This window comes from Sulfitobacter sp. IGS-18, assembly GCF_059628195.1.
On sequence record NZ_CM184556.1, the window covers coordinates 1,796,377 to 1,850,006 of the forward strand.

Consider the following 53,630-nt stretch of genomic DNA (forward strand, 5'->3'; position numbering starts at 1 on the left):
TTTGGCCGGGCGTGGATCACCGGCAGTTCCGCCATCAGCGCCTCGTATTTGGGCACCGGATAGAAGGTTTCGGTGATGTCCCGGTCTTTCGGCGAATTGGCGACCAGGGTGGCGCGGTAATCCCAGCACAGGGCGACCACCGCCGCGAGGTCAGCGGGGGTGGTCGCCTGAACAATGCTGTAACTCTCAGCCACGCAGGATCGAGCGGCCTGCGTATTCGGCCGTTTCACCCAGCGATTCCTCGATCCGGATCAACTGGTTGTACTTTGCCAGCCGGTCGGAGCGCGCGAGGCTGCCGGTCTTGATCTGGCCGCAGTTGGTGGCAACCGCAAGATCGGCGATGGTGGCATCCTCGGTCTCGCCCGAGCGGTGCGACATCACATTTGTGAACCCCGCGCGATGCGCCATCTCGACGGCTTTCAGCGTTTCGGTCAGCGTGCCGATCTGGTTGACCTTGACCAGCATGGAATTGGCCGAGCCGCGCTTGATCCCTTCGGCAAGACGGGCAGGGTTGGTCACAAAAAGATCGTCGCCCACCAGCTGCACCTTGTCGCCCAGACGCGCGGTCAGCGCCGCCCAGCCGTCCCAGTCATCCTCCGACATGCCATCCTCGATCGAGATGATCGGATAGTCGGCCACCAGGGCGGCGAGGTAATCGACGTTTTCCGCCGAGCTCAGCTTCTTGCCTTCGCCCGCCAGGGTATAGACGCCGGACTGGTAATATTCGGTGGCGGCACAATCGAGCGCGAGATACATGTCCTCGCCCGGTCTGTAGCCAGCTTTTTCGATGGATTTCAGAATGAAATCAAGCGCGTCGCGCGTGGAGCTGATGTTGGGGGCAAAGCCGCCCTCATCGCCCACACCGGTGGCCAGACCCGCCGCCGAGAGTTCCTTTTTCAGGGTGTGAAAGACTTCGGCCCCCATGCGCACGGCGTCGCGGATGTTTTCCGCAGCAACCGGCATGATCATGAATTCCTGGATGTCGATGGGGTTGTCGGCATGTTCGCCGCCGTTGATGATGTTCATCATCGGCACCGGCAGAACCCGGGCCGAGGTGCCACCGACATAGCGGTAAAGCGGTTGCGTGCAGAAATCCGCCGCCGCCTTGGCCGCGGCCAGGGACACGCCCAGGATCGCATTGGCGCCCAGGCGGCTCTTGTTCTCGGTGCCGTCCAACTCGATCATCATCGAGTCGATTTCGACCTGTTCGGTGGCGTCGATGCCCACCAGCGCCTCGGCGATTTCGCCGTTCACGGCGGCGCAGGCCTCCAGCACGCCCTTGCCCATGTAGCGGGCCTTGTCGCCGTCGCGGCGTTCGACCGCCTCATAGGCCCCGGTGGAGGCGCCCGAGGGCACGGCGGCCCGGCCCATGGTGCCATCTTCGAGGATCACGTCGACCTCGACCGTGGGGTTGCCCCGGCTGTCCAGGATTTCGCGGGCATGGATGTCGATGATGGTGCTCATGAGATGTCCTAAGGTAAATGGCTTTGAGCGGGTTTTAGCGGCATGGGGCCGGGATGAAAAGAAGGCTTTGCGGGGGAGCGTCAGCGGGCTGCCCCGGGCCGGCGGACAGGGGGGCGGGATGAGGCAACGGCTTGCCGGGGATTCGCGGTGCCTGCGGTGCCGTCAAAGGCATGCAAAAAGCCAGCAAGTGCCTGCAATGTTTGCCATCCCGAAATGATGACATGTCATTTTTGACATGTCTTCGGTGACATGTCTTGCATGACATGTCGTCCTTTATATCGGCTCTTGCGGGCATCTCGTTCGTTGCAGCTCAGGCCGCGGCATCGTCGCGCGCTCAGGGCAGCACGCCGATCCTGCGTTCGCGCCAGACCGTGTAGATGCCCGACAGCACGATCACTGCCGCACCGATCAATGTCAGCGCATCGGGGCTTTCGCCAAAGACCGTCACGCCGATGACCAGCGCGAACAGCAGCCGCGCATAGCGGAACGGGGTCACGAAACTGACCTGCCCCACGCGCATCGCCGCCACGATAGCATAATAGGCCAGGATGCCGACGCTCATGCCGCTCAGGAAATAGACCCATTCGATCCCGCGTGGCAGCACAAATGCATCACCCTGCGCCGCCATCAGGATCAGCCCCGCCGGGACCACCACGGCGAATCCCAGAAAGCTGAGCTGCATGGTGGAAAAGACCGCCGGGGTGCGCCGGGTCGCCAGATCGCGCATTGCCAGGGCAAAGACCGCACCCACCGCCAGCAGCGACAGCATCTGGAAACTCTCCATGCCGGGCCGGATGATCAGCAGCACGCCCAGCAGCCCCGCGATGATCGCGCTCCAGCGCCGCCAGCCGACCGCTTCGCCCAGAAACAGCGCCGCCCCCAGGGTGACCACCAGCGGCGTGGCCTGAAGGATCGCCGAGGCGCTGGAGATCGGCGTCAGCACGATGGCAGAGACAAAGCACATCGTGCCGATGATTTCCCCCAGCGCGCGCAGGGCGATGGGCAGGTTCAGCATGTCGCGGCTCAGCGGTTTGCGCCCCTGTGCCACGACAACACCGCCAAAGACCAGCGCGCCGCCAAGGCCCAGCATGACCAGAATCTGCCCGACGCTCAGCGCATCGGCCAGCAGCTTGATGAACATGTCCTCAAAGGCAAAGCCCAGCATCGACAGCACCATCAGTGCCGCGCCGCGAAAATTGTCCATGATGCCCGTCCTTTGCCAGTTGTCGCACCGTTGCCCGGTTTTTGTGCAAAGGACAAGGGACGGCTGGCAGGTGCGCATCTGCGATGATAGCTGTCGGCCATGCGCTGGCCAAACATGACCCTCCCGCCACTGGTAACCTTGCTGACCCTTGCTGTCGGCGCCTTTGGCGCCGCTGTGGCCTGGGCAATGTCCGCGCCGATCTTCATCCTGCTGGGGCCTGCGGTGGCGGTCTCGCTGGCCGGGCTGGCGGGGCTGCGCACCGGGGTCGACCTGCGGCTGCGCGATGCCTGTTTTGTGGTGCTGGGCATTGCCGTGGGCGCGGGCTTTGACAGCGACGCATTGGGCGCGATGCTGCGCTGGCCGCTGGCTTTCGTGCTGATGGCGCTGGTGCTCTGGCTGATCCTCGTGGCCAGCCGCGCGGTGCTGACCCGGCACTTCGGTTTCGACGGACGCTCGGCGCTGCTGGCCGCTGCTCCGGGGCATCTCAGCTTTGTCATCGCCATCGCGGCGGACAGCGGGCTGGATGTGCCGCGCGTCTCCATCGTCCAGTCGGTGCGCCTGCTGGCGCTGACGCTGGTGGTGCCCTTTGTCGCCATCGCCCTGGGGGTCGAGGTTTCGGGCAATATCGCGCCGCAGGGGCAGGCGATGGGCCTTGGCACCCTGGCCGTGCTCGCGCTGGTCTCGCTCGGTCTGGGGCAGGTCTTTGCCCGGCTGTCGGTGCCCGCGCCGCTGCTGCTGGGGGCGATGGTCGCCTCTGCCCTGGGGCATTTGACGGGGTTTGCCACGGGGGTGCTGCCGGGCTGGCTGATCCAGCCTGCCTATCTGGTGCTTGGCGCGCTGATCGGCACCCGGTTCTCCGGCGTGACACCCGCCCTGCTGATGCAGGGGCTGGGCGCGGGGCTGATGGTGACGGCGGTTGCTGTCGGGGTTGCGGGGCTGGGCGCGCTGCCGGTGGCGCTGGCACTGGGCATGCCGCTGGCCCATGTGCTGGTGGCCTTTGCCCCCGGCGGGCTTGAGACGATGATCGCTCTCGGCGTGGTGCTGGGGGTGGTCCCCGGCTTTGTCGCGGCCTGCCATATCGCGCGGCTGCTGGTGCTGACCGTGTTGCTGCCCCTGATGCTGGGCCGCCGGACCCCGGCGACAGAGGGTTGCCCGTAGCGCCAGTCACCCGAAGCTGAAATGCGCCTCATTGATCCGAAGCGCGGTGCGAAGTTCGGGTCCACCATACCAGGGCGGCAGCGCCAAGGAGGTCCGGCAGAACCGCGCACGACGCGCGGTCAAATGATCAAATTCAAGTGAATCAAGAGGGTCCCCGCAGAGAACCCAGCAACGCAGGCTCTGCTTGCGCGGTCCTGTCAGTTTTCCATCCATCCGGCCCAGGGCGCCCCCGGTGGCGTGGTGAGCTAATTCTTCGGCCGGATCACCAGCCGGTTGCCGTTCTTCTCGGTCTCCAGCGCGGTGAGCGCCGCGACCAGCGCGCTCAGCTTGCTATGGCCATAGGTCCGCGTGTCAAAGTCCGGGTGGCTGGCCTGGATGGCCTGTCCGACCTGGCCAAGGTTGTACCAGCCGTCCTCGGCATCGATCTTGTCCATCGCCTCTTCGAACAGTGGCAGGGCCTTGTCGGCCTTGGCATTGCTCTCCCTGACGGTCTTGGGCGCATCCGGGTCGGGGATGTTCTCAATCAGGATGAAGCGGTTGTAGACATTGCGCAGCGCCGGGTTGGTCTTGGCCTCGCCGATGCCGATCACCGTCAGACCGTCCTCGCGCAGGCGGTTCACCAATGCGGTGAAATCGCTGTCCGAGGAGACAATGACAAAGGCGTCGAACTTGCCGCCATGCAGGATGTCCATGGCATGGATCACCAGACCGATGTCGGTGGCGTTCTTGCCGGTGGAATTCGAGGTTTCCTGGTGCGCCACCAGTCCCAGCTCGTGAATCGGCTGTTTCCAGCCCTTCAGATGCGGGTTCGACCAATCTCCATAGACCCGCCGCAATGCAGGCTCCCCGATGGAGGCAACCTCGCGCATGATCTTGGTGGCATGTTTGGCGGGCACATTGTCCGCGTCGATCAGCACCGCCAGCAAGGGGCGGTCGCGTGGCGCGGTATTGCGGATTTGATCTGTCATGCAAGCGGTGTGGCAGAGCACCGGGGTGAAGTCTAGCAACTTGAGTCATCTGCAGCGGATCAGGCAGGCGGCGGCACCGGAGCGCGGTTATTTCGGGGCAGGGGAACGGGCAGTGGGTTGGGCCAGATCGTCCAGCCCCTGCCGCAGCGCTTCGGCCATGCCGGTTGCCTCCATATGCTGGCGCAGGCGCTGGTTGTAGCCGCCCTGCGTGTTCAGGGCCTCCAGCAGGGCTGCGCTTGTCAGACCCGACAGGTTCGAGGTCACCAGCGCCCGCAGAAAGGCCTCCCCCTGCGTCTTGTCCGATACATGATCGCCCAGCCAGTCTGCCGCGTCCTGAACCATCCGGGTGACGGGCGAAAGCACGGCCTGGGCGCAAAGATATGCCGACAGCTCATCCGCGGTCCGCAGCGGGAAAATGCTGTTCCGGGCACCGAACAATTCGCCGACAAGGGCCTCGTCACCCTGCATCATGACGGGTGTTCCGCCCTCGGCTATGCCGGGAAAGGGCATCATGATCGCCACCGCCCGCGCGGGACGCACCATGGCATCGGCCTCCGTCAGGCTCGCCCCGGCCATGAAGGTGATGATCCGCTGGTCTTCGCGAAAGGTGAGCGCGCCCAGAATCTCAGGCGCGCTTTCCGCCATCAGTCCCAGAAAGATGACATCGCTTGCGTCCACGACGCCCTGATTGCCCGCGATGCTGACATTGGCAAGGCTTTCAGCCAGGGCATTTGCATGGGCCGCACTGCGTTCTGACACGGTGATCTGATGACCATCCGCGGCAATGCCCCGGACCGCTGCGCTGGCAATCTTGCCGCATCCTATGACGCCAATTCTCATGGTGTCGGAGGCTAGATGAATTTGTCCTCGGCGTCATCAAGTGATCCCAGGCATCGCCTTGGTGGAGTCGGCGCGATCTGTTTGCGATGTTGGACATGGCAGCAAAACCCGCCCATCAGACCTCCCGGCGGAAGCCTTCAGGACTTCTTGATCGGCACGCCATAAAGCTCAAGCCGGTGGCCGCGCAGTTCATAGCCCAGTTTCTCGGCGATCTTTTCCTGCAGTGCCTCGATCTCGGCGTCGACAAATTCGATCACCTCGCCCGAATGCATGTCGATCAGGTGATCGTGGTGGTCGCGTTCCGCATCTTCATAACGCGCGCGGCCGTCGCCGAATTCCAGCTTGTCGAGAATCCCCGCCTCTTCAAACAGTTTCACGGTCCGGTAAACGGTCGCGATGGAGATGCCGGCATCCAGCGCCACGGCGCGGCTGAACAGCGCTTCCACATCGGGGTGGTCCTCGCTCTCTTCGATCACGGTGGCGATGGTGCGGCGCTGGCCGGTCATGCGCAGGCCCATGGCCTCGCAGCGTTTGATGATGGGTTTGCTCATGACGCATCTTTCCGCTTCGTTCGGACCCCTGCTTTAGCGGGAAACGTGAACCGGTGCCACCGGGTTTCGCACCCCGAAGCAGACCGAGTGGCGGTCAAAGGTTGACTTCTGCACTGCAGCACGCCATCTGGGGGGCAAGCGATGCCTTCTGCCGCGTGAGCAGTGCCGGTGCCAGCCCCCTTTGACAGATGTCGGGGCGTAAATGCACTCCGGTTCACAAGGTCCGCCGATGTTCCCAAAATCACGCGTGGGGCCAAACGCCGATGGACAGGTGTTGTGGCAGTCAGCCCGATACCTGCGATTCCCTTGGCGTGACCCTGCGGGCGCGTGATGCGCCCCGACGATAGGGCGTGGGCCTTGCCCGTGCCGGAAAGAATGAAGATGAGCGATTTCGACATGATGGAGCTGCCGCCGAAACTGGTGGCGCGGCTCAAGGAAATGGGGATCACCGACCCGACCCCGATCCAGAAACAGGCGATCCCCCATGCGCTGAACGGGCGCGACGTGATGGGCCTGGCGCAGACCGGCACCGGCAAGACGGCGGCCTTTGGCGTGCCGCTGGTTGCGCAGATGCTGGAAAACCCCCGCCGCCCCGGACCGCGCTGCGTGCGCGCCCTGGTGCTGGCACCGACCCGTGAACTGGCCCAGCAGATCATGGTCAACCTCAAGGGTTATTGCGAGAATACGCCGCTCAAGGCGCAGATGGTGGTTGGCGGCGTTTCGATCAATCCGCAGATCAAGCGGCTGGAGCGGGGCGTGGACATGCTGGTGGCGACACCGGGCCGTCTGCTGGACCTGATGGACCGCCGCGCGGTGGACCTGAGCGAGACAACCTTCCTGGTGCTGGACGAAGCGGACCAGATGCTGGACATGGGGTTCATCCATGACCTGCGCAAGATTTCCGCCGTGATCCCGAAAGAGCGTCAGACGATGCTGTTTTCGGCCACCATGCCCAAGCTGATGAATGAGATCGCCAATTCCTACCTGGTCCGGCCGATCCGCATCGAGGTCACCCCGCCGGGCAAGGCTGCCGACAAGGTCACCCAGGAGGTCCATTTCATCGCCAAGGCGGAAAAGACCGCGCTGCTGACCGAGCTGCTGGCCAAGCACAGGGGTGAACGGGCGCTGGTCTTTGGACGCACCAAACACGGGTCCGAAAAGCTGATGAAGACGCTGGTCAAGGCCGGTTTCGATGCGGCCTCCATCCATGGCAACAAGAGCCAGGGGCAGCGTGACCGCGCCATCGAAGGGTTCAAGGAGGGCAAGATCACCGTGCTGGTGGCCACCGATGTGGCCGCGCGCGGGCTGGATATTCCCGATGTGAAACACGTCTACAATTATGAGCTGCCCAATGTGCCCGACAATTACGTGCACAGGATCGGCCGGACCGCGCGGGCGGGCAAGGATGGCGCCGCCATCGCCTTTTGCGCGCCGGACGAGATGGGCGAACTGAAGGCGATCCAGAAGACCATGGGCATTTCGATTCCCGTGGCTTCGGGCCGGATCTGGGAAGCCTCCGAAATTCCCGACAAGCCCAAGCAGGCTGGCGGACGTCGCCGCGGCGGTGGCGGCGGCCGCCCCGGTGGCGGTGGCCCGCGTGGCGGCGGTGGTGGCGGCGGTGCTGCCAAACCCGGCGGCGCAGGCCGCAACCGGCGCCGTGGTGGCGGCGGTGGCAAACCCAGGGGCCAGCACGCGGCCTGAGAAGGCCGGTGACCCCGGGGACTGGATGCGTGGCATCTCGCAGCTGGTAAGAACAGGGCAGTGGAGGGGTGAACCTTCCGCCGCCTTTTGTTGTGGCGGGGGCTGTCGGAATTGGCTGTTCCGAACGAAAGGCCTGCGCAATCCTGCGCGCCGTCCTGATTTGTAAAAGGACCGGGTGGCCTTGTCGAATGCCACGCAAAAGCGAGGCGAAACAACGGCATTTCTGAACTTTGTCGGTTGGCCATGCCAAGCAATCGCGCCTCAAATGTCCAGCATTTCCGACCCGGACCGGATTTTCGGCACGGAGTGGGTGAAGTTCCGCAAAGCGGACTTTGCTGCTATGTCCGACATTCGAAACAGGTCGCGCCCGAACCGAGGGGTGGGCGAGTAGCGCCCGCCCCGTGGGGGCGGTTCGGGCGCTGCCAAAGCTTTGCTTTGGCAATAGGTCTTCACTTAGAGAGCACAGAAAGGGCTCACCCCCGACCTCCGCTGCGCCAGCCGCGGACATCCGCTTTGCGCGCCGCTCCTGTGAGCCAGCGCATTTCCGGTTTTCGTTGAGACGAAGCATCGCCAATGTCCAGAGAACGCCGGAGGCGTGGCGGGTGTTGGCGATACAACAGCAGCTGTTTGATCACGCATTGACTTCCCGGTTCCGTTGACCGTTGTTGTGGCCATGGAACGCAAGGATCATATGGACCTCTTCGGGGCGGTGGCGCTGATCGTCTTTGCCCTTCACCTGGGGTTCAACCAGGTGGTGGTCAAGGTCACCGCAGGCGGGTTCAACCCGGTGTTTTCGGCCGGTCTGCGCTCGGCGGGTGCGGTCGTGGTGCTGCTGATCTGGATGAAACTGCGCGGCGTGTCGCTGCATGTCCCGCGCCGGGCGTGGTTTGGCGGTATCCTGTCGGGCCTGTTCTTTGCCTTTGAATTCATGTGCCTTTTCATCGCGCTGGACATGTCCACCGTCAGCCGCGTGTCGGTGATCCTCTATACGATGCCGGTCTGGCTGGCGATCCTGGCGCATTTCCTGTTTCCGGGCGAGGGGCTGACCCGGTTCAAGGTGCTGGGCCTGATCATGGCCGTGGCGGGCGTGGCGATTGCGCTGCTGGACAGGGATGCGGCCGGGGCCAGCTGGACCAGCGATCTGCTGGCACTGGCGGCAGCGCTCTGCTGGGCGGGGATCGTGCTCTGCGTACGGATCACGCCGCTGTCAGAGGTGCCGCCCGCGCAGCAGCTCATGTTCCAGGTGGCGATATCCGGCCCGATCCTGCTGCTGATCGCGCCGCTGTTCGGTCCGCTGATCCGCCAGATCGAGCCGGTCCATATTGCCGGTATCCTGTTCCAGATCATCGCCGTGGCCAGCTTCGGTTTCCTCGCGTGGTTCTGGCTGATGTCGATCTACCCGGCATCCTCGGTGGCCTCCTTCAGCTTTCTGTCGCCGGTGTTTTCGGTGATCCTGGGCTGGCTGCTGCTGTCGGAAGAGGTGACCGCATCGGTCTGGGGGGCGCTGGCGCTGGTCGCCGCGGGCATCTATCTGATCAACCGCAGGCCGCGGGTGAAAAGGGCCGTCCCGCCCGCCGTGTAACCGGGCGGCTCAGGTCCCGCAGAAGGTCGCTGGCACGATTTCGTCCTGCGAGGGGGGGCGGGCAAGTTCGGGGTCGGTTTCCTCGAACGGCGTGCAGAGCGCCTTCATCAACCGCTCAAAGGGGGCCATGTCGCCCGCAACGGCAGCTTCGATCATCTGCTCGATCCGGTGATTGCGCGGGATCACCGCCGGATTTGTGGCCTGCATCAACGCAAGAGGTGCCGGCTCCGATGCGATGCGGTCGCGCCAGCGGGTTGCCCAGGCGTCAAAGGCCGCGCGGTCGGTGAACTGATCGCGGGCGGTCTCCTTGCCAAGGGCGCGGAAGCTGTTGGTGAAATCCGCGCCGTCCTTCTGCATCAGCGCCAGCAGATCCTCGATCAATGCCGTGTCATCCGCCACCGGGGTGGCAATGCCCAGCTTGGCGGCGAAACGGCTGCGCCAGGCCTCTTCGATCTGCCCGGGCATCGCGTGGATCACTTCGGTGGCTTCCTCGACAGCGGCATCCTTGTCGTCCATCTGCTGGATCAGGGCCGTCGCCAGCTGCGCCATGTTCCAGACTGCGATATTGGGCTGATTGCCATAGGCATAGCGGCCCTGCTGGTCGATGGAGCTGAACACCCGGCCCGCGTGAAAGGCATCCATGAAGGCGCAGGGGCCATAATCAATGGTTTCGCCGGAAATCGCCGCATTGTCGGTGTTCATCACCCCGTGGATGAAACCCATGGACATCCATTGTGCAATCAGACTGGCCTGGGCGGCGCAGACCCCGCGCAGCAGGTCCATCGGGCCCTTGGCATCCGGGTAATGGCGCCGGATCGCATAGTCGGTCAGGGTCCTGAGATTCTCGACCTCGCCCCGGTGGGCAAAGACCTGAAAGGTGCCGACCCGCAGGTGGCTGCGGGCCACGCGGGTCAGCACGGCACCGGGCAGGGCGCCCTGTTCGCGCCAGATGTCCTCGCCCGTGGCGACAGCGGCCAGCGCGCGGGTGGTGGGGATGCCAAGCGCATGCATCGCCTCGCTGACCAGATATTCCCGCAGCACCGGACCGAGCCAGGCACGGCCATCGCCCATGCGCGAATAGGGGGTGGGGCCGGAGCCCTTGAGCTGGATATCGCGGCGGATGCCGTCACGGCCCAGCACCTCGCCCAGCAGGATCGCGCGGCCATCGCCCAGCTGCGGGTTGTAGGTGCCGAACTGGTGCCCGGCATAAAGCTGTGCAAGCGGTGCGGCGCCTTCCGGCAGCTGATTGCCGCTGAACACCGCCGCGCGGTCCTCGGGCGGCACGACATCAAGACCTGTCAAATATGACATGTCATCATTGAAGGCGAGCAGCCGGGGGGCCTTGACCGGTGTCGGGTTCAACCGGCTGTAAAAGGCCTGCGGCAGGGCGGCATAGCTGTTGTCAAAGGTCAGCGGTTTCATAGCTTTCTCGACATGAACACATAATTGTCACGCGGGGCGAATCCAGCGCGGCGATAGAGTTTCTTGGCGGCCTCGTTGGTCTGGTCCACCTCAAGGTGGATGGCGCGCAGCCCGCCGCCCGCCAGCGCCCGGGGCAGGGCGATCAGCGCTTCGGAGGCGATGCCGCGGCCGCGCACGCCGGGGCGGATGTAAAGCTCGTCTATGATCGCATCCAGCCCGCCGAATTCCACCGACCAGCCAAAGGTGATCACGATATAGCCGATTGGCGCACGCGGCGGGCCGATCAGATAGGCCGCACCATAGGGGATACCCTCCAGCAGCGGGGCCACACCGGCGCGGCGCGCCTCCTCCGTCAGTTCGATGCCTTCCTCGGCGTGAAAGGCCGCGACCAGCGCCAGCAGCTTGTCCAGATGCTCCGGCTTGCCGAGGGTGAGCGAGGCGCTCATAGCCGTGCCAGACGCTCTGTCAGCAGGGCAAAGAAGCCGTCGGCGTCGATCCCGCCCATGAACATCGCATTGGGCGCGCGGTCGGTGACGCGCCACCAGTCGGCCACGGTCATGCCCATGGTCAGTTCCGATGTCACCTCGATCTCCACGTTGATGTGGCGGCCGGTGAAAAGCTCCGGTCTGATCAGATAGGCGGTGACGCAAGGATCATGCAGCGGCGCACCTTCGGAGCCGTATTTCTCCTTGTCGAAACGCTCGAAGAAATCGGTCATCTGCGCCACCGCAATGCCTGCGGGGGTGTTCAGCGCGCGAAAGGCATCATTGCGCGGTTTGGTCACCAGCGCCTTATGGGTCACATCCAGCGGCATGACCACCAGCGGCACCCCTGATCTGAAAACAATATCAGCGGCTTGCGGGTCGACATAGATGTTGAATTCCGCCGTGGGCGTGATGTTGCCCCCCTCGAAACAGCCGCCGCCCATCAGAACGATCTCCTGCACCTTTGCCACGATGTCCGGGGCTTTCTCGAAGGCCGTGGCGATATTGGTCAGCGGCCCGAGCGGGCACAGGGTGACGCTGCCGGCAGGCTCGGCGCGCAGGGTGTCGATGATGAAATCCACCGCATGGCCGTCCTGCAGCGGCATTTTTGGATCGGGCAGGTCGGGACCGTCGAGGCCGGTCTTGCCATGCACATGTTCTGCGGTGACCAGATCGCGGCCCAGTGGGCGGTCGCAGCCCGCAAAGACCCGGACCTGCGGCTTGCCCGCCAGTTCGCAGACGATGCGCGCGTTTTTCGATGTCAGGTCCAGCGGCACATTGCCCGCGACGCAGGTGATGCCCAGCACCTCGATATCCTCCGGGCTGGCCAGCGCCAGCAGGATGGCGACGGCATCGTCCTGGCCGGGGTCCGTGTCGATGATGATCTTGCGAGGGGGCATGGGAAAATCCTTTTGGCTGAAATAGGGCGTTTGGTGGCGGAACGAAAGGGGGCGGGGTCAGGTTGCGGTTTCGCGCTCGCGGGCCTTCACCGCATCCCAGAGCGCATCCATCTCCTCCAGCGTGCTGTCTTCGGGCCGCTTGCCCCGTGCGGCAAGCTGCGCCTCGACGCCGGCGAAACGGCGGGTGAACTTGGCATTGGCGGCGCGCAATGCCGCCTCGGGGTCCAGCCCCAGATGGCGGCCCAGGTTGGCCATCACAAACATCAGGTCGCCGAATTCCTCTTCGGTTTCCGCCTGGCTCAGCGTGTCGCGGGCTTCGACCAGTTCGGCGGCTTCTTCAGCGATCTTGGCAATCACCTCGGCAGTGTCGGGCCAGTCGAATCCCACCCGCGCGGCGCGTTTCTGCAGCTTGTAGGCGCGCAGCAGGGCGGGCAGGCCGACCGCCACACCGTCAAGCGCGCCCTTCTGCGCCTTTCCGGCACGTTCCCGCGCCTTGATCGCCTCCCAATCGGCGGTTTGCTGCTCGGCCGATTTGTCGCGGGATTCATCGCCAAAGACATGCGGATGCCGGGCCACCATCTTGTCTGAGATGTTGCGCACCACGGATTGAAAGGTGAAATGCCCCGCCTCGCTGCCCATCTCGGTGTGATAGACGGTCTGCAGCAGCAGATCGCCCAATTCGCCTTCCAGTTCGGCCCAGTCGCTGCGCGCGATGGCATCTGCAACCTCATAGGCTTCCTCGATCGTATAGGGGGCGATGCTGGCAAAATCCTGTTCGATGTCCCAGGGGCAACCGGTTTGCGGGTCGCGCAGGCGACGCATGATTTCGAGCAGCCGTTCGATGCCTGCCTCTGGGTCGTGGATAAGATCTTGTGCCATTGCAGCCGGGTCCTGTCTGGTGTCAGATGCGAAGGTGAGTTTTTACGTACGAGGAGTCCAGCCCATGGTTGTTGTCAACCGCATCGCCGATTTCAGCGAGGATATGACCGCCTGGCGGCGGCATCTGCACACCATCCCGGAACTGGGGCTGGAGTGCCATGAGACGGCGGCCTTTGTCGCGGCGCGGCTGCGCGAATTCGGCGTGGACGAATTGCACGAAGGGGTGGCAAAGACCGGGATCGTGGCCATCATCAACGGGCAGGGCGATGGCCCCACCATCGGGTTGCGCGCCGATATGGATGCGCTGCCGATTCTCGAAGAAACCGGGCTGGACTATGCCAGCACCCATGCGGGCAGGATGCATGCCTGCGGCCATGACGGCCATACCGCGATGCTGCTGGGGGCCGCGAAATACCTGGCCGAGACGCGCAATTTCGCGGGCCGTGTGGCGCTGCTGTTCCAGCCCGCGGAAGAGGCCGGCGGCGGCGGCGAGGTCATGGTGAACGAAGGTGTCATGGACCGGTTCGACATCGCCCAGGTCTATGCGCTGCACAATGCGCCAGGGCTGGATTTCGGGCGATTCCACACAACCGCCGGGCCGATCATGGCGGCGGCGGATACCTTCACCATCCGGCTGACCGGGCAGGGCGGCCATGGCGCGCGGCCCCATGAATGCATCGACCCGGTGGTGGCCGCCTGTGCGCTGGTGCAATCGCTGCAGACCATCGTCAGCCGCAACACCAACCCGCAGTCGCAACTGGTGATCTCCACCACCCAGATCCACACCGGCACCACCGACAATGTGATCCCCGAAGAGGTCTATATCAACGGCACCGTGCGCACCTTTGACAAGGAGGTGCAGGCCATGGTCATACGCCGGATGCAGGCCATCGTGGACGGCCATGCCGCCAGCTTTGACCTGCGGGCGGAGCTGGATTTTGAATTCGGCTATCCGCCCACGGTCAATGACCCCGCAAGCACCGGTTTCGCCGCCGCGGTCGCGGAAGAAGTGGCAGGCAATGCCGGGGTGGAAACCCATTTCGCGCCCGTGATGGGGGCAGAGGATTTCTCCTATATGCTGGAGGCGCGGCCGGGGGCCTATCTGCTGCTGGGCCAGGGTGAGGGCGCTGGCGTGCATCACCCGAAATACAATTTCAACGATGAGATCGCGCCCATCGGCGCATCCTTCTTTGCCCGGCTGGTCGAGCGGGCGCAACCCATGGCAGGGAGCTGACAAATGGCGCTGGAAGACGCGAAAACCCAGGTCGATCAGGCCTTTACCCGCGACGATCTGAAGGGGCCGAGTTTCGAGAACGCCTTTGGCGGGGCCACGTCCTTTCTGCGGCGGCGCTATACCAAGGATCTCAGCGGCGTGGACATCGCCGTGACCGGCGTGCCCTTTGATCAAGCAGTGACCAACCGTACCGGCACCCGCCTTGGCCCCCGCGCCATCCGCGAGGCCAGCGCGCTGCAACCCTATGATCCGCCCTATGGCTGGGATTTCGACGTGCTGAGCGAATTTGCCATCGCGGATTATGGCGATCTGGCCTTTGATTATGGCCATGTCTCGCAGTTTCCCGCCGCCCTCACGGCGCATATCAAGGGGATTCTGGATGCCGGTGCCGCAACTGTGGTGCTGGGCGGCGATCACTACATCAGCTTTCCGATTCTCAAGGCCTATGCAGAGAAATACGGCCCGATCAGCCTGTTGCAGTTCGATGCCCATTCCGACACCTGGCCGGATGACGACATGGAGCGGATCGACCATGGCACGATGTTCTACAAGGCGGTGAAATCGGGGATCGTGGACCCGGCGACAAGCGTTCAGGTGGGCATCCGCACCACCAACCCCGATACATTGGGGGTGACCACCATCGACGCCCGCGAGGTCCATGAAAACGGGCCTGCCGCCGCCGTGGCGAAGATCAAGGAAGTGCTGGGAGACCGGCCCTGTTACCTGACCTTCGACATCGACGCGCTGGACCCTGCCTTTGCCCCCGGCACCGGCACGCCGGTCTGGGGCGGGCTGACATCGGCGCAATGCGCGATCATGCTGCGCGATCTGGCGGGGATCAACATCATGGGCGGCGACATCGTCGAGGTCTCTCCGCCCTTTGACACCACCGGGGCCACGGCGATTGCCGGGGCGCATGTGGCGACGGAGATCCTTTGTCTGCTGGGGCACCGGATGCGGACGGCATGAGCGGCAAGAACCAACCCATCAGCGGCAACGACCTGGCGCGGTTTTCGGGGCCGAATACCTTCATGCGGCTGCCATCGGTGAACGATCTGGCCGGGCTGGATGTGGCGGTGCTGGGCGTGCCGATGGATATCGGCACCTCCTGGCGCTCCGGCACGCGCTTTGGCCCCAAGCAGGTCCGCAGCGAAAGCGCGATGCTGCGGCCCTATAACCTGGCCACCGGGGCGGCCCCCTTTGACAGTTTGCAGGTGGCCGACATAGGCGATCTGGCGATCAACACCTTTTCGCTGAGCGACAGTTTGCGCATTATTGCAGAGAGTTACGACGCGATCCTCAACTACGATGCCATTCCGCTGGCGATCGGCGGCGATCATTCCATCACCCTGCCGATCCTGCGGGCCATGGCGCGGCGCCACGGGCCGGTGGCGCTGATCCATGTGGATGCCCATGCGGATGTGAACGACGAAATGTTCGGCGAGCGGGAGACCCATGGCACCGTGTTCCGTCGGGCACATGAAGAAGGGCTGATAAACCCTTCGAAAGTCTATCAGATCGGTTTGCGCGGGACGGGGTACGGGGCGGATGATTTTACCGAGGCGGCGGGCTGGGGCTTTCAGCAGTTCCCGGCGCATGAGCTCTGGGGGCGCAGCCTGTCGGCGCTGAGCGGCGAGATCCGCCGCGACATCGGCGAACTGCCGACCTATGTGACCTATGACATCGACAGTCTTGATCCGGCCTTTGCCCCCGGCACCGGCACGCCGGAGATCGGCGGGCTGACCACCATGCAGGCGCTGGAGCTGATCCGGGGGCTGCGCGGGCTGAACATTGTCGGGGCCGACCTGGTTGAAGTGTCGCCGCCCTACGATACATCGGGCAATACGGCGCTGACCGGGGCGAACCTGCTTTTCGAGATGTTGTGCGTCCTGCCGGGGGTGGCCTACCGCTGAGAGGGCGGAAGAGTGTATTTTTGGAACAATGAGAGAGCGGGGTGCGCATGTATTTCATCTTGATTTTGATCATCCTGCTCGGCGGGCTTCTGGGCTATGTCCGGCTGGCGCCGCATAACGTGATGCGCTGGCATCATGCGGCGGCCGGCGCGCCGCTGGGCGAGACGCAACTGGAGGGCGGCTTTATCTGGCGCGAGGATGTGGGGGCGGCGGGGCCTGCCAGGCTGGCGCAGCTGGACCGGATCATCCGCGACACCCAGGGGACGCAGGTTCTGGCCGGGTCTGTTGCGGACGGGCAGGTCACCTATGTCAGCCGCACCCGCTGGATCGGCTTTCCCGATTACACCACGGTGACCCTGGATGACGGGATTCTCGAAGTCTTTGGCAGGCTGCGCTTCGGCCGCTCAGATTTCGGGGTAAACGCCAAGCGGATTAAAGGCTGGCTGGCCCAGCTCTGAGGACAGGCAGCCCTTTTGCACCTCGCGCCACATCGGCACGTTCAGTGACATCTGGCATTGTGCCATGAACATGCGCCCATCCACCTGCAGGCAGATGGTTTCGCCCAGTTCGACGCGGTTGTGGTTGCGGTCGGTGCAATAGCAATCAACCGTCTTGCCGCTGGGCGAGGTGACATCACCCCAGGTGACGGCAGGCAGGGCGATGAGCCCGAGGAGAAGCGTGGCGCGAAACATGGGGCCATTATAGCACGCGGCGGCCCTTGACCAAAGCCTTTCCATCGGCGACATCCCTGACGATGATACCCATGGACCGTCTTTTGCAGATCACCCAGCGCTTCCAGTACCTGGAAGCCGCCATGTCTGCCGGGTCCGACGGGGCCGATTTTGCCGCATTGGCCAAGGAATATGCCGATTTGAAGCCGGTGGTGGAACAGATCGACCATTACCGCCAGTTGCTCAAGGACATGGAGGAGGCCAGGGCGATGCTGGCCGATCCGGAGATGGCCGAGCTTGCCCGCGAGGAACTGCCGACGCTGAAGGAGGCGCTGCCGAAGGCGGAGGCGGCGCTGCAACTGGCGCTTTTGCCCCGCGATGCGGCGGATGCCAAGCCCGCGATGCTGGAAATCCGGCCCGGCACCGGGGGCGATGAGGCGGCCCTGTTCGCGGCGGATCTGCTGCGGATGTACCAGCGCTATGCCGAGGCGCGCGGCTGGGGATTCGACCTGATCGAAAGTCAGATGACGGAGCTGGGCGGGGTCAAGGAAGTGGTGGCCCATGTCACCGGCCAGAATGTCTTTGCCCGGCTGAAGTTCGAAAGCGGCGTGCACCGGGTGCAGCGGGTGCCCAGCACCGAGAGCGGCGGGCGCATCCACACCTCTGCCGCCACTGTCGCGGTGCTGCCGGAGGCCGAGGACGTGGATATCGAGATCAATGCCAATGACCTGCGCATCGACACGATGCGGTCCTCGGGTGCCGGGGGGCAGCACGTCAATACAACCGATTCCGCCGTGCGGATCACCCATATCCCGACGGGCATCGTGGTGACCTCTTCCGAGAAATCGCAGCACCGCAACCGGGACAAGGCGATGCAGGTGCTCAAGGCGCGGCTTTACGACATGGAACGCTCGCGGGTGGACAGTGAACGTTCAGCCGACCGGGCGGCACAGGTCGGCTCCGGCGACCGGTCGGAGCGGATCAGGACCTATAATTTTCCGCAAGGGCGGATGACCGACCACCGGATCAACCTGACGCTCTACCGGCTGGATGCGGTGATGCAGGGCGATCTGGACGAGATCGTGGATGCGCTGACGGCGGATGCCCAGGCGCAGCAGCTTGCGGCGATGAACGCATGACCACCGCAGGCGCTCTGATGGCGGCGGCTGCGGCGCGGCTGAGGGCGGCGGGGGTGCCGGACCCGGCCCGCGATGCGCGGCTGTTGCTGGCCCATGCCGCATCGGTGGATGCCGGGCGGGTGACGCTGATTGCCCCGGAAGAGGTGGCGCCCGAAATCGCGGAGCGGTTCGAGCGGCTGGTGTCGCTCAGGGCGGTGCGGGTGCCGGTCAGCCAGCTGGTGGGCGCAAGGGCCTTTTATGGCCGCGATTTCAAGGTCAGCCGCGATGTGCTGGACCCGCGGCCGGAAACCGAGACGCTGATCGAACTGGCGCTTGGTGCGCCATTCGCGCGGGTGCTGGACCTTGGCATCGGGTCGGGCTGTATCCTCGTGACCCTGCTGGCGGAGCGGAAAGAGGCGACGGGGCTGGGGATCGACCTGTCGGAGGGGGCCTGCCTGCAGGCCAGCGCCAATGCCATGGTGCATGGGGTGGCGGCGCGGGCGGATATCCGACAATCGGACTGGTTCGATGCGGTTGAGGGGCGCTTTGATCTGATCGTGTCCAATCCTCCTTACCTTGCTGCCGATGAAATGGCCGACGTGGCGCCTGAGCTGCGCGATCACGAGCCGCGCATCGCGCTGACCGACGGGGCGGACGGGCTGTCGGCCTATCGGACCATTGCGGCGGAGGCGCAGGGCTATCTGACCGCGACCGGCCGGGTGCTGGTGGAAATCGGCTGGCAGCAGGGCGATGCGGTGCAGGAGATTTTCCGGCGCGCCGGCTGGGGTGACGTGCATCTGGCCCATGATCTGGGCGGGCGCGCACGGGTGGTAAGGGCCGCAAACCCGGCCTGAGTGGCGGAAACGGGCCACTTTATTTAATTTTCGCCACTTTGCCCTTGCCCTGTCGCCCCTCCCATGTTTTATCGAAGGTGTTGCAGCGGTGGATGCCTTTGGCGGTCCCGCGCGGCGGTAAGCCCAACAATCTTTCGCAATCGGGTGCAATTTGGCGATGATCGCTGCACCGGTTCTTTCGACAACTCACCAAAGACTGACATCATTTCATGAAATCCAGCAGATCACGGTCCCGGTCCAAGAATAACCGCAACCGGCAGCCGCAAAGCGGCGGTAATGTCGTCAACCGCGTCTTTGACAGCAGCGGTCCCGAAGGCAAGGTGCGCGGCACGCCCCAGCAGGTGATTGAGAAATACAATCAGCTTGCCCGCGACGCGCAGCTGAGCAATGACCGCGTTGCGGCAGAAAACTTTCAGCAGCATGCGGAGCATTACCTGCGCCTGCTGTCCGAAGCGCAGCGCGAGATTGACCAGCGCCGCGAGGAGCAGGAACGCCAGAACCGCGAGCGCCAGGCCGAACGCGACCGCGAGCGGTCGGAGCGTCAAGAACGCGACGGCAACCAGAATCAGCAGAACAACAATCAGAACAACAGCCATCCGGGCGATCAGCCCCAGCCGGGTGGTGATCAGCAGCCGGTGGTCGAAGAGGCCAAGCAGCCTGCGCCTGAAAAGCCCAAGCGCAGCAGGAAGCCGGCGGCACAGAGCGATCCTGCGTCACTGCCCGATTTCGTGACCGGTGGCAGCGATGACGATGATCAGGACAGCAGCGGTCTGGTGGAAACGCCGGAAAGCAAGCCCAAGCCCAAGCGCACCTATCGTCGCAAGCCCAAGGCGGAGAGCGACAGCAGCGATCCGAGCCAGGCTGCGGAATAAAGCGTCTGACGAAAGTCCTGACGTATCAGGCATGACGTGACGCGTTGAAATCTCTGATTTCAGGCAGCGTTACGTGAGTCTGGTTCTTCGCATGACGCTTTACAGCGTTTCGGGATTAGCTTGAAACATCCAACATCACTTTTCGCGTTCGACCGCAGGGAGAGGCAGCGAACAAGTAATTCAGGTATATCCCGAAGCGCTATAGGCGCTTTGCCGGGTCGGTCCTCTGGCCCGATCTCGGCAATGCATGTTCAGGAAATCAGGGTTGCAGGCTCCGGGCCAGTTCCGGCCATTTCCTGATAAAGGCGTCGCGGGCGCGGATGCCCGGTGACAGCTTCTGACGCCGGTCGTCCTGTGTCAGCCTGACAAAGATCAGCCTGCGTTTGCCCATCTCTGCCCAGCCGACATACCATCCCCAGCCGCGCGCATAGTCGAAACTGCGATCTGCCCGGCGCGGGTAGGCGCCGCCGGTCTTGCCGTGCAGGGTCCAGCCTTCGACGGTGCGTTGTTCGACAATGGCGCGGGTCTGTGCCATGGCCCGGGGGGTGACGGGCAGGGTATCGCGCAACAGGGCGCGCAGGAAGCCCGCCTGCTCAAGCGGTGACACTTTCAGCGAGGATGCGATCCAGGCGCGTTCCAGGCCGTTGTCAAAGCCTGCATCGCCGGAAAAATCGGCATTGCCGTAATCGAATGCCACCGCATAACCGGTCAGCCGGTGCTGGCCCAGGGCGGCGGTGATCCGTTGCGAGTACCAGACCACCGAATAGGTCAGCCAATCGGTCGGATCGGTGTCGCGGGTCCAGTTGGCGCCACCCCAGTCCGGTTCGCCGGGGCGGTAGGACAGAAGGGGCGCATGGGCATCTTCCAGGATGCCTGCATCATACCCCATCACCGCCAGTGGGATCTTGAAGGTCGAGGCCGGGGTGACCCGCGTGTCGCAGTCGCCCTGCTCAATAAGGATCGCGGCACTTTGTGCATCCATCACCAGGGTGCAGAGGGTTTCCGCCCCGGTGGCGGAGGCCATGCCGATGCCGGCGGCGAGCGCCAGTGCTGCGGGCAGGAGGGGGCGGGGGATGCGGGGCATGATTACTCCGGTTGCAGGGAGGCGGTGCCGTCAGCGTTAATATAGGTGACCCGCCCGAGGCGGTGCAGTTCCGCGCTGCGTTCCTTCCAGTCATAGCGGCGGTCCTGCAGCACCGGCGACCAGAACAATGTGCCGCCCTGACGCCAGGGGTCGATGATGACGCCCGCCTGCATCGGGGCACCTTTGGCGGTGATCACGGCGCTGGAATGTTCGATCAGGATCGGGTTTCCGGCATTGGCGATGGCGCGCTGGATCTCAAGCGTTTCGAAGCCGGCCTGGTTGAGCAGATGCTCCATGTCCGTGGCCCAGTGATAGCAAAGCCCGCGCGGCTTTTTCCCGGCATTGACCTTGGCGTTATGCACGAGCGGCGCATCGGTGATCTGGTACTGCTGCGCCAGTTGAAAGGTATAGCGGTAGCTCAGATCGGCGGCCCGTGCGGCCTCTGCCGGGTCGACGCCGGGGGACATCGCCTGCAAGGCCCGGGTCAGCGCCGCCACATCCGCCCGCGACCCCTGTGAGGGGCCGGTGGGGGCGCAGGCGACAAGCGCGCAGAGCAGCGCCAGCGCGGCAAGCCAGCGGATCATCGTTTTGCCACTTCGCGGGCGAGGGCGCAGAAGCCTTCAAGCGGGACCTGTTCGGCGCGTTCGGTCGGGGCGATGCCTGCGGCCTTCAGCAGATCCTCGATATCGGGGGCGATGCACTTGAGCGCCGAGCGCAGCATCTTGCGGCGCTGGTTGAAGGCCATGGCGACCACGCGGTTCAGCACTGCCGCATCAGCCGGAAAACGCGGTTCCGGCAGGGCGGTCAGATGGACCACGGCAGAGGAGACCTTGGGCGGCGGGGTAAAGGCGCCGGGCGGAAGATGCATGACGATCCGCGCCTCTGCCCGCCATTGCGCCAGCAGGGCGAGGCGGCCATAGGCCTTGCTGCCCGGCAGCGCCACGATGCGTTCGGCCACTTCGCGCTGGAACATCAGGGTCAGGCTTTCCCAGAAAGGCGGCCAGTCGCGCGGGGTCAGCCAGCGTATCAGCAGCTCGGTGCCGACATTATAGGGCAGGTTGGCCGCCACCCGGATCGGCGGCGTCAGATGGGCCAGCGGGTCGATGTCCAGCGCGTCGCCTTCGAGCACCGTCAGCCTGCCGGGATAGGCGGCGGCGATCTCGTCCAATGCGGGGCGGCAGCGGCTGTCCTTTTCGATGGCCAGCACATGGCGCGCGCCTTCCGACAGCAGACCCCGGGTCAGCCCGCCGGGGCCGGGCCCGATTTCGAGCACGTCGCATGCCGCGACATTGCCCGCCTGTCGGGCGATCTTGGCGGTCAGGTTCAGATCCAGCAGGAAGTTCTGCCCCAGCGACTTGCGCGCCGAGAGACCATGGGTCTGGATCACCTCGCGCAGGGGCGGCAGGGAATCGATGGCGCTCATGCGGGGAGACCTGCGCCCGGACGCGGCGCCGGGATAGGTGTATTTCGGGAACAATGAAGCATCATGTGGTGCCCCTGGCCATGCGGTGGGCGAGCCGGATCGCCTCGATCATGCTGGTGGGGTTGGCCAGCCCCTTGCCCGCGATGTCGAAGGCGGTGCCGTGATCGGGCGAGGTGCGCACGAAGGGCAGGCCCAGGGTCACGTTCACGCCCCTGTCGAAATCCAGCGTCTTGATCGGGATCAGCGCCTGATCGTGGTACATCGCCACCGCCGCGTCATAACGCGCGCGGGCGGCGGCGTGGAACATGGTGTCGGCGGGCAGGGGGCCGGTGAGGTCAAACCCGGCGCCGCGCATCCCGGCGATCAGCGGTGCGATCCAGTCCAGCTCCTCGCGGCCCATGGCGCCGCCTTCGCCCGCATGGGGGTTCAGCCCGGCGATGGCAAGGCGGGGAGCGGCGATGCCGAAGAGGTCGCGCAGGCCCGCATGGGTGATCTCGATGGTGCGGCGCAGGCTGTCGGGGGTCAGGGCCAGCGGCACCTCGGACAGTGCGATGTGGATCGTTGCCGGGACCACGCGCAGCTGATCCGAGGCCAGCATCATCACCACCTGAGAGGCACCGGCAAGGGCGGCCAGGTATTCGGTATGGCCGGGATAGGCAAAACCGGCCCCGTCCTTCAGCGCCTTCTTGTGGATCGGGGCGGTACACAGGGCGCAGGCCCTGCCATCGCGCACCATCCCGACCCCGAGCGCAATCATGTCGATCACGCCCTGCGCATGTTCGGGGCGCGCGGCGCCGGGTGTCATGGCGGGGCCAAAGTCATGCGCCAGCACCGGCAACGCATCTGAAGAGATCCCGGCCGCCTCTGCCGCATCGGTGACGACGCGATGCGGGACATCGGCGGGCAGGTGGCGCGGATCGCCGAGCCAGAGCATCGAGATTTCACCGGCCAGGGCCATCCATGCGCGGGCGGCCACTTCGGGTCCGATGCCTGCGGGTTCACCGCAGGAGATCACCACAGGCCTGTCCTGCAGCGCGCCGTCCCGGGGGGCTTCGGTCATTTCATGATGATGCGGGCATCGGCGCGCAATTGTTCCGTCAGCTGGTCCGCATAGCCTTGCAGTTTGCGCTGGCGCAGGCTCGACACCACGGCCTCGCGGCTGACCTCGGCATTGGCCTCGGCGGTGCGTTTGCACAGCATCAGGAACACCAGCGTCTGCCCGCTCGCCCGCGTCAGCGCGGTCGAGCTTTCACCCGGATCGAGCTTGGCCAGTTCGATCGCGATGTCCTGCGGGATTTCCGCCGGTTTCTTGGCGCCACGGTCCAGCACGCTTTCGGGCTGGCCCTGGGCCACGGCATAGAGATCGTTGCAGGTGTCGACCTCGCTGCGCACGCGGGCCGCCTCGTTCAGGGCCGCTTCGCTGCGACCGCCGGGGATGTAATAGGCGGCATATTCGATTTCGGAATAGGATTTGGCGGGCGCGCCGGTTTCCTCGATCCCGCGCAGCTGGAACAGCGCCACGGCATTGGGAATAGGCAGCGGCGATGTCACCTCACCGGGGGCGAGCGCCAGCAGGATGGGGGCCAGCGAGGGCGGGAGTTTCTCCAGCGGGGTCCAGGGCATCCGGCCACCCCGGCCACGGGAGGCGGTTGCGGAATACTGCTGGGCATAGCGGGAGAATTCGGCCTCCGACTTGCTTTGGGCAATCCGGTCGGCCAGCGCGTTGACACGTGCGGCCTGCTGCGGCGGGGCGGGGATGATGATTTCCGACAGGAGCACGCGGATGCCGCTGCCCGCGCCGCTGCGGCCAAGTTCGCGGTCGATCTCGGCGTCGGAGATGTTCACCTGTGCGCCATAGCGGGCGCGGATCAGGTCGCGCCAGGTGAGTTGGGTGACGACGAAATCGCGGAAAGTCTGCTGCGACACGCCGGATTGTTCCAGCGCGGTGGTGAATTCTTCCACGCTGAGATTGGCGCGGGCGGCGAAATCGGACAGTCCGGACTGGACCGCCTCGTCGGACAGTTTCAGATCGAACCGGGCGGCGAATTCGTCGTGCAGACGGTCATTTATCAGCTCGTCGATGACATTCTCGCGGTCCGCGCCGGGGGCGTTCAGCAATTGCATGAAGCGCTGCCGTTGCTGGACCTCGAATTCGGTGACGATCCTGTCATTCACGCGCGCCACGGGGGCATAGAGGTTCTGCGCCATGACGGCGGGCGGCACCAGCAGGCACAGCGCCAGTCCAAGGGCCACGGCCCACCTTGAGATGGACGCCCACCTTGAGATGAACGCCCATCTTGAGATGAACGAAGGTGTCGGTCTGATCAGTTCCGGCATGAGCGCACGTATCTTTCTGTTCCGTTGGAGGCGGCAAAGCCCCTGAGCCCGATGTTAAAACCGATATTGGTTGAGGGCTCAACACTTGTTGAAGTGGAATAGCGCCGATTGACCGAAAGGTCGACCGATACGCATTCATTGTTGTAGGTCAGGCCGAGCCCCGCCGAGGCGGCGCGGTCGTCGGCCACGTCGAATCGCCAGTCGGCCGAGGCGGTCCATTGCCGGTTGATCCGGTAATCGCCATCAAGCGCGATCTCGGAGACTGCCTGGGTGCGGTCCTCGGCCGGATCGGCATCGAGCCAGACATAGCTGCCGCCCAGGCGTCCGCGGGTAAAGTCCCAGTCGCCGCGCAGCTCGGCCTTGGCAAACTGGAAATTGTCGTCGAACAAGCCGCGCCCGGTGAGGGACAGGCCCTGCGCGGTCTTGATCTGGCCCGCCAGCAGGAAATCCGAAGAGGTGCCTGCCAGGCCGGATGTCGTGGTGAATTCAAGGTCGGATTTCTCGCGCAGGACCTGACCGATGGTCAGATGCGCGTCCCATCCGGTGGGGTCAAAGCGCGACCAGTTGACGCCGATGGCCGCCACCGCATGTCTTTCGCGCCGGTCGGGCCGTGGAAACCGCGACAGCGACAGCAGGTTGCCTTCGTCGAATTCGACCCGGGTGCTTTCATCATTGGGGATGGGCAGACGGTTGCCGCCGGACCAGCCGATCTGAGCGATCGGTTCCAGCAGCTGGGAGACGCCGCCCCTGCCGCGCCGGATCATCGGATAGCGCAGGGCAATGGCCGCCGCCGGCACGATGTCGGAGTGGTTCTGGGCAAAGCTGCTGTCCTGCACGATATCGAAGGCATTGAAGCTGGCGCCGATCTGCCCGTCCGCAACCAGCCCGTTGCCAAAGGTCATGCGCCGCAGCCATTTGACTTCGCCGTGCAGGCGGGCCACGTCGCGCCCGATGATATCGGCATCCGAGGTGCGCCGGTGGCTGTGTGCCTGAATGCGCATCCGCAACTCGCCGCCGATGCCCGAGGGGAACAGCCGCCGCTCGTAGTCGCCGTCCAGCACGATGGTGGGCAGTTCGTCGTTCACCTCCGTATCGCGGAGGGATTCGAAATTGTAGATGCTGGCGCGCACATAGGCGTCGCGCCGCGCGCGGCTCACGGTAATCTGGCTGGAGAGGCGGTCCTTGGCGGAATAGCCGTAGTCTTTCAGATAGGCGGGGTCGCTGGTGGTTTCGATCCCGAATTCCAGCACATAGTCGCGCGCCAGGTCGAACCGGCCCACGCCAAAGAGATATCCCCGGGTTTCGCCGGGGCGCTGGTCGTCGCGGGTATAGGCGCCGTCGAACTGGATACGTCCGGACCGGAAGGCCTGGCGGTAGCGGAATTCGAGGGTCCGGGTGGCGCTGGACAGATAGGGGCTCAGGGTCAGGTCGCGGTGTTCCCCGAGCTTGATGAAATAGGGAAGCTTGAAACCGGTGCCCAGTTGCGAGGTGGTCCGGATCGAGGGCTGCAGGAATCCGGTGGCCCGTGCCAGCGTCGGGTCGGGCAGGCGCAGGCGCGGCAGGTAGAAGATCGGGACGTTGCGGATGTGGAAGGATGCTTCGTCGAAATAGAGCTGCTGTTCGAGCTTGTCGTGGATCACCCGCTTTGCCCTGATCTGCCAAAGCGGTGCGCGCCCGTCCTCGCAGACTTTGCAGGAGGTCACGGCGGTCTTGTAAAGCTGGCTGTAGCGCCCGTCGACGCGGTTGATCTGGTTGGCGGCCAGTTGCAACTGCTGGTTCAGGATCAGCCGGGCACCCCGCAACAGGCCGTTCTGCAGATCCGGGTCCAGTTCCGCCGCATCCGCCAGGATCAGCGTGTCCTCGCCCTCGGAGATGACGATGGGCCCCTCGATGGTGAGCGCGCCGGTGGTCTGGTTGTAGCTGATCGTGCGGGCGCGCAGGCGGGTTTCGCCCTGAAAGGCCTCCACGTTGCCCTGGGCCACCAGCGTCCGGTCACGGGTCAGGAAGACCTGGTCGGCCACCAGCACCGCCGCGGGTGGCGTGCCCTGCTGTGCCCCGGCGATCAGCGGCATCACGGTGAGGGCCAGTATGAGCAGCCAGCGGCACACGCGTTTATCCATCCTCTGCATGCAGGAGCAGGCCAAGTGCCAGCAGGATCGCAACCGCAGGCGGCGCCCAGGCGGCGAGCAGAACGGGAATCTGCCCGTTCTCGCCAAGGATTTGTGCGAAGCTGCGAATGAAATACAAGGTGAACCCCAATAGCACAGATGCCAGTACAGCGACCCCTGTACCACCAAATCTGGTATGCCGCATGGTGAAGGCGCTCGCAACAAGAACCATCGCCATCAGGAAAAACGGCCGCGCGAACTCGGCCTGAAGCCAGACCCGGTGCTTGCGGGGGCTGAAGCCTGCCTGCTCCAGCTGGCGGATGAAGGCGGGCAGCTCATAGATCGAGACCGCGCCGGGCGCGCCGATGCTTTCGCGGATCCGCTCCACCGTCAGGGAGGAGGGAATGGTCAGCAACGCGTGGGTGGTGGCATTGCCTTCGGCATTGACCCCGGCCTCCAGCGGCCATGACTTGGCGTCGCGCAAGCGCCATTCGCGGTCGACCAATGCGGCCGATCCGGCCTCGATCCGGCGCACCGGCCCGCGGTCATGCTCATAGGTGATGAAGGTCACGTCATAGAGCACCGAGGCATCCGCATTCGAGCGCCAGGCGCGGATCACGGTCTGCCCATCGACATTGCCCTGGCGCAGCCACAGCCCTTCGTCGCTGATCGACAGGGCAGAGGCCCCGTCGGCGCGGTAGCTTTCGGAGAGCTGCAGATAGCGGTTGTTGGTGGCCGCCACGATGGGGTTCAGCATGCCCACGGCCATCACACCGATGATCAGCGCAACCACCACCGGTGCAATCAGGGCGCGCAGGGCGGAGCGGCCCGCGGCCCGCGTCACCACCATCTCGGAGGAGCGGGCCAGCGAGATGAACAATGCCACGGTGGCAAGGATCATGATCAGCGGCAGGATCAGGTTGATGGTCTGCGGCGCGTTCAGCAGGGTCAGCCCCAGGATGCGCTGCCAACCCAGGTCATAGCTGCCGAACCGGCGCGCCTGTTCGACCGCATCGACCAGCATCACCAGCGCGAACAGAATCGCGGTGATGGTGACAAAGGTCACGGCAAAGCGCCGTGCGAAATAGAGATGCAGGATCATGCGGCGGCCCCCGGTCTGCGGCGCCGCAACAGGCCGGGCCGAGATGCCACCGAAAGCATCGCCACCACCAGGATCGCCCCGACAAGCACCGGCATGTACATCAGCGGCCAGTTGGCGGGATCGGTCAGCACCTCGTCCACCAGCGCGCCGCGAAACCCGTCGATTGCGATCAGCAGGCCAAAGGCGATGACGACCTCGCGCCAGACCCCGAAGCGCGAGAAGCCGCCCAGCAACAGGGTGGAAAAGCCGACCATCGCCGCCACCACGCAGAACAGCGGCTGGGCAAAGCGGGAATGGAACTCTTCCGCGATGGTGCCCAGGCTGTCGCCCGACTCCCTCGACAGTTGATCCCAGGAGGTCAGGAAAGCCGGTGTCGTCAGATTTGGCGTCGAGATCTGCCGCCCGGCAGACTTGCTGACAAGTGCCGAGATATCAAAGGAAAAGTCCCGGAACTTTGCCGTGGCCAGCCGTTTGGTTTCCTGGTTCAGGCGCTGTGCCAGCCCGTCCACCATGATCAGCGTCGTGCCCTCGCCATTGCGCACCAGATAGGCTTCGGCGGCGGTATAGATCACCCCTTCGAGCGCATTGCGCCGGTCGGACAGGAAAACATCGCGCAGCACGCCGTCGGTGTCGATCAGCCGGGTGTAGAAGGTGACGTTTTCGCCCGGATGCAGGAAGGTGCCTTCGGTCAGCAGCCGTGCGGTGACGTTCTGGGAAATCTCGTTTTCGCGCTGGCTGAGCTGGCCCTGCGCCATGGGCACCAGAAAATGGCTGAGCACGGACATCATGCCCGCCACGCAGAGGCCGTAGATAAACACCGGCCGCGCCAGCCGCCAGGGGCCGGAGCCGGTCGATTGCAGCACGGTCAGCTCGCTTTCGCTGCTCATCCGGTTGGTGACATAGGCCGCACCGGCAAAGGCGGCGATGGGCAGCACGGTCAGGATCAGCTTGGGCAGGCCAAGGGCGGTGAACTCCAGGAACACCAGCGCCGACTGACCGTCCCCGATCAGCCGGTCGAACAGCAATACCGCCCGGTTGATCCAGAACAGCGCCACCAATACAAGCGCGAAAAAGCCGAACAGCAGCAGAAACTGCGACAGCATGTAGCGGTCAACTCTGGCCACTGCGATCCCCCCAAGGTGTCATCCGGCGCTCTGACGGCGATGTTGAATGCGACAATAATGTAAAAGAAGCGGGGGGAAAACTGGTATCTGGTCATGGGCGGGCAGGCGCGTTAGGTCTTTGTGGGAAACCAGAACAAGGGCTCTTTCATGACCGACCTCACCCCGATCCGCTTTTCCCCGACCGACATCGACAAAATCGCGGCCCATGAGGGCCGGATCGCCGTTTTCGTCAATCCGGAGGGGCGGCTGGACGCAGGCGCGCGCCGGGTCAACAAACTGATGCGCGGGGCGCTGGCGCGGCTGGTCGAGGGCGAGGCCTTTGCAAAGATGAAGCCTGGGCAGTCTGTTGCGATGGCCTATCCCGCCGGTCTGGCGGCGGAAGCGGTGGATGTTGTTCACCTGCCGCGCCGGATCAGCGTGAAGGAGGCACGCCGCGCAGGCGCAAGCCTGGCCAAGGCGCGCGGCACCGCAGATCTGCTGGTGCTGGCGGCGGGCATGCGCCGGGTGGCCGAGATGGGTTTTGGCCTTGCGATGCGCGACTACGGTTTTGAAGACCACAAGAGCGCGCCGAAAGAGCGCGAGGGCAGCGTGACCATCATGTGCAGCAAGCCCGACGCGGCGCAGGCACAGGCAGAGCCGCTGATGGCGGTGGCCGAAGGCGCCTTCATGACCCGCGATCTGACCAATGCGCCCGCCAATGTGCTGACGACGACCGAATTCGCCGACCGTCTGGCGGCGATGGAGAAACTCGGCCTCAAGGTCGAGGTGCTGGAAGAGGTCGAACTTGAAAAACTGGGCATGCGTACCCTGCTCTGTGTGGGGCAGGGTTCCGACAGCCCCTCCAAGGTGGTGGTGATGCGCTGGGAAGGCGGGGCCGGGGATGCGGCACCGCTGGCGCTGGTCGGCAAGGGCGTGGTGTTTGACACCGGCGGGATCAGCCTGAAACCCGGTGCGGGCATGGAGGACATGACCATGGACATGGGCGGCGCGGCCGTTGTGGCCGGGGTGATGCGCAGCCTTGCGCTGCGCAAGGCCCGGGCCAATGTCGTGGGCCTGGTGGGGCTGGTGGAGAACATGCCGTCGGGCAATGCGACCCGCCCGGGCGATGTGATCACCTCGATGAAGGGGGATACGGTCGAGGTCATCAATACGGATGCCGAGGGGCGCTTGGTGCTTTGCGATGTGATGTGGTACGCACAGGACCGGTTCAAACCCGCCGCGATGATCGACCTGGCCACGCTGACCGGGGCCATCATCATCGGGCTGGGCCACGAGAACGCGGGCGTCTTTTCCAACAATGACGGATTCTGCGCCGAGTTCCTCAAGGCGGCAGAGGCCGAGGGCGAAGGTGCCTGGCGGTTGCCGCTGGGCCAGGCCTATGACGACATGCTGAAAAGCCGGATTGCCGATATGAAGAACATCGGCGGACGGGCAGGCGGGTCGATCACCGCGGCCCAGTTCCTGCAGCGCTTTGTGAAGGAAGAGACACCCTGGATCCACCTCGATATTGCCGGGGTCGCTTCGGTCAAGTCGGAGACGGCGCTGGCCCCCACGGGGGCGACAGGCTGGGGTGTGGCGGCACTGAACCGGCTGGTGGCCGACCGTTTCGAGACCGAGTGATCCGGCGATGGGCGCGGCCTATTTCTATCACCTGACGCGGCGGCCCCTGGTCGACACCCTGCGGATGCTGCTGGACCGGTCGCTGGCCCAAGGCTGGCGCGTGGCGGTGCGCGGCACCGATGCGGCGGGGCTGGAGGCATTGGACCGCGCCCTGTGGCTGGGCCCCGACGAGGGGTTCCTGCCGCATGGCATGGCAGGCGGGCCGCATGATGCGGCGCAGCCGGTGCTGCTGACCACGGCCGCCGCTGCCGCGAATGCCCCCGCCTGCGTCATCTCTGTGCAGGGGGCCGAGGTGACAGCGCAGGAGGTCGCGGCGCTGGAACGGGTCTGCGTGCTTTTCGACGGCGATGATGACCTGGCGCTGAACCGCGCCCGCGACCAGTGGAAGCTGCTGAAGGAGGCTGGCGCCGCTGCGCAATACTGGTCGGAGGAATCGGGCCGCTGGGAGAAAAAGGCGGAAACCTGAGCCGCAGACGACACCGGCACGGCAACAGCCAGGGCCGCCCGCGCAGCCCCCGCGCAACATTTGACTGCGCTTACCGGGTGAGGATCAACTCTCCGCCGGTGATTTCGATACGGCCCCAGCGCTGCAGATAGCCCATGCCCAGCAGGGATTGCCGCATCTCGCCCGCGTTCACCACGGCGGCGACATCGGTATCCGTGACCGCACCCAGGGTGACGGTATCCAGCGTGACAAAGGCGGTGCGTACCTCGCCGTTGGCGGTATTGGCGGTGCCGTGGAACTTCAGGCTGTCCGGGTCGACCCCGGCGCGGCGCGCATCGGCCTGGGTCAGCACCAGATCGGTGGCACCGGTGTCCACCACGAAACGGATCGGGGTGTCGTTGATGTCGAGCGTCAGGTAGTAATGGCTGTCGCGCGATTTGGGCACGATGATCCGGTCACCGCCCGTCAGCACCATCTGCGGATGCCGCGCATCGCGGCTGATGTCCTGCCAGAGCCCCACGGCGGCGGCGCCGCCGACAAAGATCATGCCCCAGACAGCGGCATGTTGCAGGCTGCGGTTCAGGCTTTCGCGCGATTGCAGGATGAACCAGCCGATCACCATGGTGCCGAGCACCACCAGGTAGATCAATTGCATTGTGTCGATACCGCCCATCTATCGCCTCTCCTCCGGCTGGCTACCGATATAGATAGGCGCGGCGGGCGATGATGTCAGCCCGCGCCGGGGCCGAAACCGAAGGCGCTGAGCCCGTCGAGCACGAATTGCACCGACAGGGCGGCCAGCAGCATGCCCAGCAACCGGGTGATCACGTCGATCCCGGTCTTGCCGATCACATGTTCCAGATAGCTGGAGGCCTGCAGCAGCAGGGCCATCACCACAAGCGTGAGCGCGGTGATCCCCAGCACCGTCACCAGCCCCTCGGCCCCCGGGCGTTCGCCGGTCAGCAGGATCACCGAGGCGATGGAGCCGGGACCGGCCATCAGCGGGATCGCCAGCGGAAACACCGAAGGATCATCGACGGAGGTCTCGTCGGTGCGGTCCTCGCGCCGTTTCGTGCGCCGCTCGAACAGCATGTCGAGGGCGGTCAGGAACAACAGGATGCCCCCCGCGACCCGGAAGGCGGGCATGGAGATGCCGATGAAGCCCAGAACGGCCTCGCCCAGAAAGGCAAAGAGGGTCAGCACCAGGCCCGCGACCAGCACCGCCCGCCAGGCCACGCGCCGCCGCTGGGCGCGGGACATGCCGGGCGTCAGGGCGATGAAAAGCGGGGCAATGCCGATCGGGTCGATCACCACGAACATGGTGACCAGTGCCGTGATCATATAGGCGGTGTCGAGCGTCATGATGCCGTGATCCGATTGCGGGCTGCGCCCACTCCATTGTTTTGCGGGGGCGCTGCCCCCATCGGCCAGAGGCCGATTCCCCCGGGAATATTTTTCGCCAAAAAGAAAGTCAGGCGGTGGCTTTCTCCAGCTTTTCCTGTGCCGACAACCAGAGTGTTTCCGCGCGTTCGAGCGCCTGCATCACTTCGGCGTATTTCTTGTTCCAGACTTCCAACTCGCCCAGCTTGGTATCTTCGTAGAGGGCGGGATCGGCCAGCTTCTTGGCCAGTTTATCGCGCATTTCGTTGATTTTCTCAACGCGGGCTTCGGATTTGCGGACTTCCGAGCGCAAGACAAGGATATCTTCGCGGCTGGCGCGCTTTACCTTGGGCGTCTCCCTGGGCTTGCTGTTCTTGCTGACCGGACGGGTCGGCTGCAGCAGCATCTTGCGGTAACTTTCCAGATCGTCCTCGTAAGGGGTGACGGTGCCGTTCGACACCAGCCAGAGCCGGTCCGCCACCATGGAGAGCAGGTGCATGTCGTGGCTGACCAGGATCACCGCGCCGGAATATTGCGTCAGCGCCTCCACCAGCGCCTCGCGGCTTTCGATGTCGAGGTGGTTGGTCGGCTCGTCGAGGATCAGCAGATGCGGCGCGTCCAGCGTCGCCAGCAGCAGCGACAGCCGCGCCTTCTGACCACCCGACAGGCGGCCGACCTCGGTTTCGGCCTGATCGGCGCCAAGACCGAATCCCGCCAGCTGCGCGCGCAGTTTGGAATGCAGCACGCCGGGGCGTGCGCTGATCATGTGCTGCAGCGGGGTTTCGTTGATGTGCAGCTCGTCCACCTGGTGCTGGGCAAAGAATCCGATGCGCAGCTTGTTGGCCTTGACCGCCTTGCCGTCCATCAGCACCAGCCGGTCCGACAGCAGCTTTGACAGGGTCGATTTGCCCTGACCGTTCTTGCCCAGCAGCGCGATGCGGTCGTCCTGGTCGATGCGCAGGTTCAGCCGGGACAGCACCGGCTGGCCCGGGGTATAGCCTGTGGAACCGCCCTCGATGGAGATGATGGGGGGCGAAAGCTCTTCCGGTTCGGGGAAGGTGAAGACCCGTTTCGCCGCCTGTTCGGGGGTCGAGATCATGTCCATCTTCTCGATCATCTTGAGGCGCGACTGGGCCTGTTTGGCCTTGGAGGCCTTGGCCTTGAACCGGTCCACGAAGGCCTGCATGTGGTCGCGGCGGGCCTGTTGTTTCTTGGCCATGGCGGCCTGCACCGCGCGCTGTTCGGCGCGCTGGCGGGCGAATTGGTCATAGGGGCCCTGATATAAGGTCAGCTTGCGGTCTTCCAGATGCAGGATACCGTTCACGGCCCGGTTCAGCAAACCGCGGTCGTGGCTGATGATGATGACCGTATGGGGATACCTGGCCAGGTAGCTTTCCAGCCAGAGCGCGCCTTCGAGGTCGAGATAGTTGGTCGGTTCGTCGAGCAGCAGCAGGTCGGGCTGGGCAAAGAGCACGCCCGCCAGCGCCACGCGCATCCGCCAGCCGCCCGAGAAGTCGGAGCAGGGCATCTGCTGTTCGGCGTCGTCAAAGCCCAGCCCCTTGAGGATCGAGGCCGCGCGCCCTTCGGCGGACCAGGCGTCGATATCGGCCAGCCGCGCCTGGATGTCGGCGATGCGGCCGGGATCCTTTGCCGTCTCCGATTCCGCCATCAGTGCCGCGCGTTCGGTATCGGCGGCCAGCACGGTGTCGATCAGCGAGACGTCGGAGGAGGGGACCTCCTGCGCCACGCCGCCGATCCTGGCCCGGCTGGGCAGGCTGATGTCGCCGCCGTCCAGCGCCAGTTCACCGCGGATGATGCGGAACAGGGTGGTTTTGCCCGCGCCATTGCGCCCGACAAGGCCAACCTTGTGACCTTCGGGGATGACGGCGCTTGCCTCTTCAAAGAGCGGACGGCCCTCGACGGAGTAGTTGATTTCGGAAATGCGTAACATGGACGCGGTGTGGACCAAGTTGCAGGCCCCGTCAATCGCGGCTTTTCAAGCCCCGGACCCCATGGTAGGGAGCGCCAAATTCAACACCCCGAAGGAGCAAGCCACATGGCCCTTGAGCGTACATTTTCGATCATCAAGCCCGACGCCACCCGCCGCAACCTGACCGGCGCCATCAACAAGAAGTTCGAGGATGCCGGTCTGCGCATCGTGGCGCAGAAGCGGATTCACCTGACCAAGGCGCAGGCGGGCGAGTTCTACAAGGTGCATGCCGAGCGCCCCTTCTATGACGAGCTGTGCGAATTCATGGCCTCCGCGCCGATCGTGGCTCAGGTTCTGGAAGGCGAAGGCGCCATTGCCAAGAACCGTGAAGTGATGGGGGCCACCAACCCCGCCGATGCCGAAGCCGGCACCATCCGCGCCGAATTCGCCGAAAGCGTTGGCGAAAACTCCGTGCACGGGTCGGACGCGCCCGAGACGGCAGCGGTCGAGATCGCCTATTTCTTCTCTGGCCTCGAACTGGTCGGCTGAGGCGGGCCTGACCGGAAGAGGGCGCGCCTGCGTCTTCGCTTAAGGTCTCCGATTTCTGACGCCCTCGCGGGAAACCGCGGGGGCGTTGGCGTTTTTACGCGTAACTTTCGAACAATGCGGGCCCGGGCCGTCTGCCTGTGGTATGGGTTCCTGATTGGAACACCTTGGAACTCTCGGGAACATATGGGGGAAGGCGCCATGACACCCGCGCTTGGCCGGATCGTTATCTATACCGGGAAGATCGACCAGATGGCCGATTTCTATGCGCGTCACTTCGGCTTTACGGTGAAGCGCGCTGAGGGGGATCGCATTGTGGAACTGGTGCCGCAAAATGCCGGTCTCAGCCTTCTTTTGCATCCCCTGGCGGCGAAACAGAAGGAAGGTCAGGTTCTGATGAAGCTGGTGTTTGACGTCGAAGATGTCGCGGCGTTCTGCGCGGCAGCCAGCGCCAATGGGCTGGTGTTCGGAAAGGTCCATCAGGCGGATGGATACAGCTTTGCCAATGCCAAGGACCCGTCGAAAAATTCCATTCAGGTATCGAGCCGGGCTTTCGCCGGGTCATGATCGGGGTCTGAGCCCGGTGGTGCTGCTCAGATGCTGGCGTAATCGGTGATCTGCGGCGGTTTGGGTTTGGGCTTTTGCGCCAGGCTCTGGTCCGGCGCGGGGGCCGGTTTGGGCGGTTCAGGGCGCGGATCGGGGTCATGGCGGGCCATATGACTGCTCCTCAATACAGGCGCGGGTTTGGCGCCCGGCTCAAAGGCTTGCGCAAGACTGTGCCGACAGCGGGGCTGAATTAAGGTGATAATAGGGCGTTATTGCGTTATTGCGTTATGGCGTCTGGGTGATCCGGTATTCGGTGCTCTGTTGCCAGATGCGGCCCGGTTCCAGCGTGATCTGCGGAAAATGCCCATGATGCGGGGCGTCCGGCCAATACTGCGGTTCCAGCGCCATGGCGTGAAAGGGGCGCAGGCTTTGGCCGCCGGGCAGGGCGCCGGGCGTGTCGGGCAGGAAGGCCCCGTTATAGACCTGAAGTCCGGGCGCATCCGTGGCGATGCGCAACTGCGTGCCGGTGCTGCCGGTCAACCAGGCCACCGGGCGGATCTGCGCAGCGGGTGCATCGGAAAGGCAGTAGTTCAGGTCCAGCGCGCTGTCGCGCGGCACCGGCCGGGGGCTGCGAAAGTCGAAACGGGTCTCTGCAAGCGGGGCCACAGCACCCCGGGGCAGCCGCTGTGCATCTGTCGGCAGGTAGTGCGCGGCGTCGATCCGCAGATTGTGGCTGGTGATATCGCCAAGCCCGTCAAGGTTCCAATAGGGGTGATGGGCCAGGTTCATCGCGGTTGCGCGGTCGGTTTCGGCACGCAGCGTCAGGCTCAGCAGCGCGCCGGTCAGCCGGTAGTCCGCGCGGATCACGCGGTTGCCGGGCAGGCCACCTTCGCCATCTTTCAGTTCGATCCCCAGAGTCAGATGGTCGGCACTATGCGTCAGGACGTTCCATGCATGGCTGTGCAGGCCGTCGGGGCCGGAATGCAGGGTGTTTTCCCCTTCGTTCCGGGGCATCTGCCGGGGCTGGCCGGACAGGGAAATCCTGCCGCCCGTGATTCTGTTGGCCACCGGGCCCACGATGGCACCGGCATAGATCGGCAGCCGCGCATGATCTTGCGGGTCGGCAAATCCCAGCACGAGGTTCTGTGTGCCGCCCTGCAAATGCAGCCCGACCAGTGACGCGCCTTGGGGCAGGATCTGCGCCGTCAGCGCGCCGGAGCGGATGGTGAGGGGGGCAAAGGGCGACATGGCCCCTTGATGCGGTCTGCATGCGGCGCAGGCAAGAGGCGGCAGGGGGTTTGCACAAAAATTGATCACTGTGATCTGAAAACGGGCGAAATGCCCCGCTGGCCCCGCGCAAAGAATTGCGATGGCGGTGCGGGGAGGTAGGTTGATCGGTGACCATTCGGGAAAGGACAGCCGATCACTTCTTTTGCGCCGCAGGACTGGCTTGATGCCGTGCCGCTGCAGCCCCGCACCCGTGGGGCTGGCAGCATCGCCGTGCGCGCCGCTGCGCAGGGGGAGACGCGGCTGGCCAACCTGCGCCAATCCGGGGCGATGAAGCTGGTGCTGCCGCGGGTTTTCCGCCCCGACATCGAGGCGGTGATCGTGAACACGGCGGGGGGCGTGACCGGCGGTGACCGGTTGCAGCTGGAGGCGGTGGCGGGTGCCGGGGCCTGCCTGACGCTGAGCACGCAGGCGGCGGAACGGATCTACCGCGCGCAGCCGGGCGAAGTGGGGTGCGTGGACACCCGGCTTGAGGTGGCGGCGGGGGCGCGGATCAACTGGTTGCCGCAGGAAACGATCCTGTTTGACCACGCCGCCCTGAACCGCCGCCTGACCGTTGATCTGGCCGCCGATGCGGGGTTCCTGATGGTGGAAACGCTGGTCTTTGGCCGCGCCGCCATGGGCGAGGTCCTGCACGAAGTGCATCTGCGCGACCGCATCCGGATCAACCGGGAGGGCGCGCCGCTCTATCTGGACGGGATTGCGCTGGAGGGCGATGTGCAGCGCCATCTGGCGCGGCCTGCCATCGCGGGCGGCGCCGGGGCGGTGGCGACGCTGGTTTTTGTGGCCGTTGAGGCCGAGGCGCAGTTGCGGCCCCTGCGCGCCTTGCTCCCTGAGACGGCGGCGGCCAGCCTGCTGCCGGGCGGGGTGCTGGTGGCCCGTCTGCTGGCATCGGACAGTTTCGAGCTGCGCCGCGCCGTGATCCCCGCCCTGATGCTGTTGAACGATGGGCAAATGCCGCTGAACTGGAGACTATGAGATGCAATTGACCCCAAGGGAAAAGGACAAACTGCTGGTGGCCATGGCCGCCGAAGTGGCGCGCAAGAGGCTGGCACGCGGTGTGAAGCTGAACCATCCGGAGGCGATTGCCCTGATCACCGACACGGTGGTGGAGGGCGCGCGCGACGGCCGTTCCGTGGCCGACATGATGGAGGCGGGGGGCCATGTGCTGACCCGTGACCAATGCATGGAAGGCATCGCCGAGATGATCCACGACGTACAGGTCGAGGCGACCTTTCCCGATGGCACCAAGCTGGTGACCGTTCACAACCCGATCCGCTGAAAAGGAAAATCCATGAAGATCATATCGACCCTTGGCCTTGTCGTTCTGGCTGCACCGGTGGCCGCCCATACCGATGCGGGGCTGCACCTGCATCCGCATGTCTCGGACGGTGCGGCGGCCTGGCTGCCGCTGGTGCTGGGCATGGTCACCATCGTCACTGCCGTCGCGGTGACGGCGGGACGTGCGGCCATCCGGGCACGCAACACACGGGACCGCCGCAAATGATCCCCGGCGAAGTGATCCCTGCCGCAGGCGACATCACCCTGAACGCGGGGGCGGATGCGGTGGTGCTGATGGTGGCCAATACCGGCGACCGTCCGGTGCAGGTGGGCAGCCACTATCATTTCGCCGAAACCAACCCGGCGCTGGAATTCGACCGCGCCGCCGCCCATGGGCGTCGTCTGGACATCGCCGCAGGCACTGCCGTGCGCTTCGAGCCCGGCCAGCGCCGCGAGGTGGCGCTGGTGCCTTATGGCGGCAAGCGGGTGGTGTTCGGGTTCAATGGCAAGGTGATGGGGGCTTTGGATCAATGACCCTTGCACGCGAGAACAATGCGCAAAAGTTGCGCTACAAGAACCCAGTCTTCGTTGATGCCGAAATATTGGAATACCACGATTGCGATGTGAAGGCAGACGCTCGGTTTCATTTGACAGCTCCTATAAAGAGCAGCGGTTTGCCGCTCTGGAGCCTCCCAATCTTCACACATCCGATTGGCTGTGCGGCAAAAGTCGTGCTGCCTCTTCTTGCCGCCGTGAAACCCAATAGAGAAAGCGCTTAGCCATGCCTGCCACCATCCCCCGCGCGCAATATGCCGCCATGTATGGCCCCACCACGGGCGACCGTCTGCGTCTGGCCGATACCGACCTGATCATCGAGGTGGAGCGCGACCTGACCACCTATGGCGAAGAGGTGAAATTCGGCGGCGGCAAGGTGATCCGCGACGGCATGGGGCAAAGCCAGGTGACCCGCGCGGGCGGGGCGGTCGATACCGTCATCACCAATGCGCTGATCGTCGACCATGCGGGCATCTACAAGGCCGATGTGGCGCTGAAGGACGGGCTGATCCATGCCATCGGCAAGGCGGGCAACCCCGACACGCAACCGGGCGTGGACATCATCATCGGGCCGGGAACCGAGATCATCGCGGGTGACGGGCGCATCCTGACAGCAGGCGGTGTCGACAGTCACATCCACTTCATCTGCCCGCAGCAGATGGAGGATTCGCTGCATTCCGGCGTCACCACCTGTTTCGGCGGCGGCACCGGGCCTGCCCATGGCACGCTGGCCACCACCTGCACGCCGGGGCCCTGGCACATCGGGCGGATGTTGCAGGCCTTCGACGGCATCGCGATGAACGTCGGCCTGTCGGGCAAGGGCAATGCCAGCCAGCCGGAGGCGCTGGTGGAGATGGTCCGGGGCGGGGCATCGGCGCTGAAACTGCATGAAGACTGGGGCACCACCCCCGCCGCCATCGACTGCTGCCTGAGCGTGGCCGACGACATGGACGTGCAGGTGATGATCCACACCGACACGCTGAACGAATCCGGCTTTGTCGAACATACCGTGGGCGCGATGAAGGGCCGGACCATCCATGCCTTCCACACCGAGGGCGCGGGCGGCGGCCATGCGCCGGATATCATCAAGATCTGCGGCGAAAGCTTCGTGCTGCCGTCCTCCACCAACCCGACGCGGCCTTTCACCGTGAACACGCTGGAAGAGCATCTGGACATGCTCATGGTCTGTCACCACCTGGACAAGTCGATCCCGGAGGACATCGCATTCGCCGAAAGCCGCATCCGGCGCGAGACGATTGCGGCGGAAGATATCCTGCATGACATGGGGGCCTTCAGCATCATCGCCAGTGACAGCCAGGCCATGGGCCGGGTGGGAGAGGTGCTGATCCGCACCTGGCAGACTGCCGACAAGATGAAGAAACAGCGCGGACGACTGGCCGAGGAAACCGGCGAGAACGACAATTTCCGCGTCCGCCGCTATATCGCCAAATACACCATCAATCCCGCCATCGCGCAGGGGGTCTCTCATGTCGTTGGCTCCATCGCGCCGGGCAAGCGGGCGGATCTGGTGCTGTGGAGCCCGGCGTTTTTCGGGGTGAAGCCGGAAATGGTGCTGATGGGCGGCACCATTGTCGTGGCGCAGATGGGCGATCCCAATGCATCCATCCCCACGCCGCAGCCAGTCTATACCCGGCCCATGTTCGGCGCTTACGGTCGGTCGGTGGAACATTCCAGCGTGACCTTTGTGTCGCAGGCGGCGCAGGCCGACGGCATCCGCGCCAGCCTGGGGCTGGCCAAGCAGACCATCGCCGTCGCGGGCACCCGCAACATCGGCAAGAAGGACCTGTTGCTGAACGATGCCACCCCGAAGGTGGAGGTGGATCCGGAGACCTACGAGGTGCGCGCGGATGGCGAATTGCTGACCTGCGCCCCGGCAGAGGTGCTGCCGATGGCACAACGCTATTTCATGTTCTGAGAAAGGAAGTCGAAGATGGCACAGACCGCCGAAAGGACAAGAACACTGCCCGTGGCGCAGACACATTTGAAAAAGGGCCATTGGTCCGGGCCCGCCGAAATCTGCCTGCTGGATTACGAGGCGCGCTTTCTGCGCCGCAAGCGGCTGGAAACGGTGGAGGGGCGGCCGTTTCTGGTGGATCTGCCGCAGACGACCTCGCTGGATCATGGCGATGCGCTGGTGCTGGAGGACGGGACATATATCCTTGTCCGCGCGGCAGAGGAGGCGCTGTTGCGCGTCACCGGGCCGGACCTGGCGCGGCTGGCCTGGCATATCGGCAACCGGCACACGCCTTGCCAGATCGCGGCGGACCATCTGCTGATCCAGAACGATCCGGTGATCGGGCATATGCTGGAACATGTGGGCGCGACCCTGACGGAGGTCACGGCCCCCTTCACGCCGGAGGGCGGTGCCTATGGCCATGGGCGGACCCATAGCCATGAACACGGGAACACGGCGCATGCCCACTGACAGCGATCTGCTGACCCTCGCGCAATGGTTTTCGCCCAGCTATCCGCTGGGCTCCTTTGCCTATTCGCACGGGTTGGAGATGGCCATCGTGACCGGCCGGATTGACAGTGCCGGAAGCCTGCAGGCATGGCTGGAGGACGTACTGGCCCATGGCACCGGGCGCAATGATTGCATCCTGATCCGCGCGGCCCATGCCTGCGCAGACCTGGATGCGGTGGCCGAGGTGGACGGACATGCCCGCGCCTTTGCCAGCAGTGCCGAACGTCTGGCGGAAACCCGGATCCAGGGCGGGGCATTCGCGCGGACCACGGCCGCGATCTGGGGCGCTGCGCTGCCGGAACTGACCCATCCCGTTGCGGTGGGCTATGCCGCCGGGCGGATGTCCCTGCCACTGGAGCTGACGGCACAGATGTATCTGCAGGCCTTTGCAAGCAACCTCGTCTCTGCCGCGGTGCGGCTGGTGCCACTGGGCCAGACCGAGGGGCAGGCCTGTCTGGCCGCCCTCGGCGGGCTGGTGGGGCAGGTCGTTGCAAAAAGCAGGGGCATGGACCTCGACGATCTGGCCGGCAGCGCCTTTTTGTCCGATGTGGCCGCGATGCGGCACGAAACACTTGAACACAGGATATTTCGATCATGACTGGCATGAACGGCCCCTTGCGCATCGGGATCGGCGGCCCCGTGGGCGCGGGCAAGACCACGCTGACCGCCGCCCTGGCGCGCGTCTTTCACCCGGCGCTCTCCATCGGGGTGATCACCAATGACATCTATACGCAGGAGGATGCGGAAGCGCTGATGCGCATGCAGATCCTGCCGCAGGACCGGGTGATCGGGGTGGAAACCGGGGGCTGCCCGCATACGGCGATCCGCGAGGATGCCTCGATCAACCTTGCGGCCATTGCCGAGATGCGTGAACGCCATGCGGACCTCGATCTGGTGCTGATCGAAAGCGGCGGCGACAACCTTTCTGCCACCTTCAGCCCGGAACTGGCGGATGTGACGCTTTACGTCATCGACGTGGCGGCGGGTGAAGAGATTCCGCGCAAGGGCGGGCCTGCCATCACCAAATCGGACCTGCTGGTGATCAACAAGACCGATCTGGCCCCCCATGTGGGCGCATCGCTTGAGGTCATGGCCCGTGATGCGGCGCGGATGCGCGGGGACAGGCCGGTGGCATTCTGTGCCCTGCGCCACGGGACTGGCGTGCAGCAGGTGGTGGACCATGTGCTGTCCATCGGCGGTTTGCAGATGCCACAGGCCGAAATTGCGGATGCCTGACGCAACACGGCCCGCGCCGGGGCGCGGGCCGTATCATCAAATGGGTTTGCGTGAGGGAAAGGCGTTCAGCCTTCCTCTTCCTTGACCTCTTTCGGCGTGACGATCACGCCGCGTTCCACAAAGAAGGCACCGGTGCGGTAGAAGGGCACAAAGGATTCTGTCTGCAGCTCGCCCCGGCCGTTGTCGATGGGGTTCACGATCTCCTGCTTTTCTTCGGTCGCGGCGCGCAATTCATAGCGATAGACGCCATCCTGAACCTCGCCCGGTTGCAGTTCGAACACCGGTGTGCCGGATTTTGCAAAGATTTCGGTGATCTTGCCGTTGGGGGCGGCGACAACCATGCTGGCGTTGCTCAGCCCGATCCAGTTCTCGAACCAGACGGCGTTGGAATTATGCTGCTGGACCGGATCGGCGGCCCAGGCTGTGCCGGCGCTGAATAGGGCAAGCGAAGTGGTCAGGGCAATTGATTTCAAAAGACGGGACATGACATACCTCGTTCCGTTTAAATATACTTCGGGGCACGGGACCCCTATGATACATGAACATGGAATTCCGCCCTCTGGCAAGGGGCGCGGGGGGTCGCGCTGGCGGATGGGCCTTTTGCTGCCGTGTTCTGGCGGTCCGGCGCAACGCCGTGTTATGCCCTGACAGAAGCGGGCAAGTCACGCCCCGGACCGGATCAAGGAAGCGCTATGAACCATTCAGCCCATTCCGAAGTGCATCTGGTGCACCGCATCGGCTGGCTGCGTGCCGCCGTGCTGGGCGCCAACGACGGGCTGGTCTCGACCGCCAGCATCGTGGTGGGGGTGGCCGCGGCAGGCTCCGGGCGGCCCGAAATCCTGATTGCGGGCCTTGCGGGGCTGGTGGCGGGTGCCATGTCGATGGCCGCGGGGGAATATGTTTCCGTCAGTTCGCAGGCGGACACCGAGGCGGCGGACACCCTGCGCGAACGGCAGGAATTGCAGACCGCGCCCGAGGCGGAACTGGATGAGCTGACCCAGATCTATGTCGAACGCGGGCTGGAGCCGGCGCTGGCGCGGCAGGTCGCAGTGCAACTGACGGAGAAAGACGCCCTGGGCGCGCATCTGCGGGACGAACTGGGCATTGTCGACACGGCTGCGGCCCAGCCGGTGCAGGCGGCGCTTGTCTCTGCCGTGACATTTGCGGCAGGTGCGGTGGTGCCGCTGATCGCCGCGGCCCTTGCCGGATATGCGCGGATCGGTCTTGTGGTCGCGCTGACAACGCTGGTGGCCCTTGCCGTGCTGGGCGCGCTTGGGGCTGTGGTGGGCGGTGCCGGGCTGATCAGGGGCGCGGCGCGGGTCATGTTCTGGGGTGCGCTGGCCATGGCGGTGACCGCCGGTGTCGGCATGGTCTTTGGCGTCAGTCTCGGCTGATCTGTAGCGTCTAGACCCCTGAGCCCAAAATACGTTACATTTCCCACTGCCCCCGGATCGCTTGCGATCCGGTTCGCACCCGACCCCGCCCCCCAGGGCGGGTGCGAAACTTCGACCTCGCAAGATGCTGCAAAGTACGGAAAGATGGAGATGCCTCGCCAAATGGTGGGCCGCCCTCGGGGTCGGGTGCGAACCTGCCGTTGAGAGCTGTATTCAATGAACTGAACTTTGAGTCCGGGTGACTATAGCGCTTCGGGATATACCTTTATCACTTGTTCGCTGCCTCTCCCTTCGGCCCTACGCGAAAAGTGATGTTGGATGTTTCAAGTTTATCCCGAAACGCTGTAACAATATGTTGGGTTCCCGGCGGGGAACCCGCCTCTGTCAGATGAGGCTGTGACAACAGGTGCAGGGCGGGAATTGCCGGTTTGGCACGCGTGTGCTTTCCCGTTGTGCTGCCATCCTATGCGCACATCCTGCACAGACCATGTGCATTCAATCGCGCTTTGCAAACCCGCCTCCCGCGCCTACCTTCCAAGCAAGCAAAAGGAGCCCGATATGAGCTGGAACCCCGCACTCGACCCCGATTGTCCCACCGGCGATGCCGTGGATGCCATTGAAACCGTGATTGTCCCCCGTGCCCGCGACCTGGGCGGCTTTGAAGTCCGCCGCGCGCTGCCCGCGCCGAAACGGCAGATGGTCGGCCCCTTCATCTTTTTCGACCAGATGGGGCCGGCCGAGTTTCTGACCGGCAAGGGGATCGACGTGCGCCCGCATCCGCACATCGGCCTCGCGACGGTGACCTATCTCTACAAGGGCAAGATCCACCACCGCGATTCGCTGGGCACCGATCAATGGATCGAACCGGGGGCGGTCAACTGGATGGTGGCTGGCCACGGCATCACCCATTCCGAACGTGCCGATGGCGACATGATCAAGGCGCCGCACAGCCTGTTCGGTCTGCAGACCTGGGTTGCCCTGCCCAGGAAATACGAGGATGAAGCCGCCGATTTCCAACATGCGGCCAAGGGAGAGCTGCCGCTGCTGGAAGGCGAGGGCAAACAGGTGCGCCTGATCCTCGGCGATGCCTATGGCGAGACGGCGCCGGTCCGGGTCTTTTCCGAGACCTTCTATGCCGATGCGCTGCTGGAGGCGGGGGCCTCGATCCCGATGCCGGACAATCACGAGGACCGGGGGCTTTATGTCGTCTCCGGGTCCGTCACGGTCAGCGGACAGGATTTCGACGCGGGCCAGATGCTGGTCTTTCGCCCCGGCGACCGGATCAGCGCGCGTGCAGGCGAACAGGGCGCGCGGGTCATGTTGCTGGGCGGGGCCACCATGGACGGGCCGCGTCACATCTGGTGGAATTTCGTCGCCTCCTCGAAAGACCGGATCGACGCCGCCAAGGAAGCCTGGCGTGCGGGTGACTGGGCGCATGGCCGTTTCAAATTGCCGCCCGGCGACGATGCCGAATTCATCCCGGCACCTGCGCGCTAGGGGCAGGGATGCGGCGCGACGGCGGTTGTTTTGACGCTGGTGAATATTTCTGCATTTTCGTCGGGTTTGCGTCTTGACGCCTCGCGCCCACGCTCATATTACCACCAAACGCTTCGGGGCCTGCTCCGAAGCTGCAGTGGGCGGTTGTAGCTCAGTTGGTTAGAGTACCGGCCTGTCACGCCGGGGGTCGCGGGTTCGAGCCCCGTCAACCGCGCCACCGCTGCATAAAAGGCTCCCTTTCGGGGGCCTTTTTGCTTTTGGATCAAAAGTTTGAAGATGGGTCCGGGGCGGGGCGCCTGACCGCCCGTCACCGGGGCAGTGCCCTGCAGGGTCATAGGCTCTGGACCCATTAATCTTATGTGCTCAGTTTGACAGATTTTTTCGCAGACAAGAAGCATCTGCGCAGGAATAGTGGTTCTATTTCAAGCAGATGTGACGCTGGCTGCGGGAAAATCCGTCAAACCCGAAGGGCGGCGATTTCACTTCATTTCAACGTCTTGGGGCGCTTGCAAATAGAGCCACTATTGGCTGCACGCCCCAAACCATTGAAATTTCGTGAAATCGCCGCTGAGCATTTAAGATTAATGGGTCCAGAGCCTAACATTGCTTAATTCCAGCGTGTAAGAAGGGGCATGAACGTTTCCGCCATTCCCCATGCCCGGCTGGGCATCTTTTGCATGCTGGCGGGGATGTTCCTGATTTCCGTCAACGACATGCTGATCAAATCCCTGTCGGGGGGCTATCCGCTGCACCAGCTTGTGATGTTCCGCGCGCTGGTCGGGCTGGTCTTTACCCTGTTCCTGCTGAGGATGGAGGGGGGCTGGAGCCTGCTGCGCACCGGGCGGCCGCTGTTGCACCTGCTGCGGGCCTTGCTGCTCGTCTTTGCAAACACCATGATCTATGCCGCTATCGTGGCGATGCCGCTGGCCACGGCCAATGCGCTGTATTTCGTGGCACCCCTGTTCGTGACGCTGCTGTCGATCCCGATTCTGGGTGAAAAGGTCGGGCCGCGCCGTTTTGCGGCGATCGGGCTGGGGTTCGGGGGCGTGCTGCTGATGATGACGTCGCAACTGGGCACCGGGGAGGGCGCCCTGGGCTGGGTGGTGATCCTGCCAATACTGGCGGCAGCGGGATATGCCATGATGTCGGTGCTGACCCGCAAGCTGGGGGCCACCAGCCGCGCCTCGGCGCTGGCGCTGCACATGCAGATCGCCTTTATCGCCGTCAGCCTCTGCGTCTTTGTGGTGGCGGGAGACGGGCGTTTTGCCGCAAGTACAGAGAATGAAAGCATCAGGTTCCTGCTGCGGGCCTGGATCTGGCCGCCCATGGCGGATGTCCTGCCGATCACATTGCTCGGGCTGGTGGCCGCCGCCGTGGGCTATCTCATGGCGCAGGCCTACCGGCTGAGCCCGGCCTCGGCGGTGGCGCCTTTCGAATATTCGCTGCTGATCTATGCGCTGTTCTGGGGCTGGACGATCTTTGGCGAATGGCCCGCGCCGATGGTCTTTGCCGGGGCCGCGGTGGTGATCGGGTCGGGCATCTATGTCTTTGTGCGCGAAGGGCAGCGCAAGTCAGTCCGCCGCGTTTGACATCGCGCGCCGTTCGCGGTGGTCGAAACGGGCCACCAGGAAATCCACGAAGGCCCGGATGCTGGGCGACAGGTTGCGTTTCTGCGCATAGCTGACGGCGACATCCGCATGGTTCTGGGTGTATTCCGGGAACAACCGGACCAGTTCGCCCGATGCGATCTTGTCCGCCACCAGATAGGTGGAGAGCCGTGCGATCCCCAGGCCGGACAGCGCCGCGATAAAGACCGCATCGGCGCTGTTGCCCTCGAAATTGCCGTCCGCTTCCACCGAATAGCGGATACCGTCCAGTTCCGCATGCCAGGCGTTGCGTCCGCGCGCGTTGGAGGTGCGCAGGCAATTGTACCGGGTCAGTTCGGCAAAGGTGGCAGGCGCGCCGTGGCGCGCGATGAAACGGGGTGCGGCGCACAGGATGCGTTCGTTGCGCATGATCCGCCGCACGATCACATTGGGGTTGGTCAGCTGCTCGGCAAAGCTGATGGCGGCGTCATAGCTTTCTTCCTCGATGTCGATGGTCCGGTCGGTCAGTTCGAGAGAGAATTTGATGTCCGGGTATTTCTCCAGGAATTCGGGCAGGACATGCATCAGCTGTGCCTTGCCGAAAGCGACGCTTGAGGCCACGCGCAGCAGGCCGGAGGGCGCGGCGCTGAAGCTGTTGATGTAATCTTCGGCCTCGTAGAATTTCTCGGCCACGGCGCGGCATTTCTCGTAATACCGCTTGCCCTCTTCGGTCAGCGACACGCCTGCACGGGTGCGGCGCAACAGGCGGTGGCCCACGTGATCCTCCAGATGGCCGATCTGTTTGCTGACCGCCGAAGGGGTCTGCCCGCTGGCCCGAGAGGCTGCGGAAATGCTGCCCGTCTCGACCACCCGGACAAAGGCCAACATCTGCGATGAAACGTCCATGACGCCTGAACCTTTCCTGCTGGGCATAGCCCCTATGCGCATTTGACGGGTACTAATCCGGCTGGTTGCGAACTATCTCTGCATTGCAGCATAAACATATACTGCATCGCAGCATAATCAAGAAAAGGAGTGGTCTTAATGGCAACTGCAACACATCGCAACCAACCGCTCGTCCAGGGTTTCGGCACCTATCTGAGCGCTCGTTTTCAGCATCTGGGCGCCGCCCTCAAACTGGCCCAGCGGCGCCGCGCCATTTACCGGCGCACCGTCAATGAACTGGTCGGCCTGTCCGACCGCGATCTGGCTGACCTCGGCATCCCGCGCGCGCACATCCGCCGCGTTGCCAAGGAAGCAGCAGGCATGGAGAATTAACATGGCACATCACAGCACAATCAACACCCAGAGCGCATTCCTTGAACGCGCCGTGGAATTCCCGGGCACACTGGCACGCGGATTTGGCAGAGCCGTCCTGCGCGGCGTCAAGATGATGCAATACGGCCGTATGCTTTCGGTCCTGAACGCAAGCAGCGACCGGCAGCTTGAAGCAATGGGAATCACCCGCGCGGACATCCCGCGTCATGCGGCCCATCTGATCGATTACGAATACGACGGCCTTTAAGCAGGTCTGACGGAATTTCGCGCGGCACGCCCGCGCCCAGAGATCAACGGTGCGCCAGATTGCTGCGCGCGCTGTTGCCAGGCAACCGGTCTCGCTCCTCCCAGAGACAACCGGTGCCGACTTTAACGGTGCTTCCTCCCTGAAGCCGTTATACAGACCGGCACGCTCACCTCCTCCCGAGCGTGTCGGTCCCTGTTTTCCCGCAAAACCCCCCGCAATACCCGTTGATATCAGGTCAGCGCATCCAGGATGCGCGCCCAGGACCGGATGCCCTTGTGGAAACTCTCCATGTCGTATTTCTCGTTCGGGGAATGCAGCGCGTCGTCGTCCTTGCCAAAGCCGATCAGCATCGGTTCGGTGCCAAGGATCTGCTGGAAGTGGCCCGCAATCGGGATCGAGCCGCCGCAACCGATATAGGCTGCCGGGATCTGCCATTCATCCGACAGCGCCTGGCGCGCCTTTTCGAACATCGGCCCGGAAATATCGGCGCCGGAGGCGGCGCTGGCGCCATGTCCGTGGAACGTGACCTCGCAATCGGCGGGCAGGGCGTTCTGCACCATTGCGCGGAAGTTTTCCCGGATCGCCAGCGGGTCCTGGGTGCCGACAAGGCGGAATGAAATCTTGGCATGGGCCATGGAGGGCAGGACGGTCTTGAACCCGTCGCCGGTATAGCCGCCCCAGATTCCGTTGACCTCGCAGGTGGGGCGGGACCAGATCATCTCAAGCGGGGTGCGGTCCTGTTCACCGGCCGGGATGCTCAACCCGACATCGCCCAGGAAGCTTTCGTGATCAAAGGCCAGGCCCTGCCATTGCGCTTCCAGCTCGTCGGAAAGCTCGGGCACGCCGTCATAGAAGCCGGGAATCGTGACGCGCCCGGTTTCGTCGTGCAGATTTGCGACAATGCCGCTGAGCACGCGGATCGGGTTCATCGCGATGCCGCCGTACATGCCGGAATGCAGGTCCTTGTTGGCGGCGGTCACGGTCAGTTCCTCGCCCAGCAGACCGCGCAGCATGGTGACGATGGCCGGGGTCCGGGATTCGAACAATCCGGTGTCGCAGATCAATGCGATGTCGGTTTTCAGCTCTTCGGCGTTTTCCTGCATGAAGGGCACCAGCGAAGGGGAGCCGGATTCCTCTTCGCCCTCCAGGAAAAAGGTGATGCGGCAGGGCCAGTCGCCCTCGACCTCTTTCCATGCGCGCAAGGCCTCGACAAAGGTCATCAACTGGCCCTTGTCATCCGAAGACCCGCGCCCGCGGATCACCTTGCCCTTGGCGGTGTCCTGAACTTCGGGATCGAAAGGGTCGCGGTCCCACAGGTTCAGCGGGTCAACGGGCTGCACATCGTAATGGCCATAGAACAGCAGATGCGGGCCGCTGTCGCCGAGGTGGCCCACAACCATCGGATGCCCCGGCGTGGGGCGTTTGCTGGCGTCGATGCCCATGGCGGTCAGATCGGCGACCAGCCAGTCGGCGGCGCGGTCGCAATCGGGTTTGAACGCGGGATCGGTCGAAATGGAAGGGATTCGCAGAAGGTCCAGCAGGCGGTCGGTTGCGGCGGGCAATTCGGCGTCGATACGGGCCAGGACGGCGTCTAGGGACATGGTGTACTCCGGTTGTCAGGCTGATTGGCGCGACCGTATCAGCCAGGCTGGCAGTGTCCAGAGACGGGGCAGGTGCCTAGGTCGTGTTGACATTCATTGTCGCCCACCCGTTTCAGTCCAAAATTGCTCAGTTCCAGGCAAGAGAGCGCAGGAATAGCCAGCTATTTCAAGCTCTCTTAACGCAGAAATGGGCAATTTTGGCGAAACCCCTGCGGGGCGCGGCGGATTTTGCCTCTGCCATCCCGGATGTTCACTTCCAATGATCACATTGCTGCGCTCACATCAGGGCGCCAGCGGCAAAATCCGTCTCGCGCGGGTGGGCGACAATGAATGTCAACACGACCTAGCGGCGGTTGATGGCCCATCCCAGCAGCAGGCACAGGGCGGCCGAGCTTGCAAAGGACAGGGTCAGAAGCGCCGGGCTGCCTGTGTAATTCTCGCTGATCAGGGTGCCGACGGGTATCGAGATGGCGGTGGACAATGCGCCCACCACGGCGGCGCCAAGCCCGGCGATATGTCCCAATGGCTCCATGGCCAGGGCGTTGAGATTGCCGAAAAGCAGCCCCATGCAGAAAAAGTTGAACACCAGCCAGGCGATGAAAAGGCCAAAGGGCGGCAGCCCGCCGGTGGCCAGCGCCAGCAGGCCAAAGGCTCCGCCGCCGAGAATGACCCCGGTCAGCGCGATGTTGGACAGAAACCGCATCCCGAGCCGTTCGACCAGGGCGGAGTTCACGATGGCAGCAACCCCGATGGAGAAGGCGCCGGCTGCAAACCAGAGCGTAAAGGACAGACCGGTGTCATAGGTGGTCTGGAATATCTGCTGCGCCAGGCTGAGATAGGCCATGAAAGGCCCGAATATCATCCCGGCGCAGACTGTATAGCCGATGGCGGCAGGGGTGGTCAGGATCGTCTTCATGTCCGAGGTCAGGTTGCCGACCGACAGCGCGCGACGGGCCTGCACCGGCAGGGTTTCGACCTGGCGCAGGGTGAACCAGATCCAGGTCACGCCCGCCATGATCAGCAAGAGGGTAAAGGTGGCGCGCCAGCCGGAAAAGGAAATCAGGATCTGCCCGATGCTGGGGGCAATGGCGGGCACCAGGATGAAAACCGCCATGACAAAGGACATGATCCGCGCCATCTGACGGCCCGCATAGCCGTCGCGCACGATGGCCACCGCGATGATCCGGGGGCCGGACATGCCGATGCCCTGCAGCAGACGCCCCGCCAGCATGACCTCGAAACTGCGCGACAGCAGGCACATCAGCGTGCCGATGCAGAACACGATATAGCTGATGTGAATCACCGGCTTGCGCCCGTAACTGTCCGACAGCGGCCCGACCAGCAGCTGCCCCACCGCAAATCCGGCAAACAGGACCGAGATGATCAGATGCCCGTCCAGCGGGTCGGAATGGCCCAGATCGCTTGCGATCAGCACCAGCGCGGCCAGCATGATGTCGGTGGTCAGCGCAACCAGCGAGATCATCAGGGCGGTCAAGACAATGAATTCGACGAGGGAAGGGGCTGGTTTCGAAAATTTCATGCCTGTCTTTCGCCCAACCGGCCCGCCTGTGCAATGCTCAACATCTCCGATGCTTCACATCTTCGTGCCGACCGTTGGGGGAACGCCCTGCCGGGCCGGTAGGGCATTCCTGACTGTCGCCCCCCTGCGACACCACGTACACTCTTGAGAAGTTGAATGTTTAAGGGTGTTTCTATATTCGTTCTAAAAAGAACAGGATCTTTGGTGCCTTGCCGGGGGTCGTGACTGCCAGGACTGGAGCGGCGCATGGACTATACAACAAAGCTGGATGAGGCGATTGCGCGTCTGCACGAAGAGGGTCGCTACCGGACGTTCATCGACATCGAGCGGCGCAACGGCCAGTTCCCCCATGCGATCTGGACCCGGCCTGACGGGGCCGAACGGGACATCACCGTCTGGTGCGGCAACGACTATCTTGGCATGGGGCAGAACCCCGTCGTTCTGGAAGCCATGCAAGAGGCCTTGCAGGCCACCGGCGCAGGCTCGGGCGGGACGCGCAATATTTCCGGCACCACGGTCTATCACAAGCGGCTGGAAGCGGAGCTTGCCGATCTGCACGGCAAGGAAGGCGCGTTGCTCTTTACCTCTGCCTATATTGCCAACGACGCCACCCTGTCGACGCTGCCCAAGCTGTTTCCCGGCCTGATCATCTATTCCGACGCGCTGAACCATGCCTCGATGATCGAAGGTGTGCGCCGCAATGGCGGGGCAAAACGGATCTTCCGGCACAATGATGTGGACCATCTGCGCCAGCTTCTGGAGGCTGACGATCCGGCAGCCCCCAAGCTGATCGCCTTTGAATCGATCTATTCGATGGATGGTGATTTCGGCCCGATCGAGGCGATCTGCGACCTGGCGGATGAATTCGGCGCGCTCACATACATCGACGAAGTGCATGCCGTGGGCATGTATGGCCCGCGCGGGGCCGGGGTTGCGGAACGCGACCGGTTGATGCACCGGCTGGACATCATCAACGGCACGCTGGCCAAGGCATTTGGCGTCATGGGCGGTTATATCGCGGCCTCTGCCAAGATGTGCGATGCGATCCGGTCCTATGCGCCCGGCTTTATCTTTACCACCTCACTGCCGCCTGCGATTGCGGCGGGTGCCGCGGCCTCGGTCGCCTATCTCAAACGCGCGACCGATCTGCGCGAAAAGCACCAGCAACAGGCCAAGGTATTGAAACTGCGGCTGAAAGGCCTCGGCCTGCCGATCATCGACCACGGCAGCCATATCGTGCCCGTGATGGTGGGCAACCCGGTCCATACCAAGCTGTTGTCGGACATGCTGCTGGAAGACCACGGCATCTATGTGCAGCCGATCAACTATCCCACAGTGCCGCGCGGCACGGAGCGGCTGCGCTTTACCCCGTCACCAGTTCACGGCCCGCGGGAAATGGATGCACTGGTACATGCGATGGACGGTTTGTGGTCGCATTGTGCGCTGAATCGTGCCGAAGCCGCTGGGTAAGCAGCAAAAACTCGTATTCCCCGTTGCCTTGTGTTAGTTTTGACTTAACAAAAGGTCAGACTCGAATCGGCTGCACGATATCGGGTTAAGGCTGCAGGCATAGAAACTACGGGGCATGGTTTATGATCGGGCGTTGGTCCTCCAAGGTCATAGAAGACGAGATAGTTGAACCCAAAGGGTTTGACGACTTTGACCTTCGCCTGGGAGATGTGATGCGCGGTGAACGCGCCACAATGGGCAAATCCCTGCTGGATGTTCAGCGGGAATTGCGGATCAAGGCCTCCTATATCGCTGCCATCGAGAATGCCGATCCGGATGCCTTTGACACACCCGGTTTCATCGCCGGTTACGTGCGGTCCTATGCACGTTACCTGAACATGGACCCCGACAAGGCCTTTACCTCCTTTTGCGCCGAATCCGGTTTTGCTGTGGCGCATGGCATGTCCGCCGAAGCTTCGGTGATCAAGAAACCCAGCTTTGAAGAACGTCGCAAACGCCCGTCCGAGGCGGATCTTTTCGCACGTCCGAACACGCCTTTCACACCCGTCGCGGACAGTATCCTCAGCCGCATCGAACCCTCTGCCGTCGGGTCGATGCTGGTGCTTGTCGTGCTGATCGGTGCCATCGGCTTTGGCGGGTGGAGCGTTTTGCAGGAAGTGCAGCGCGTGCAGGTCGCGCCGGTGGATCAGACCCCGGTTGTCCTGTCCGATCTT

The 53,630-nt window shown here is 64.1% G+C and carries 58 protein-coding genes and 1 tRNA gene (2 of these 59 only partly in view); 31 read left to right on the plus strand and 28 right to left on the minus strand.

Annotated elements, in window-relative coordinates; translation table 11 throughout:
• The 3 genes from ACWNZ3_RS08630 to ACWNZ3_RS08640 form a co-directional block, all read right to left on the minus strand.
• On the minus strand, positions 1–230 hold the 5' portion of the coding sequence (locus tag ACWNZ3_RS08630) for a GNAT family N-acetyltransferase (protein ID WP_496901833.1). It extends 328 nt beyond the left edge of the window; only the first 230 of its 558 coding nucleotides appear in the window; its start codon is at positions 228–230; the stop codon falls past the left edge of the window.
• On the minus strand, positions 187–1,464 hold the full coding sequence (eno, locus tag ACWNZ3_RS08635; RefSeq protein ID WP_269366437.1) for a phosphopyruvate hydratase: 1,278 nt from the start codon (positions 1,462–1,464) through the stop codon (positions 187–189). The genes ACWNZ3_RS08630 and eno overlap by 44 nt, the downstream gene beginning before the upstream one ends.
• Before the next feature lie 334 nt (positions 1,465–1,798).
• A complete protein-coding gene (locus tag ACWNZ3_RS08640; protein ID WP_269366435.1) occupies positions 1,799–2,668 on the minus strand; it encodes a DMT family transporter in 870 nt (289 codons plus the stop codon).
• Positions 2,669–2,767: 99 nt separating this feature from the next.
• On the opposite strand from ACWNZ3_RS08640, the gene ACWNZ3_RS08645 reads away from it, so the two are divergent.
• On the plus strand, positions 2,768–3,826 hold the full coding sequence (locus tag ACWNZ3_RS08645; protein WP_496901834.1) for an AbrB family transcriptional regulator: 1,059 nt from the start codon (positions 2,768–2,770) through the stop codon (positions 3,824–3,826).
• Between the two features lie 245 nt (positions 3,827–4,071).
• Here ACWNZ3_RS08645 and ACWNZ3_RS08650 read toward each other — a convergent pair whose 3' ends face one another.
• The 3 genes from ACWNZ3_RS08650 to ACWNZ3_RS08660 all read right to left on the minus strand — a co-directional run bounded on the left by ACWNZ3_RS08650 (position 4,072) and on the right by ACWNZ3_RS08660 (position 6,185).
• The gene (locus ACWNZ3_RS08650; RefSeq protein ID WP_114276511.1) at positions 4,072–4,794 is read right to left on the minus strand and encodes an NYN domain-containing protein; all 723 of its coding nucleotides are present in this window, start codon (positions 4,792–4,794) and stop codon (positions 4,072–4,074) included.
• 87 nt (positions 4,795–4,881) lie between these two features.
• Positions 4,882–5,634, minus strand: a complete 753-nt coding sequence (locus ACWNZ3_RS08655; protein ID WP_496901835.1) for an NAD(P)-binding domain-containing protein — start codon at positions 5,632–5,634, stop codon at positions 4,882–4,884.
• A gap of 137 nt (positions 5,635–5,771) precedes the next feature.
• Positions 5,772–6,185, minus strand: coding sequence for a Fur family transcriptional regulator (locus ACWNZ3_RS08660; RefSeq protein WP_114276514.1), 414 nt, complete (start codon positions 6,183–6,185; stop codon positions 5,772–5,774).
• A gap of 381 nt (positions 6,186–6,566) precedes the next feature.
• On the opposite strand from ACWNZ3_RS08660, the gene ACWNZ3_RS08665 reads away from it, so the two are divergent.
• Together ACWNZ3_RS08665 and ACWNZ3_RS08670 are read left to right on the plus strand one after the other, a co-directional pair.
• Complete coding sequence (locus ACWNZ3_RS08665; protein WP_496901836.1) at positions 6,567–7,886, plus strand: DEAD/DEAH box helicase; 1,320 nt, start codon at positions 6,567–6,569, stop codon at positions 7,884–7,886.
• A 673-nt stretch (positions 7,887–8,559) separates the two neighbouring features.
• Positions 8,560–9,468 (plus strand): DMT family transporter, encoded by a 909-nt coding sequence (locus ACWNZ3_RS08670; protein WP_496901837.1) that lies wholly within the window; start codon positions 8,560–8,562, stop codon positions 9,466–9,468.
• A gap of 9 nt (positions 9,469–9,477) precedes the next feature.
• Here the strand turns inward: ACWNZ3_RS08670 and ACWNZ3_RS08675 are convergent, their stop codons facing one another.
• The 4 genes from ACWNZ3_RS08675 to mazG are packed head-to-tail and all read right to left on the minus strand — an operon-like array spanning position 9,478 to position 13,153.
• Positions 9,478–10,890 carry a protein adenylyltransferase SelO gene (locus ACWNZ3_RS08675; RefSeq protein ID WP_496901838.1) on the minus strand — a complete coding sequence of 471 codons (1,413 nt, stop codon included), beginning with the start codon at positions 10,888–10,890 and terminating at the stop codon, positions 9,478–9,480.
• Entirely contained in the window at positions 10,887–11,336 is a 450-nt protein-coding gene (locus ACWNZ3_RS08680; protein ID WP_114276517.1) for a GNAT family N-acetyltransferase, read from the minus strand. The genes ACWNZ3_RS08675 and ACWNZ3_RS08680 overlap by 4 nt, the downstream gene beginning before the upstream one ends.
• Entirely contained in the window at positions 11,333–12,274 is a 942-nt protein-coding gene (locus ACWNZ3_RS08685; RefSeq protein WP_496901840.1) for a nucleoside hydrolase, read from the minus strand. The genes ACWNZ3_RS08680 and ACWNZ3_RS08685 overlap by 4 nt, the downstream gene beginning before the upstream one ends.
• A gap of 57 nt (positions 12,275–12,331) precedes the next feature.
• Positions 12,332–13,153, minus strand: coding sequence for a nucleoside triphosphate pyrophosphohydrolase (mazG, locus tag ACWNZ3_RS08690; protein ID WP_269366422.1), 822 nt, complete (start codon positions 13,151–13,153; stop codon positions 12,332–12,334).
• 64 nt (positions 13,154–13,217) lie between these two features.
• Here mazG and ACWNZ3_RS08695 point away from each other — a divergent pair, with 64 nt between their 5' ends.
• From ACWNZ3_RS08695 to ACWNZ3_RS08710, 4 genes are read left to right on the plus strand one after another with little or no spacing between them, the layout of a single operon-like run.
• The gene (locus ACWNZ3_RS08695) at positions 13,218–14,387 is read left to right on the plus strand and encodes a M20 aminoacylase family protein (RefSeq protein WP_496901841.1); all 1,170 of its coding nucleotides are present in this window, start codon (positions 13,218–13,220) and stop codon (positions 14,385–14,387) included.
• A 3-nt stretch (positions 14,388–14,390) separates the two neighbouring features.
• Positions 14,391–15,356 (plus strand): agmatinase, encoded by a 966-nt coding sequence (gene speB, locus ACWNZ3_RS08700; protein WP_496901842.1) that lies wholly within the window; start codon positions 14,391–14,393, stop codon positions 15,354–15,356.
• A complete protein-coding gene (speB, locus tag ACWNZ3_RS08705; RefSeq protein WP_496901843.1) occupies positions 15,353–16,300 on the plus strand; it encodes an agmatinase in 948 nt (315 codons plus the stop codon). The genes speB (ACWNZ3_RS08700) and speB (ACWNZ3_RS08705) overlap by 4 nt, the downstream gene beginning before the upstream one ends.
• Positions 16,301–16,347: 47 nt before the next feature.
• Positions 16,348–16,758, plus strand: a complete 411-nt coding sequence (locus ACWNZ3_RS08710; protein ID WP_274577144.1) for a DUF1499 domain-containing protein — start codon at positions 16,348–16,350, stop codon at positions 16,756–16,758.
• On the opposite strand, the gene ACWNZ3_RS08715 is transcribed toward ACWNZ3_RS08710, so the two are convergent.
• On the minus strand, positions 16,705–16,992 hold the full coding sequence (locus tag ACWNZ3_RS08715) for a hypothetical protein (RefSeq protein WP_269366413.1): 288 nt from the start codon (positions 16,990–16,992) through the stop codon (positions 16,705–16,707). The two genes, ACWNZ3_RS08710 and ACWNZ3_RS08715, sit on opposite strands and share 54 nt — an antisense overlap.
• Positions 16,993–17,054: 62 nt before the next feature.
• Here ACWNZ3_RS08715 and prfA point away from each other — a divergent pair, with 62 nt between their 5' ends.
• The 3 genes from prfA to ACWNZ3_RS08730 all read left to right on the plus strand — a co-directional run bounded on the left by prfA (position 17,055) and on the right by ACWNZ3_RS08730 (position 19,815).
• Positions 17,055–18,110, plus strand: coding sequence for a peptide chain release factor 1 (prfA, locus tag ACWNZ3_RS08720; RefSeq protein WP_496901892.1), 1,056 nt, complete (start codon positions 17,055–17,057; stop codon positions 18,108–18,110).
• Positions 18,107–18,943: a peptide chain release factor N(5)-glutamine methyltransferase gene (prmC, locus tag ACWNZ3_RS08725; protein WP_274577146.1), complete on the plus strand. Its 837-nt coding sequence runs from the start codon at positions 18,107–18,109 to the stop codon at positions 18,941–18,943. The genes prfA and prmC overlap by 4 nt, the downstream gene beginning before the upstream one ends.
• 209 nt (positions 18,944–19,152) lie before the next feature.
• A complete protein-coding gene (locus ACWNZ3_RS08730) occupies positions 19,153–19,815 on the plus strand; it encodes a DUF4167 domain-containing protein (RefSeq protein ID WP_496901844.1) in 663 nt (220 codons plus the stop codon).
• A gap of 259 nt (positions 19,816–20,074) precedes the next feature.
• Here the strand turns inward: ACWNZ3_RS08730 and blaOXA are convergent, their stop codons facing one another.
• The 8 genes from blaOXA to lptF form a co-directional block, all read right to left on the minus strand.
• Positions 20,075–20,899 carry a class D beta-lactamase gene (blaOXA, locus tag ACWNZ3_RS08735; RefSeq protein WP_496901845.1) on the minus strand — a complete coding sequence of 275 codons (825 nt, stop codon included), beginning with the start codon at positions 20,897–20,899 and terminating at the stop codon, positions 20,075–20,077.
• 2 nt (positions 20,900–20,901) lie between these two features.
• The gene (locus tag ACWNZ3_RS08740) at positions 20,902–21,483 is read right to left on the minus strand and encodes a protein-tyrosine phosphatase family protein (RefSeq protein ID WP_269366403.1); all 582 of its coding nucleotides are present in this window, start codon (positions 21,481–21,483) and stop codon (positions 20,902–20,904) included.
• A complete protein-coding gene (rsmA, locus tag ACWNZ3_RS08745; RefSeq protein WP_496901846.1) occupies positions 21,480–22,322 on the minus strand; it encodes a 16S rRNA (adenine(1518)-N(6)/adenine(1519)-N(6))-dimethyltransferase RsmA in 843 nt (280 codons plus the stop codon). Before rsmA ends, ACWNZ3_RS08740 begins: the two co-directional genes overlap by 4 nt.
• Before the next feature lie 61 nt (positions 22,323–22,383).
• The gene (gene pdxA, locus ACWNZ3_RS08750; RefSeq protein ID WP_496901847.1) at positions 22,384–23,382 is read right to left on the minus strand and encodes a 4-hydroxythreonine-4-phosphate dehydrogenase PdxA; all 999 of its coding nucleotides are present in this window, start codon (positions 23,380–23,382) and stop codon (positions 22,384–22,386) included.
• Complete coding sequence (locus ACWNZ3_RS08755; RefSeq protein WP_496901893.1) at positions 23,379–24,530, minus strand: peptidylprolyl isomerase; 1,152 nt, start codon at positions 24,528–24,530, stop codon at positions 23,379–23,381. The genes pdxA and ACWNZ3_RS08755 overlap by 4 nt, the downstream gene beginning before the upstream one ends.
• Positions 24,531–24,646: 116 nt before the next feature.
• Positions 24,647–26,779, minus strand: a complete 2,133-nt coding sequence (locus tag ACWNZ3_RS08760) for an LPS-assembly protein LptD (protein WP_496901848.1) — start codon at positions 26,777–26,779, stop codon at positions 24,647–24,649.
• Entirely contained in the window at positions 26,772–27,869 is a 1,098-nt protein-coding gene (lptG, locus tag ACWNZ3_RS08765) for an LPS export ABC transporter permease LptG (RefSeq protein WP_269366395.1), read from the minus strand. Before lptG ends, ACWNZ3_RS08760 begins: the two co-directional genes overlap by 8 nt.
• A complete protein-coding gene (gene lptF, locus ACWNZ3_RS08770; RefSeq protein WP_269366394.1) occupies positions 27,866–28,993 on the minus strand; it encodes an LPS export ABC transporter permease LptF in 1,128 nt (375 codons plus the stop codon). The genes lptG and lptF overlap by 4 nt, the downstream gene beginning before the upstream one ends.
• A gap of 147 nt (positions 28,994–29,140) precedes the next feature.
• Here lptF and ACWNZ3_RS08775 point away from each other — a divergent pair, with 147 nt between their 5' ends.
• Together ACWNZ3_RS08775 and ACWNZ3_RS08780 are read left to right on the plus strand one after the other, a co-directional pair.
• On the plus strand, positions 29,141–30,613 hold the full coding sequence (locus ACWNZ3_RS08775) for a leucyl aminopeptidase (RefSeq protein ID WP_496901849.1): 1,473 nt from the start codon (positions 29,141–29,143) through the stop codon (positions 30,611–30,613).
• 7 nt (positions 30,614–30,620) lie between these two features.
• The gene (locus tag ACWNZ3_RS08780) at positions 30,621–31,079 is read left to right on the plus strand and encodes a DNA polymerase III subunit chi (protein WP_269366390.1); all 459 of its coding nucleotides are present in this window, start codon (positions 30,621–30,623) and stop codon (positions 31,077–31,079) included.
• A 70-nt stretch (positions 31,080–31,149) separates the two neighbouring features.
• On the opposite strand, the gene ACWNZ3_RS08785 is transcribed toward ACWNZ3_RS08780, so the two are convergent.
• The 3 genes from ACWNZ3_RS08785 to ACWNZ3_RS08795 form a co-directional block, all read right to left on the minus strand.
• Complete coding sequence (locus ACWNZ3_RS08785) at positions 31,150–31,731, minus strand: retropepsin-like aspartic protease family protein (RefSeq protein WP_269366389.1); 582 nt, start codon at positions 31,729–31,731, stop codon at positions 31,150–31,152.
• A gap of 56 nt (positions 31,732–31,787) precedes the next feature.
• A complete protein-coding gene (locus ACWNZ3_RS08790; protein WP_114276537.1) occupies positions 31,788–32,420 on the minus strand; it encodes a MarC family protein in 633 nt (210 codons plus the stop codon).
• A 109-nt stretch (positions 32,421–32,529) separates the two neighbouring features.
• Positions 32,530–34,389 carry an ABC-F family ATP-binding cassette domain-containing protein gene (locus ACWNZ3_RS08795; protein ID WP_496901850.1) on the minus strand — a complete coding sequence of 620 codons (1,860 nt, stop codon included), beginning with the start codon at positions 34,387–34,389 and terminating at the stop codon, positions 32,530–32,532.
• Positions 34,390–34,494: 105 nt separating this feature from the next.
• Here ACWNZ3_RS08795 and ndk point away from each other — a divergent pair, with 105 nt between their 5' ends.
• Together ndk and ACWNZ3_RS08805 are read left to right on the plus strand one after the other, a co-directional pair.
• A complete protein-coding gene (ndk, locus tag ACWNZ3_RS08800; protein WP_071972037.1) occupies positions 34,495–34,917 on the plus strand; it encodes a nucleoside-diphosphate kinase in 423 nt (140 codons plus the stop codon).
• 198 nt (positions 34,918–35,115) lie between these two features.
• A complete protein-coding gene (locus tag ACWNZ3_RS08805; RefSeq protein ID WP_496901851.1) occupies positions 35,116–35,481 on the plus strand; it encodes a VOC family protein in 366 nt (121 codons plus the stop codon).
• 26 nt (positions 35,482–35,507) lie between these two features.
• On the opposite strand, the gene ACWNZ3_RS08810 is transcribed toward ACWNZ3_RS08805, so the two are convergent.
• Together ACWNZ3_RS08810 and ACWNZ3_RS08815 are read right to left on the minus strand one after the other, a co-directional pair.
• Positions 35,508–35,630, minus strand: a complete 123-nt coding sequence (locus ACWNZ3_RS08810) for a hypothetical protein (RefSeq protein WP_269366385.1) — start codon at positions 35,628–35,630, stop codon at positions 35,508–35,510.
• A 115-nt stretch (positions 35,631–35,745) separates the two neighbouring features.
• Positions 35,746–36,708, minus strand: a complete 963-nt coding sequence (locus ACWNZ3_RS08815; protein WP_496901852.1) for an aldose epimerase family protein — start codon at positions 36,706–36,708, stop codon at positions 35,746–35,748.
• Between the two features lie 210 nt (positions 36,709–36,918).
• Here ACWNZ3_RS08815 and ACWNZ3_RS08820 point away from each other — a divergent pair, with 210 nt between their 5' ends.
• Genes ACWNZ3_RS08820 through ureG form a run of 9 tightly spaced genes read left to right on the plus strand, consistent with a single transcriptional unit; the run spans position 36,919 to position 42,304 of the window.
• A complete protein-coding gene (locus tag ACWNZ3_RS08820; protein ID WP_496901854.1) occupies positions 36,919–37,725 on the plus strand; it encodes an urease accessory protein UreD in 807 nt (268 codons plus the stop codon).
• 1 nt (position 37,726) lies between these two features.
• Positions 37,727–38,029 carry an urease subunit gamma gene (locus ACWNZ3_RS08825; RefSeq protein ID WP_067292577.1) on the plus strand — a complete coding sequence of 101 codons (303 nt, stop codon included), beginning with the start codon at positions 37,727–37,729 and terminating at the stop codon, positions 38,027–38,029.
• 12 nt (positions 38,030–38,041) lie between these two features.
• Positions 38,042–38,254, plus strand: a complete 213-nt coding sequence (locus tag ACWNZ3_RS08830; protein ID WP_269366382.1) for a hypothetical protein — start codon at positions 38,042–38,044, stop codon at positions 38,252–38,254.
• Positions 38,251–38,562 (plus strand): urease subunit beta, encoded by a 312-nt coding sequence (locus ACWNZ3_RS08835; RefSeq protein ID WP_269366380.1) that lies wholly within the window; start codon positions 38,251–38,253, stop codon positions 38,560–38,562. The genes ACWNZ3_RS08830 and ACWNZ3_RS08835 overlap by 4 nt, the downstream gene beginning before the upstream one ends.
• Positions 38,559–38,807, plus strand: coding sequence for a hypothetical protein (locus tag ACWNZ3_RS08840; protein WP_496901855.1), 249 nt, complete (start codon positions 38,559–38,561; stop codon positions 38,805–38,807). Before ACWNZ3_RS08835 ends, ACWNZ3_RS08840 begins: the two co-directional genes overlap by 4 nt.
• A gap of 2 nt (positions 38,808–38,809) precedes the next feature.
• Positions 38,810–40,519 (plus strand): urease subunit alpha, encoded by a 1,710-nt coding sequence (ureC, locus tag ACWNZ3_RS08845; RefSeq protein WP_496901856.1) that lies wholly within the window; start codon positions 38,810–38,812, stop codon positions 40,517–40,519.
• 15 nt (positions 40,520–40,534) lie between these two features.
• The gene (locus tag ACWNZ3_RS08850) at positions 40,535–41,029 is read left to right on the plus strand and encodes an urease accessory protein UreE (RefSeq protein ID WP_496901857.1); all 495 of its coding nucleotides are present in this window, start codon (positions 40,535–40,537) and stop codon (positions 41,027–41,029) included.
• On the plus strand, positions 41,019–41,666 hold the full coding sequence (locus tag ACWNZ3_RS08855) for an urease accessory protein UreF (protein WP_496901858.1): 648 nt from the start codon (positions 41,019–41,021) through the stop codon (positions 41,664–41,666). The genes ACWNZ3_RS08850 and ACWNZ3_RS08855 overlap by 11 nt, the downstream gene beginning before the upstream one ends.
• Positions 41,663–42,304 carry an urease accessory protein UreG gene (gene ureG / locus ACWNZ3_RS08860; protein ID WP_274577166.1) on the plus strand — a complete coding sequence of 214 codons (642 nt, stop codon included), beginning with the start codon at positions 41,663–41,665 and terminating at the stop codon, positions 42,302–42,304. The genes ACWNZ3_RS08855 and ureG overlap by 4 nt, the downstream gene beginning before the upstream one ends.
• 65 nt (positions 42,305–42,369) lie before the next feature.
• Here ureG and ACWNZ3_RS08865 read toward each other — a convergent pair whose 3' ends face one another.
• Positions 42,370–42,789: a hypothetical protein gene (locus ACWNZ3_RS08865; RefSeq protein ID WP_114276547.1), complete on the minus strand. Its 420-nt coding sequence runs from the start codon at positions 42,787–42,789 to the stop codon at positions 42,370–42,372.
• A 207-nt stretch (positions 42,790–42,996) separates the two neighbouring features.
• On the opposite strand from ACWNZ3_RS08865, the gene ACWNZ3_RS08870 reads away from it, so the two are divergent.
• The 4 genes from ACWNZ3_RS08870 to ACWNZ3_RS08885 all read left to right on the plus strand — a co-directional run bounded on the left by ACWNZ3_RS08870 (position 42,997) and on the right by ACWNZ3_RS08885 (position 46,784).
• A complete protein-coding gene (locus tag ACWNZ3_RS08870) occupies positions 42,997–43,698 on the plus strand; it encodes a VIT1/CCC1 transporter family protein (protein ID WP_496901859.1) in 702 nt (233 codons plus the stop codon).
• A 558-nt stretch (positions 43,699–44,256) separates the two neighbouring features.
• Positions 44,257–45,195, plus strand: coding sequence for a pirin family protein (locus tag ACWNZ3_RS08875; RefSeq protein ID WP_496901860.1), 939 nt, complete (start codon positions 44,257–44,259; stop codon positions 45,193–45,195).
• Positions 45,196–45,335: 140 nt separating this feature from the next.
• Positions 45,336–45,412: transfer RNA gene (locus tag ACWNZ3_RS08880), tRNA-Asp, on the plus strand.
• A gap of 415 nt (positions 45,413–45,827) precedes the next feature.
• On the plus strand, positions 45,828–46,784 hold the full coding sequence (locus ACWNZ3_RS08885) for a DMT family transporter (RefSeq protein ID WP_496901861.1): 957 nt from the start codon (positions 45,828–45,830) through the stop codon (positions 46,782–46,784).
• Here ACWNZ3_RS08885 and ACWNZ3_RS08890 read toward each other — a convergent pair.
• Positions 46,767–47,687 (minus strand): LysR family transcriptional regulator, encoded by a 921-nt coding sequence (locus tag ACWNZ3_RS08890; protein WP_269366364.1) that lies wholly within the window; start codon positions 47,685–47,687, stop codon positions 46,767–46,769. The two genes, ACWNZ3_RS08885 and ACWNZ3_RS08890, sit on opposite strands and share 18 nt — an antisense overlap.
• Positions 47,688–47,825: 138 nt before the next feature.
• Between ACWNZ3_RS08890 and ACWNZ3_RS08895 the strand changes: the two genes are divergently transcribed.
• Both ACWNZ3_RS08895 and ACWNZ3_RS08900 read left to right on the plus strand, forming a co-directional pair.
• Positions 47,826–48,059 (plus strand): DUF1127 domain-containing protein, encoded by a 234-nt coding sequence (locus ACWNZ3_RS08895; protein WP_269366362.1) that lies wholly within the window; start codon positions 47,826–47,828, stop codon positions 48,057–48,059.
• Between the two features lies 1 nt (position 48,060).
• Positions 48,061–48,306: a DUF1127 domain-containing protein gene (locus tag ACWNZ3_RS08900; protein WP_269366360.1), complete on the plus strand. Its 246-nt coding sequence runs from the start codon at positions 48,061–48,063 to the stop codon at positions 48,304–48,306.
• Positions 48,307–48,536: 230 nt separating this feature from the next.
• On the opposite strand, the gene ACWNZ3_RS08905 is transcribed toward ACWNZ3_RS08900, so the two are convergent.
• Positions 48,537–49,907, minus strand: coding sequence for a M20/M25/M40 family metallo-hydrolase (locus ACWNZ3_RS08905; protein WP_496901862.1), 1,371 nt, complete (start codon positions 49,905–49,907; stop codon positions 48,537–48,539).
• 343 nt (positions 49,908–50,250) lie between these two features.
• Entirely contained in the window at positions 50,251–51,447 is a 1,197-nt protein-coding gene (locus ACWNZ3_RS08910) for a multidrug effflux MFS transporter (RefSeq protein WP_496901863.1), read from the minus strand.
• Between the two features lie 246 nt (positions 51,448–51,693).
• Between ACWNZ3_RS08910 and hemA the strand changes: the two genes are divergently transcribed.
• On the plus strand, positions 51,694–52,917 hold the full coding sequence (gene hemA / locus ACWNZ3_RS08915) for a 5-aminolevulinate synthase (protein WP_114276472.1): 1,224 nt from the start codon (positions 51,694–51,696) through the stop codon (positions 52,915–52,917).
• Between the two features lie 122 nt (positions 52,918–53,039).
• On the plus strand, positions 53,040–53,630 hold the start of the coding sequence (locus ACWNZ3_RS08920) for a helix-turn-helix domain-containing protein (RefSeq protein WP_274577185.1). It continues 681 nt past the right edge of the window; the window shows 591 of its 1,272 coding nt (coding positions 1–591); its start codon is at positions 53,040–53,042; its stop codon lies off the right edge, out of view.

Excerpts from the sequence above, each read along its gene's own strand:
- eno (WP_269366437.1), bottom strand. The coding sequence starts at position 1,464 with ATGAGCACCATCATCGACATCCATGCCCGCGAAATCCTGGACAGCCGG.
- ACWNZ3_RS08640 (WP_269366435.1), bottom strand. The coding sequence starts at position 2,668 with ATGGACAATTTTCGCGGCGCGGCACTGATGGTGCTGTCGATGCTGGGC.
- ACWNZ3_RS08645 (WP_496901834.1), top strand. The coding sequence starts at position 2,768 with ATGCGCTGGCCAAACATGACCCTCCCGCCACTGGTAACCTTGCTGACC.
- ACWNZ3_RS08650 (WP_114276511.1), bottom strand. The coding sequence starts at position 4,794 with ATGACAGATCAAATCCGCAATACCGCGCCACGCGACCGCCCCTTGCTG.
- ACWNZ3_RS08655 (WP_496901835.1), bottom strand. The coding sequence starts at position 5,634 with ATGAGAATTGGCGTCATAGGATGCGGCAAGATTGCCAGCGCAGCGGTC.
- ACWNZ3_RS08660 (WP_114276514.1), bottom strand. The coding sequence starts at position 6,185 with ATGAGCAAACCCATCATCAAACGCTGCGAGGCCATGGGCCTGCGCATG.
- ACWNZ3_RS08665 (WP_496901836.1), top strand. The coding sequence starts at position 6,567 with ATGAGCGATTTCGACATGATGGAGCTGCCGCCGAAACTGGTGGCGCGG.
- ACWNZ3_RS08670 (WP_496901837.1), top strand. The coding sequence starts at position 8,560 with ATGGAACGCAAGGATCATATGGACCTCTTCGGGGCGGTGGCGCTGATC.
- ACWNZ3_RS08675 (WP_496901838.1), bottom strand. The coding sequence starts at position 10,890 with ATGAAACCGCTGACCTTTGACAACAGCTATGCCGCCCTGCCGCAGGCC.
- ACWNZ3_RS08680 (WP_114276517.1), bottom strand. The coding sequence starts at position 11,336 with ATGAGCGCCTCGCTCACCCTCGGCAAGCCGGAGCATCTGGACAAGCTG.
- ACWNZ3_RS08685 (WP_496901840.1), bottom strand. The coding sequence starts at position 12,274 with ATGCCCCCTCGCAAGATCATCATCGACACGGACCCCGGCCAGGACGAT.
- mazG (WP_269366422.1), bottom strand. The coding sequence starts at position 13,153 with ATGGCACAAGATCTTATCCACGACCCAGAGGCAGGCATCGAACGGCTG.
- ACWNZ3_RS08695 (WP_496901841.1), top strand. The coding sequence starts at position 13,218 with ATGGTTGTTGTCAACCGCATCGCCGATTTCAGCGAGGATATGACCGCC.
- speB (WP_496901842.1), top strand. The coding sequence starts at position 14,391 with ATGGCGCTGGAAGACGCGAAAACCCAGGTCGATCAGGCCTTTACCCGC.
- speB (WP_496901843.1), top strand. The coding sequence starts at position 15,353 with ATGAGCGGCAAGAACCAACCCATCAGCGGCAACGACCTGGCGCGGTTT.
- ACWNZ3_RS08710 (WP_274577144.1), top strand. The coding sequence starts at position 16,348 with ATGTATTTCATCTTGATTTTGATCATCCTGCTCGGCGGGCTTCTGGGC.
- ACWNZ3_RS08715 (WP_269366413.1), bottom strand. The coding sequence starts at position 16,992 with ATGTTTCGCGCCACGCTTCTCCTCGGGCTCATCGCCCTGCCTGCCGTC.
- prfA (WP_496901892.1), top strand. The coding sequence starts at position 17,055 with ATGATACCCATGGACCGTCTTTTGCAGATCACCCAGCGCTTCCAGTAC.
- prmC (WP_274577146.1), top strand. The coding sequence starts at position 18,107 with ATGACCACCGCAGGCGCTCTGATGGCGGCGGCTGCGGCGCGGCTGAGG.
- ACWNZ3_RS08730 (WP_496901844.1), top strand. The coding sequence starts at position 19,153 with ATGAAATCCAGCAGATCACGGTCCCGGTCCAAGAATAACCGCAACCGG.
- blaOXA (WP_496901845.1), bottom strand. The coding sequence starts at position 20,899 with ATGCCCCGCATCCCCCGCCCCCTCCTGCCCGCAGCACTGGCGCTCGCC.
- ACWNZ3_RS08740 (WP_269366403.1), bottom strand. The coding sequence starts at position 21,483 with ATGATCCGCTGGCTTGCCGCGCTGGCGCTGCTCTGCGCGCTTGTCGCC.
- rsmA (WP_496901846.1), bottom strand. The coding sequence starts at position 22,322 with ATGAGCGCCATCGATTCCCTGCCGCCCCTGCGCGAGGTGATCCAGACC.
- pdxA (WP_496901847.1), bottom strand. The coding sequence starts at position 23,382 with ATGACCGAAGCCCCCCGGGACGGCGCGCTGCAGGACAGGCCTGTGGTG.
- ACWNZ3_RS08755 (WP_496901893.1), bottom strand. The coding sequence starts at position 24,530 with ATGGCGCAGAACCTCTATGCCCCCGTGGCGCGCGTGAATGACAGGATC.
- ACWNZ3_RS08760 (WP_496901848.1), bottom strand. The coding sequence starts at position 26,779 with ATGGATAAACGCGTGTGCCGCTGGCTGCTCATACTGGCCCTCACCGTG.
- lptG (WP_269366395.1), bottom strand. The coding sequence starts at position 27,869 with ATGATCCTGCATCTCTATTTCGCACGGCGCTTTGCCGTGACCTTTGTC.
- ACWNZ3_RS08775 (WP_496901849.1), top strand. The coding sequence starts at position 29,141 with ATGACCGACCTCACCCCGATCCGCTTTTCCCCGACCGACATCGACAAA.
- ACWNZ3_RS08780 (WP_269366390.1), top strand. The coding sequence starts at position 30,621 with ATGGGCGCGGCCTATTTCTATCACCTGACGCGGCGGCCCCTGGTCGAC.
- ACWNZ3_RS08785 (WP_269366389.1), bottom strand. The coding sequence starts at position 31,731 with ATGGGCGGTATCGACACAATGCAATTGATCTACCTGGTGGTGCTCGGC.
- ACWNZ3_RS08790 (WP_114276537.1), bottom strand. The coding sequence starts at position 32,420 with ATGACGCTCGACACCGCCTATATGATCACGGCACTGGTCACCATGTTC.
- ACWNZ3_RS08795 (WP_496901850.1), bottom strand. The coding sequence starts at position 34,389 with ATGTTACGCATTTCCGAAATCAACTACTCCGTCGAGGGCCGTCCGCTC.
- ndk (WP_071972037.1), top strand. The coding sequence starts at position 34,495 with ATGGCCCTTGAGCGTACATTTTCGATCATCAAGCCCGACGCCACCCGC.
- ACWNZ3_RS08805 (WP_496901851.1), top strand. The coding sequence starts at position 35,116 with ATGACACCCGCGCTTGGCCGGATCGTTATCTATACCGGGAAGATCGAC.
- ACWNZ3_RS08810 (WP_269366385.1), bottom strand. The coding sequence starts at position 35,630 with ATGGCCCGCCATGACCCCGATCCGCGCCCTGAACCGCCCAAACCGGCC.
- ACWNZ3_RS08815 (WP_496901852.1), bottom strand. The coding sequence starts at position 36,708 with ATGTCGCCCTTTGCCCCCCTCACCATCCGCTCCGGCGCGCTGACGGCG.
- ACWNZ3_RS08825 (WP_067292577.1), top strand. The coding sequence starts at position 37,727 with ATGCAATTGACCCCAAGGGAAAAGGACAAACTGCTGGTGGCCATGGCC.
- ACWNZ3_RS08830 (WP_269366382.1), top strand. The coding sequence starts at position 38,042 with ATGAAGATCATATCGACCCTTGGCCTTGTCGTTCTGGCTGCACCGGTG.
- ACWNZ3_RS08835 (WP_269366380.1), top strand. The coding sequence starts at position 38,251 with ATGATCCCCGGCGAAGTGATCCCTGCCGCAGGCGACATCACCCTGAAC.
- ACWNZ3_RS08840 (WP_496901855.1), top strand. The coding sequence starts at position 38,559 with ATGACCCTTGCACGCGAGAACAATGCGCAAAAGTTGCGCTACAAGAAC.
- ureC (WP_496901856.1), top strand. The coding sequence starts at position 38,810 with ATGCCTGCCACCATCCCCCGCGCGCAATATGCCGCCATGTATGGCCCC.
- ACWNZ3_RS08850 (WP_496901857.1), top strand. The coding sequence starts at position 40,535 with ATGGCACAGACCGCCGAAAGGACAAGAACACTGCCCGTGGCGCAGACA.
- ACWNZ3_RS08855 (WP_496901858.1), top strand. The coding sequence starts at position 41,019 with ATGCCCACTGACAGCGATCTGCTGACCCTCGCGCAATGGTTTTCGCCC.
- ureG (WP_274577166.1), top strand. The coding sequence starts at position 41,663 with ATGACTGGCATGAACGGCCCCTTGCGCATCGGGATCGGCGGCCCCGTG.
- ACWNZ3_RS08865 (WP_114276547.1), bottom strand. The coding sequence starts at position 42,789 with ATGTCCCGTCTTTTGAAATCAATTGCCCTGACCACTTCGCTTGCCCTA.
- ACWNZ3_RS08870 (WP_496901859.1), top strand. The coding sequence starts at position 42,997 with ATGAACCATTCAGCCCATTCCGAAGTGCATCTGGTGCACCGCATCGGC.
- ACWNZ3_RS08875 (WP_496901860.1), top strand. The coding sequence starts at position 44,257 with ATGAGCTGGAACCCCGCACTCGACCCCGATTGTCCCACCGGCGATGCC.
- ACWNZ3_RS08885 (WP_496901861.1), top strand. The coding sequence starts at position 45,828 with ATGAACGTTTCCGCCATTCCCCATGCCCGGCTGGGCATCTTTTGCATG.
- ACWNZ3_RS08890 (WP_269366364.1), bottom strand. The coding sequence starts at position 47,687 with ATGGACGTTTCATCGCAGATGTTGGCCTTTGTCCGGGTGGTCGAGACG.
- ACWNZ3_RS08895 (WP_269366362.1), top strand. The coding sequence starts at position 47,826 with ATGGCAACTGCAACACATCGCAACCAACCGCTCGTCCAGGGTTTCGGC.
- ACWNZ3_RS08900 (WP_269366360.1), top strand. The coding sequence starts at position 48,061 with ATGGCACATCACAGCACAATCAACACCCAGAGCGCATTCCTTGAACGC.
- ACWNZ3_RS08905 (WP_496901862.1), bottom strand. The coding sequence starts at position 49,907 with ATGTCCCTAGACGCCGTCCTGGCCCGTATCGACGCCGAATTGCCCGCC.
- ACWNZ3_RS08910 (WP_496901863.1), bottom strand. The coding sequence starts at position 51,447 with ATGAAATTTTCGAAACCAGCCCCTTCCCTCGTCGAATTCATTGTCTTG.
- hemA (WP_114276472.1), top strand. The coding sequence starts at position 51,694 with ATGGACTATACAACAAAGCTGGATGAGGCGATTGCGCGTCTGCACGAA.